Raw genomic sequence first — 57,671 nt, 5'->3', positions numbered from 1 at the left:
GCCGAGCAGGACGGCGCGCCCGCTGACGAAACTGGCCAGCGGCGGCAGGGCGTGGATGTCGTGGCGCAGGACCGACTCCTCGTCGGCGGCGGCCAGCAGCTGGGGTATGGGGTCGTGCCAGTGCCCGAAGCGCCGGCGTATCGCGTCCAGTTCGCGGCCGGGCTCGCGCTGTCCTTCGGGGGCGTTGGCGACGCAGAAGAGATAGGTGCGGCCGTCCGGCAGGGGAGCGATTCCCACCCGCTCGCCGCGTCCCCAGCTCTCGCCGCCGACCGGCAGCCGCTGTCCCGCGTCGACGACCAGCCGCCAGGTGGTGTATCCGGCGTAGCGCGGCCCGGGAGCCTGCGGCCACAGCGCGGAGCGCACGGTGGAGCGGATGCCGTCGGCGGCCACCAGCAGATCGGCCCGTGAGGCGGTGCCGCCGTGCTCGACCTCGACGCCCCGGTCGCGCGGGCCGACCCGGGTGACCTCGTTGGCCGCGCAGAGCGTTCCGGCCGGAAGCGCGGCCCGCAGGATGTCGAGGAGCCGGGCGCGGTGCACCATCACCAGCGGCCCGAACCGGTCGGCCAGCTCCTGGGTGTCGGTCCGCGACAGCCAGCGGCCCGCCGTGTCGCGGACGCCCGCCCGCGTCTCCGCCAGCGCCTGCTCGCGCACCTGGTCGCCGACGCCGAGCGCGTCCAGCGCGCGCACGCCGTTGGGCCACAGTGACAGGCCCGCTCCGACCTCGCCGAAGGTGGCCGCGCGCTCCAGCACCTTCACCCGCCACCCGCTCCGGGTCAGCGCGAGACCGGCGGCCAGGCCGCCGATCCCGCCGCCCGCCACGATCGCGGACCGTTCCCCGGTGCCGCCGACGCCCTCTGCCGTGCCCATCGGACCCCCCTCTACATCTGTAGTGGACACCGGTGACTCTACACTTGTAGAGGCAGAAGAAAAGGGCGAGGAGGCCATCAGTGACCCAGACCACGCTTCGACGGCAGGAGCTGGCCGACGCGGCGATCCGCACCCTGGCCCGATCGGGGATGCGCGGACTCACCCACCGCGCCGTCGACCAGGCGGCCGGGGTCCCGGCGGGCTCCTGCTCGTACTACTTCCGTACGCGCCAGGAGCTGCTGCGGGCCGCCGTCGAGCGGCTGGCCGAACTGGACATCGCCGAGATCGACGGGCGCCCCGCCCTCACCGGCGCCGCGAGCGCCGACCGGATCGCCGAGGCGCTCGCCGGTCTCATCGAGCTGTGGAGCGCCGACGGGCGCGAGCGCATGCTCGCCCGCTACGAGCTCTCGCTGGAAGCGCCGCGCCGCCCCGAGCTGCAAGCCGCCCTGCGCGCGGCGGGCAGCCGCCACCGCGCCGTCGCCGCGCACCTGCTCACCGCCGCGGGCGCCCCCGACGCCGCGGCGGACGCCCACGCCTTCGTGGCCGTGCTGGACGGTCTGCTCTTCAACCAGCTGACCGCGCCGGACCCGCACCGGCTCACCCCCGAGCAGCTGCGCGACTCCGTCCTGAAGCTGCTCCACGCCTTCGCCGGGCCGCGGACGCACCTGTGAAGCGCCCGGCCGAGGGAGCCGATCGCCTCTGATTGCGAGGCGATCGACGTCTTCTTCTGCACCCGCAAAAGGTATGTACGGTCACTTTTGGTGACATTCAGGCCCCTCGAAGGTGAGCCGCCCCATAGGACGTACGTCACTTACGACCGGGGGTCGTAGCTCCCCGGGCCGCCCCGCCACCCCTGCGATCCGGGCTCCCGCCTGCGCGAATCCGCCTCCCGGGCGGCCCGGGGCGCGGGTCCCCGACTGCGAGGCTCCCTAGTAGGAGGGGTCGTTGCCAGGCCGTCGGGACGCCGGTAGAACTGGATGAGTCGCAGCGGCCGGGTGTTCCTCCCCGCCGCAGACGAACCCCTCTCCCTCGCGTGAGTGGCTCACGCACGTCTCCGGCGTGCCGCGACCGTCCCAGTCCCCTTCGGAAGGTTCATCTGTGTCCAAGTCCGTCGTCCGCCGCATCGCCGCTTCGAAGAAGACCCTCGCGGGTGCCGTCGTCGCCCTCGGTGCCGCCGGTTCCCTGCTCGCCACGGTGCCCGCCCAGGCCGCGGCCCCCACGAGCGCCAAGGCGATCGCCCAGCAGATGATCAAGGACCCGGCGCAGTTCGCGGCCTTCAACAACATCGTTTCCCGCGAGAGCGGCTGGGACCACACCGCCACGAACGCCTCCTCGGGCGCCTACGGCCTGGTCCAGGCCCTCCCGGCCTCGAAGATGGCCTCGGCCGGCTCCGACTGGAAGACCAACCCGGCCACCCAGATCAAGTGGGGCCTGGACTACATGAACTCCCGCTACGGCAGCCCCGTCGGCGCCTGGAACTTCTGGCAGGCCCACCACTGGTACTAAGCCGTCACCGGCACCAGACGCACGTGAAGGCCCGACCGGCACCGCCGGTCGGGCCTTCACGCGTATACGGGGCTCCGCATACCCCCAGGACCCGGTGCATGATCATCCGGTTTGCCGGGTATGGGGCGGAACGGAAGTGAGTCCCGTGCCTCCAGGGAGCTGCCCATGTCGACCGACGCGATCGTGATGCTGCGGGAAGGCCACAAGGAGATCAGGCGGCTGATCCGCTCCTACCGGGTCGAGGGGAAGACCGAGGCGGTGGAGCCCCTGCTGCGCGCCCTGACCGTATACACGTACATCGAGCGGGAGGGCATGTACCCGCGCGTCTGCGTCCTGCTCCCGGAGACGGAGCCGGACGTCCTGGGCTTCATCGAGGAACACCACATCGCCGACGTACTGGCCGCCGAGCTGTACGACATGCGCCCCGGCGAGATCGCCTTCGACGCCAAGACGCGGCTGCTCATGGACATCGTCGAGCGCCACATGGACGCGCAGGAGGACCGGTGGTTCCCGCGCGTCCGGGCCGCCGTCGGCCGCGGCGAGCTGCGGGACATCGGCGCCTGGATGACCACGCTGGCCGAGCGGGCCCCGCAGCACCCGCACCGCCCGTCCGCGAAGGCGGCGTGGGACACGGTCGCCGCCTGAGCGGCGGGCGGGCCGTCAGCCGGCCGGGTCCAGCCGGGCGACCAGGCGGAAGCGCTCCAGCACCACCAGGGTCTCGTCGTCCACGGTGAACTCCGGGTCGCCCAGGGCCGCGCGCATCTCCTCGCCGTGCCAGAAACCCTCGTGGTTGGCCCGCCACCCGGCGATGCTGGTGTCGCCTTCGCCCTCGTCCACCACATGGGCGAAGTCCACCTGGGCGAGCGGCACGACACGCACCTCGGTGACCTCGATGACCGCGACCCGGCGGTCGTCCGAGTCGACGACCGCCGAACGGCTCCCCACGGACGGCAGCGGCTCGTTCTCGTGCTCGTAGTCGGCCACGAGCCCGGTCGTGGAGGTCTTGGCGCCGTCGAGGACGGCGGCCACGAGCTGGTCCCGCAGCGGCCCCGGGAAGGCGAACTCGGCCCGGGGCAGCGCGGCGATATCGCCGGAGGAGAACGCGTCGCTGGTCATGCGGTCACCGTAGCGACCCGCCCGCCCGGACCCGTACTGATTTACCGGGGCGGGCGGCGGCGCCTACTCGCTCTTGCAGGCGGCGACGTTGTCGCTGGTGCCGGGGACGGCCGCGGCCCGGGCCGCCTGGAAGTTGGCCTCGAACGCGCTGTAGACCGAGGGTGTGGTGATCCGCAGCATCGCCTCGTCGTTGTCACGCAGCGCCGGACCGCTCCAGTTGTGGCTGCCGGTCCACATCACCTTCTGGACGGTGTCCGCGTACATGCCGTCCACCATCACGTTCTTGGAGTGCACGATCCGGTTCGGGGTGCCGCTGTCGGCGTCGTCGTCGTGCTGGTAGCAGCGGTTGGTGATGCCCGAGACACCGTGCAGGGCGTTCCACGTGCCCGTGTCCGTCTCGCTGTAGACGAGGTCCACCAGGCACCCCGCCCCGGCCAGCGCGCGCAGCTTGTCGGCCACCGCCTGACGGCTGATCTTCAACATGGCCGCGTGCACGCTCGTACGGTGTGCGCCGGCGGCGTCGGTCCAGCGGCAGGTGATGTTGTCGAGCGCGTTCACCACGGTGTCCGTGGTCGCGTCGGTGCCCGCGCGCGGGAAGAAGTAGTACTTGTAGTCACCGGCGTTGCCGTAGGTGTACGACCAGGCGCCGCGGTTCTGCGCGGGCAGCTTGTCGAAGTAGGCGAGGTAGCCGGCGTACAGCTCGGCGTTGCCCGCGACGGTGATCGAACTGTTCCAGTAGCGCGCGTAGTTGGACGGCGTGAGGTTCGAGGTCAGCTGCACCACGACGTTCTTCTGGGTCCCGCCGCCGACGCTGCCCGCCAGCAGGAACTTGTTGTGGTTGATGCCGGTGCCCGCCGGTCCCAGACAGGAGCTGCCGGTGGCGCAGAGCTTCACGTACGAGCTCTTCGTGGTGTCCGTGCCAAGTGCGCTCCGCAGGATGTCGTACGCGGCGGGGAAGTCGCGGGTGCTCGCGTCCAGGACCACCTTGACGCCGATGCCGCGCTGGGTCTTCGCGGCGGCCAGCTCGTCGGCGACGGTCTCGTCCCACAGGTGGTACATGGCCAGGCGCAGCGAGGTGCCGCTGTCGGCGTTGGCCACGACGGACCGCACCTGGCTGCGGATGGCCTGCTGCGCCGTGCCGTCGCCGGTCGGATCGTTGAAGACCGGTCCGGTGGTGACGGCGGCGGCGCCCGCGCTGTCCACCGGCCCCACGAGCATCCCGGTGAGCACCCCCGTGGCCACGGCGAACGCCCCGAGGGCGGTGCGCAGTCGGCCGGACATACCGATGGGCTTCATGTCCCTCCCCTGTGAGATCAAGAAATCCCGCGCATCCTAGCCGCGGTCCCACGACCCCCTCGGGTGGGTGTCACCCGTCAGACCGGCTTGCGCCAGACGGAGACGTGCTTCGGGGAGTCCTGTGTGAAGGGTGTTCCGTCCCAGTCCGCGATCCGGCGCTCCAGTTCCAGTCCGGCGATCCGTGCCATCAGGTCGAGCTCGGCGGGCCAGGCGTACCGGTGCCGGGAGTGACCCCGGCGGTAGCGGCCGTCGTCGTCCCGGGTGAAGTGGTGCGAGACGAGGATCTGTTCGGCCAGGTCGAAGGTGTCGAAGCCGAGGTGCCGCTCCGAGACGTCGAACGGCACGGCGACCTGTCCGGGCGGCAGGAAGCGCAGCGGAGGCACACCCAGCTCGATGACGAACCGGCCGCCGGGTGCCAGATGGCGTGCCGCGTTGCGGAAGCACGCGACCTGCTCGTCCTGCGTGAGGAGGTTCGTGATGGTGTTGTAGACGAGGTAGACCAGGCTGAACTTGCCCGGGACGACGGTGGTGGCCATGTCCCCGACGGCCACCGGGAGCGCGGCCTCGTCGGCCTTGCGCCGCAGCACGGCCGCCATGTGCTCGGACAGCTCGATGCCCGACACCGGCACACCGCGCTCGCGCAGCGGGACGCCCACGCGCCCGGTCCCGATGGCGAACTCCAGCGCCCGGCCGTCCCCGGCGAGCTCGGCGAGGAAGGCGAGCGTCGGGCCGAGCACGGCGGCCGAGGACATCTCGCTCTCCTCGGCGTCATAGCGCTCGGCGGTCGTACGGGTCCACAGTTCGCTGCTCGTCACGGGCGGCCACTCTGCCGGGTGCCAAGGGACCCTGTCGACGCGATTTCCGCGCGCCGCGCCGTCGGGCCCGCGCCGGGATCCGGTCGGCCACCGCCATCCGGGTGTATCCCACACCGTGGGGAATGAGGTCCGCCGACCCGGTGTTGGTGCAGGTCATGAAGGCAATTGTGCTGGAGAAGTACGGTTCCGCCGACGATCTGCGCCTGGTGGACCGGCCCGAACCGAAGGTGGCCCCCGGCGAGGTCCTGATCCGGGTGAGGGCCGCCGCGGTCAACCCGGTCGACTGGAAACTGGCCGCCGGATATCTCGATCCGATCATGGAAGTCGCCTTCCCGCTGATCTCCGGATGGGACGTCGCGGGCGTGATCGAGGCGGTCGGCCTGGACGTCCCGGAGTACCGGGTGGGCGACGAGGTCTTCGGATACGTGCGCAAGGACTGGGCGCAGAACGGCACCTACGCCGAGCTGGTGGCCGCGCCGGTGCGCTGCGTGGCGCGCAAGCCCGCCGCGCTGAGCTGGGAGGAGGCGGCGGGCGTACCGCTGGCCGGGCTGACCGCCCATCAGTCGATCCGGCGGGCCGGGGTGACGGCGGGCGAGACCGTGCTGGTGCACGCGGCCTCCGGTGGTGTCGGGGCGTTCGCGGTGCAGATCCTGGTGGCCCTCGGCGCCCGGGTGATCGGCACCGCCAGCGAGCGCAACCACGAGTTCCTGCGCGGGCTCGGCGCCGAGCCCGTGACGTACGGGGACGGCCTGGAGGAGCGGGTGCGCGCGCTCGCGCCCGAGGGCGTGGACGCGGCGCTCGACTTCGCCGGGAGCGGTGTCGTCGACCTCTCGCAGGCCCTGCTCAAGCGGCCGGAACGCCTGGTGTCCATCGCCGATCAGGCCGCTGCCGAGAAGGGCGGGCACTCGCTCTGGGTCCGTCCGGACCCCGAGGACCTGGCCGAGCTCGCCCGGCTCGCGGACGACGGCAAGCTCACCGTGCACGTCGATCGCGCCTTCCCGCTGGCCGAGGCGGCGGATGCCTGGCGCCTGAGCCAGGAGGGCCGGACCCGGGGCAAGATCGTCCTCACCGTCTGACGCGGCTCCGGCCCGTTCCAGGGTGCGGCTCCGGCCCGTTCGACGTGGACGGGCCGGAGTGCTGATAGAACTCCCGTGTTTCCCCCACCACAGGCAACACAGGAGGCCCACACCCATGCCCTCGATGGACCACGCCGCGCCGTCCCCGCGGCTGAGCCGCCGCGCCCTGCTCGACCGGGCGGCGCTCGGCACCGCCGGACTCGCCGCCACCGGCCTGGCGTCCGCCACCGTGCTCGGCGCGCAGCCGGCGAACGCCGCCACACCGTCCGGCACCTGGAAGGTGTACTACGTCGACAGCGCGGCGGGAACGACCGAGACACCGATCCAGGCCGCGCTCGACGCCGCGAAGAGCGCGGGCGGCGGCCAGGTGGTGGTGGGCCCGGGCACCTGGACCATCGGCGCGTATCTGCGCATCGGCACCGGCACCCGGCTGACGCTCACCCCCGCCACCACGTTCCGGCGCACGGGAGACACCCAGTTCATGCTGATGAACGGCGTCTGGGGGGACACCAACGGGGGCTCCGGCTACAACGGCCCGGGCAACATCGTCATCGAGGGCGGTGTGTGGGACGTGGCGGGCCCGGAGCCCGGGAACGACGACAAGGGCTGGATGGGGATATCCATCTGGCACGCCACCGATGTGATCATCCGTGATCTGCGGGTGGTGAACGTGTCGAACTGGCACGCCGTGGAGTTCGGCGCCGTACGCAACGGGCGGATCGAGAACTGCCGCTTCAGCGGCTGGACGGGCACCGCCAACCGCGTCTCCTGGGGAACCGAGGCGATCCAGCTCGACAGCGCCCGCGCCGGCGGCACCGTCGTCGGTGCCGCGGACGGCACCGCCTGCTCCGACATCGTCATCCGCGACAACTACTGCGGCTCGGGCACCACCGTCGGGACCGTCACCTACGGCGCCTTCCCCACCCTCGTCGGCTCGCACAGCTTCGACGCCCGCAGCGCCCACGAGCGCGTCGAGATCGTCGGCAACACCGTGCACGGCAGCCGCTGGTTCGCCATCCACCCCTGTGCGACCAACCAGACCGTCGTCGCCGACAACACCATGGACGACTGCTTCGGCGGCATCCGCGCGAGCTACGCCAACTACGGCGGCGCGGTCGCGGGCTTCCGGGACCTGGTCGTCACCGGCAACATCGTCCAGGGCGCGGCGGCCAAGGACCGCGGCATCGACATCATGGGCGGCAACGCGACCAGCGGCACCTCGGCCTCCCGTGTCGTCGTCTCCGGCAACGTGGTGGCCGGGGCCGCCGCGGCCGGGATCCGGGCCTCCTACGCCCCCGACGCCGTGATCAGCGGCAACACCGTGTCCGGCAGCAACGACAAGGGGATCCACGTGGACAACTCCCCGGGCTGCGCGGTGACCGGCAACGTGGTGCGCAACGGCCCCACCGGAGTCGCCCTCGCGGCCTCGCCCAACACCCTGGTCAACGGGAACAGCCTGCTGGGCACCACGACCCCCGTCGCCGTGTCCGCCACCGACAGCGCGGGCTGTCTGATCACGGCGAACCTGCCGGTCTGAGACGTCCGGACGCGTTCCCGCCCTCCGCGCACCGGCTTCACGGATCATGATCATGATCCGTAGGCTGGCGGCGACGGTGCCCGCGCCGGGGCCGTCGCCGATACGGAGGAGAGGGGCCCGCAATGGATCCGACCGTGAGGAAACTGCCCGGCACCGGCCGGGGTGTTCTGGTCACCGGAGCCTCCCGGGGCATCGGACGGGCGGTGGCCACCGCCTTCGCGCAGGGCGGAGACCGCGTCGCCGTCCACTGCTCCGCCCTCGGCCGGGACGCCGAAGAGACCTTCGCCGCGCTGGAGGGGCAGGGGCACGCGCTGCTCGCCGCCGACCTGACCGACCCGGACGCCGTGGAGGACCTGGCGGCCCGCGCCGAGGAAGCCCTCGGCGGGGTGGACGTCCTGGTGAACAACGCGGCCGTGATGGTGCCCCACCCGCTCGCGCGGACCTCGTACGAGCAGTGGCGCCGGGCATGGCGGCAGACGGTCGACGTGAACCTCCTGGGCCCGGCCCACCTCAGCCACCGGGTGGCCGGCCGGATGATCGAGGCGGGCCGCGAGGGGCGCATCGTCAACATCGGCTCGCGCGGCGCCTTCCGGGGCGAGCCCGACCACCCCGCCTACGGGGCCACCAAGGCAGCGCTGCACGCGCTGGGCCAGTCCCTCGCGGTCTCCCTCGCCCCGTACGGCATCGCCGTGGCGTCCGTCGCTCCCGGGTTCGTGGCCACCGAGCGGGTCGCGGGGCGCCTGGAGGGGGCCGAGGGGGAGGACATCCGGACCCAGAGCCCCTTCGGACGCGTCGCGGAACCGGCCGAAGTCGCCGCAGCGGTCCTGTACTTGGCCTCACCCCAGGCCATGTGGAGCTCGGGCACGGTCCTCGACGTCAACGGTGCGTCCTATCTGCGGACCTGAGCGGTCCATGGCTCCGCGCCGCCTCGGAGCGGGCGGAGCTCACGGAGCGGCGTCCGTCGCCTCCGGCCGGGCCAGGTGATGGCCGAGAGGCGTCGCGACGTGCCGGACGGCCCGCCCGACGCGCAGGCTCCGGATGAGACCGGCCTGCCGCAGCGCCGCGGCACGACGGCTGGCCGCGGCGTCCGACACACCGACGAGCGAGGCCAGCTGGCCACCGGTGACTCCGCCGGACGCGACGATCGCCGTCAGCGCCTCCGCCCGGTCGGGGCCCAGCAAGGCGTGCAGCGAACGTAGTCGTTCCGGTTCGGTGCGCGGGACGGAACCGGCGGGGAGCCGTACGGTCAGATGGCCGTCGGCGGGTTCGGCCAGGGCGACCCGTCGGCGCAGGGCCACTGCCTGGATGAGCAGCGAGCGCGAGCCGAGTTCGAAGTCCGCGTCGAAAACCGTCGGCACCTCCAGGACGCCCTGGCGGAACCTGATCCCGTGCCCCAGGCCGTGGAGCAGCGCCGAGGCCCCTCTGTCGACGTACAGGGACGCCAGGGCGGCCGTACGGGCGGCGACCGCCGCGTGGATGCCGGAGCGGTACGGCTCGACGGCGCTCGCGCGCAGCTGGTCGACGGCCTGGGCCAGGACGCGGTGCGCGTGCCCGTCCCCCTCGGCGAGGGCTCTGGTGAAGGGGGTGGGGCCGCGGTGGGTGAACAAGTGGGAGAGGTAGGCGGGGCCGACCCCCTCGGCGAGATCCGGCGTCGTGCTGCGCGAGTAGAGCTGCGCCAGCGGCTCGTAGGGCTGGGCGCGGTGGGCGTGGGTCACCCCGGCCGCGGTGAGTTCGGCGTCGAAGTCGGGCAGCGAACAGACCCTGATGTTGCCCAAACCCTCTGATCCAAGATGAATGCGTATCAAGGGGAACCCCTCGGTCATGCCGGCCTCATCAGGCCCTTGTGTATGCGCGGACGATCCGGGCGCGTCCGGGTGCGACTGAAACGATGGGGCCGCGGAGCGGGGCGGGCAAGAGGGCGGTGGCAAGGGTGTTGGAGTGTGAGGTATCGCACAGTTCGGTGAATTGCCTCGCGGTGTCCGCTTCCAGCAGAGTCATGGATCAGTCAGGCCCCGTATATACCCACTTCCGGGTACGCTGTTGCCCGTCCAACTCCATAGCCCGGCCGTATGCCGCCCGCGCTTCACGTGGCCCGTCCCGCAAGGGAGTTGCCCACCGGGTACGCAGCGCCCCGTGACCTCGTTCGAGGCCGGGGGAGCGCCGGGAGTCGATCGCGTCCGCGAGGTCAACCCTTGCGGACACTGCTGGAAGGAAAGCGCGTGAGCCGCAGTTCGGTCCGGGGCTTCGCGGTGGCGTCCGCCACCGCGGTCACCACCGTCGGTGCCGTGGTCGGTATTGCCGCGGGCGGCCCGGCAGCCGCTTCGAGCGACAGCCTTGAGGCGACGGCGGCGGGTTCGACGCTCCTGGCGGACATACCCGCCGGCCAGCAGGCCCAGGTGCAGACCGCTTCCCTGACCGAGCAGGCCGACGCGCAGTCCGCGCAGGCGAGCGCCTCGGAGAAGAAGTCCGCCGAGGAAGCCGCCCGCAGGCAGGCGGCGCGGGACGCCAAGTCGAAGAAGTCCGCCGCCGACAAGGCCGCCAAGGACCACGACCTGGAGACCCAGGCCGCGAGCCGCTCGAAGGACCGCGTCCCCCTCGCCCCCCAGAGCTCGTACTCGCTCGCCGAGGTCCAGGCGATCGCTCGCCAGATCGTCCCGGCGGGCCAGTTCCAGTGCTTCAGCAACATCGTGAACAACGAGTCGAGCTGGAACTACCGCGCCGACAACGGCAGCGGCGCTTACGGTCTGGTCCAGGCGATGCCGGGCTCCAAGATGAGTTCCGCGGGCGCCGACTGGGCGACCAACCCGGCGACCCAGGTCAAGTGGGGCCTCAACTACATGAACCAGCGCTACGGCAGCCCCTGTGGCGCCTGGGCGTTCTGGCAGTCCCACCACTCGTACTAGAATCCGGCGCCGGGGGCGGGACACTCACTCCGGACCCCCTCGGCGGACAGCTCGGGGACACACCACCATGCACCGCTTCGACGTGGAGACACTGCCCGCGGGCCGCTGGCGCAACGGCGGCGGAGCCACCAGGGAGATCGCCTCGCGTCCGGCGGGCGCCGACGACTTCGGGTGGCGCGCCAGCGTCGCCGACATCGGCCGGGGCGGTCCGTTCTCGGAGTTCCCGGGGGTGGACCGGACGCTCACCCTGCTGTCGGGAGACGGTGTACGGCTGAGGTGTCCGGGTGTCTTCGACAGGTTGCTGACGGGTGTGGGGGAGCCGTTCGGGTTCTCCGGTGACCTGGCACTGGACGCGGAGCTGCCGTCCGGTCCGTGCCGGGTGCTCAACCTCATGGTGCGGCGCGGGCGTTGGACGGCCCGGGTGGACCGGTCCGATCGCACGGTCGAGGTGCTTCCCGGGCGTGCCGGGGTGGTCTACGCGCTGCGCGGCAGTTGGCGCGCCGACCCGTACCACACCGTTCTGACGGCTGGTCAGGGCGTGTGGTGGGACGCGGACGAGGCGCCGGGAGGAGCGGTCGCGCCGCTCTCGCCCGACGCCGTCGCCCTGTGGGCGGACGTCACCCCGCTGAGGTGAACCCTGCTCGGCCGGTCGGCGCCGGCGCCCGGCCGCCCTGCTCGGCCGTGGCCGGATGGATGGTCTCGGCGGGAGGGTTGGCGGTGCGCCGCGCCCAGACCCAGTACAGCGCCGAGGTGACGGCCAGCCCGACGATCCACGAGATGTCGGCGCCGTCCAGCTTCTTGGTGATCGCGCCGGTGTAGAGCTTGGTGGCCAGGAACGGGACCTGTACGACGACACCGATGACGTAGCAGGTCAGGGCAGTGACGTTCCAGCGTCCGTAGCGGCCGTCCGGGTCGTACAGCGCCGGGATGTCGACGCGTTCACGCGACAGGAGGTAGTAGTCGACGAGGTTGATCGCGCTCCACGGGGTGAACACGGTGAGCAGCAGCAGGACGAAGTTCTTGAAGTTGGTGAGGAAGTCGTCGCTGGCCGCGAGCGCGATGACCATGGACACCGCGATGAAGCCGACGATGTAGGCGGCGCGTACGGCGGCCGAGATGCGCGAGCGCCGGTCGAACGCCGTCACGGTGGTCAGGATCGACATGAAACCGCCATAGGCGTTCAGGCAGTTGACGGTCAGCTTGCCGACCACGATCACCAGGTAGATGAGGAACGCGAGGAACGCCGGACCCGCCAGATCGCCGAGGAAACCCACCTGGTCCGGCAGGAACGCCTCGCCCGCCACGGCCGCCGTGAGCGCGCCCAGCGTCATGGCCCACTGCGATCCGACGACGGAACCCGCGAAGGTGGACCAGAACGTCGCACGGGTACTGGTGTCGCGGGGCAGATAGCGCGAGTAGTCGGCGACGTACGGGCCGAAGGTGAGCTGCCATCCGGCGCCGAGTCCCACGGCCAGCAGGAAGGTCGCCGCCTCGAACCCCTTGTCACCGACGTGCGCGCCGACGTCGTACTGGGTGAACAGCCGCACCAGCAGATAGCCCAGGCCGAGCGCGCCGACGACGGTGGCGATGCGGCCCGCGATGTGGATCAGGCGGTAGCCGGTGACGGCGACGACGGTGGTCAGGGCGCCGAAGACGAGGATTCCGGCGTCGGTGCCGATGTGCAGCAGCTTGGCCATCGCCTGGCCGGCGAGCACGCTGCCGGTCGCGGCGAAGCCGAGGTACATGAGGATGACCAGCAGGAGCGGCAGGACCGCGCCGTACACGCCGAACTGGGCGCGGCTGGAGATCATCTGGGGTACGCCGAGGCGTGGGCCCTGCGCGGAGTGCAGGGCCATCACGGTGCCGCCGAGTACGTTGCCGATCAGCAGCGCGGGTATCGCCCAGAGCGCGTCGGCGCCGAAGACCACGGACAGCGCGCCGTCCACGATCGCGGTGATCTGCATGTTGGCGCCGAACCAGAGGGTGAACTGGCTGCGCGGCGTGCCGTGCCGCTCGCTGTCCGGGACGGCTTCGATGGTCCGTCTCTCCACCGTGAGACGGTCTCCGGGTGGATGGTGTTCCGGCATGTCGATGAGCCTCTCCCCGCAGCTGTTCCGGCGTATCTGGATGGACTGCGCCGCTGACCCAGGTGGTGCTGCGCCGAATGTGGCATGGGGATGAACAAACATCAAGATCTTGAATGGCAAATTTCACCAGGTGCGTCAGACCAGCGAGCTGTCCGTCACCGCAAGTGCCTTGTCGCCCCGCTGGTACCGCACCTCCCGGATGCCGAGCGCATGGCGCAGCTGCCCCGCCGGAAGCGTCACCGGAGCCGGGGCCGGCCCGTCGCCGGGCCGGGGCAGCGGATAGGCGGTGGTGGTGGCGCTGTGAAAAGTCACATTGCCCTCGACCTTGCTGAAGAGCTGGTGCACATGCCCGTTGAGGCAGGTCACCGAGGAGAAGCGACGCAGAAGCGCGAGCGCCTGCACCGCGTCGTCGGTGCCCCACCCCCAGCCGGGATACATCGCGAACAGGGGGATGTGGCTGAACACCACGATCGGGGTGTCGGAGGACAGCCCCGCCACGTCCTTGCGGACGAAGTCCAGCTGATCGGTGCCGAGGTGTCCGAGCTTCTTGAGGTTGAGGGCGTTGACGAGAGCGATGACGTGCACCCCCTTGATGTCGAAGCTGTACCAGCCGTCTCCCCGGCTGCCCGCGCCGAACGCGGCCCGGTACTTCTGGCCGGCGTCGTCGATGGCGTCGTGCTCGCCGGGGACTGTGTGGAGGGAGCCGCCGTGCAGCCCCTTCATCATCTGCTTGACCTGGTCGAACTGACCGGGTGTGGCCAGATGGGTCAGATCGCCGGTGTGCATCACGAAGTCGGGCCGCGCGTCCAGGGCGTTGACCCGGTCGACGGCGCGGGCGAACGAACCCGCCACGTCGGTGTTGGCCGGCCCGTGGAACCCCAGGTGGCTGTCGCTGAGCTGCGCGAAGGTCAGGGTGTTCGGCCCATTGGGCTTCTGCTGGTGGCCGCTGGACCCGGCGACATGGCTGTACACCTCGCCACCGGCCACCGTCAGTACGACGGCGGACCCGAACCAGGCCGAGTGGCGCAGGAGTTGACGGCGCGTCATGCGGTGCGGAGAGTCGCTGCTCACGGCTGCACCACCACGCTGCCGTGCATGAAGGGGTGGACGGTGCAGAAATACGTATAGGTGCCGGACTTGGCGAAGGTGTACCGGTACACCCCGCCCGAGTCGAGCGGTGGTGAGTGCAGGGGGCCACCGTTGTCGGAGGTGACCGTGTGGGGTTCGTCGTCGTTGTTGGTCCAGGTCACCGTGGTGCCCACCCGTACGGTGAGGGTGGCCGGGGCGAACGCGAAGTTCTTCACGGCGACCGCACCGCCCGTGGAGGACGGCGCGGGGGCGGCGGGTGCACCGCCGCCCCCGGCCGTCGGGGAGCCCCGCCGGGCCGTCGACGCGGGCATGCCGGACATCTTCATTCCCCCGTTCCCGGCATGCGTCGACGACCCGCAGGAGGCCAGCAGCCCCAGCGCTGCGGCTGTGGCGGCGAACACCGCGCCCCGCTGGGCGACTCGGCGCCGTATCACAGCTGTTCGCATGGATTCCCCCGTCCGGCCCGTCCCGACGACGGGGCCTTGGTTCCGGCCCCTTCGAGACGGACCGTGTGCCGGCCCCGCCGTTCGCGGGGCTCACCCATGGATAGGCGGCGGGGTTACACCGCCGCCCGTGGGCACGTACACCTGCACCGCGTCCCCCGTCTCCCGCACGGCGATCCGCGGGAGCGCGGGCAGCGGCCGGGGAAACTGGTGGTGGACCACCTCCCCGGTGAGCGCGAACACCGAGTTGTGGCACGGGCAGCCGAGCATCCTCGCCGCCCGGTCGAGGACGAGGCGGCAGCCCTGGTGCGTGCACACCCCCGACACCGCGCGCAGTCTTCCGTCCAGCCGGGTGACGAACCCGGTGACGACGCCGGTGTCGAAGGGGCGTACCGCGCCGTGCGGCAGCTCCGCGCTGGTGGCCACGGTGTGCCACGCGCCCACGTTGGGCTGGAGCGTGGACGCCTGGGGAGGCCCGCCCTCGGGGTGGTCGCGGAGCAGGGCGCGGTCGGCGAGGACCGCCGCACCCGCCGCCGCGGCGGCGATGGACGCGCCCCGGACGAACCTGCGGCGGGTCCCGCCCCTCGGCGCGCCGTCCTCCTCGTCCAGCTGGGCCGCCAGCCGTTCGTGCAGGGCGGCCACGAACTCCTCGCTCGGGGCGCCCGCACCCGGGCGGGCGGCCCGCAGGGTGATGGCCGTGGCGATCTCCGCCGCGTCCTCGGGACGCGCCCGGAAGGGTTTGGGGCGGCGCGAGCGCAGCAGAGCCTCGATGTACTTCTCGGCCTCGTCGTCCACCGTCACCCCTCCGTCTCTTCCAGCCGCGCCGCCACCAGCGCGGCGTGCCGCAGCGCCCGGTACTGGAGCACCTTGGCGTTGCCGACCGACACGCCGAGTTCGGCAGCCGCCTCCTTGAGCGAACTGGCGTCCAGGAAACGCAGTTCGAGGATGCGCCGGTAGCGGTCCGGCAGGGCGTCCAGGATGCTACGGGCCCGGCGCGGCACGTCGGAAGGAACCTCCTCGGGCTCCGGCTCCCGCTGCGGATGCTCCTCCGGAAGACGGGTGACCTCGATGCCGAGCACGCGCCGCCAGTGCGAGGCGAGCACGGTGCGCGCGGTCGCCAGCAGATAGGCGCGGACCTCGGGCACCGTGGCCGAGGTCCGCAGCGGACGCAGCGCCGCCAGGAACACCTCGGTGGTCAGGTCCTCGGCGTCGGCGCGGTTGCCGACCTTCGAGAACATCACCCGGTAGATCCGGTCCACGTTGTCCCGGTAGATCGCCTCCCAGTCGGCGTACGTCTCCCCGCCCACCAGGCTCAGCCGGGACGCCCCCGGTCTGCCGCGCGCACCCGGCCCGCTCCCGGGCTTCTTCGACCGGCGCACCGCCATGTCTCACCGCTTCGGCTCGCTGGCACGGGGGTCCGCCCCCGCTTCACCTACAAGTAGCGTCCCGGGTTACGGAGTTGGGCACGTACCGTTCCAGCAGAGCGGTGGCGAGCCCGCCCGCCACCAGGACGACCAGCACTGGGTCACGGGAGGCGGCCGGTGTGCCCCTTCCTGCCGCGTCCGGGCTTCTTCGGCCCGGCCGTGTGCCGTACGACGGTCCGCGCCGAACGGGGAGCTAGCCTGCACAGGTGGGTCCGGTGCGGCGTCCCACGTCGTGGCGCGGTCGCGGTGGGAAGGGGAAGCGTGGAGAGGGTGACTGTGCGGGATCTGCCCGAGTCGGCGACGGAGCCGGACGGCTCGGCGGTCGTGCGCGTGCTCAGCTACAACGTCCGTTCCATGCGCGACGACGTCGAGGCTCTCGCCCGGGTGATCCGGGCCTGTCGCCCCGATGTGGTCTGCGTGCAGGAGGCGCCGCGCTTCTTCCGCTGGCGCAAGGCCGCCGCCCGCCTCGCGAAGAGCTCCGGGCTGGTGTACGTCTCGGGGGGCGGCACCGCCTCCGGCCCCATGATCCTCTCCTCGCTCCGCGCCCACGTCGAGCGCACCGAGGACGTCCTGCTGCCCCGCACCCCCGGTCTGCACCAGCGCGGCTTCGCGACCGCCGTGCTGCGCTTCGGGCGGGCCCGGCTCGGTGTGCTCAGCTGTCATCTGAGCATCGACGCCGACGAGCGGTACGCGCAGGGCGGGCTGCTCCTTGAGCGGCTGTCGGCGCTGAAGGTGCCGTACGCCGTCGTCGGGGGCGACTTCAACGACCGGCCCGACGGCCGCACCTTCGGTCTGCTGGCGGGCGCCCTGCAGGACGGCTGGGCGACGGAGCCGTGGGGCCGCGAGCACACCACGCGGCTGGGCGACCCGCTCCAGCGCATCGACGCCGTCTTCGCCACGGACGGGGTGCGGGTGCTGGGGTGCGGGGTGCCGATGGGCCTGCCCGGCGTCCTGGAACGGGATCTGAGAGCCGCAACGGATCACCTGCCGGTGCTCGCCGCAGTGCACGTCCCTGCCGTTTAGCCGGTCCGTGCCCGTTGTGTTCGCCTTATCATGAAAAGACCTGGATGAGGTGAAAGGGCTGGCCGGGGTGGTGCCCCGCCGTGAGGCACGTATCTCCCCCTCCTCCCGTGGGAAAGGCCGCACCGCGCAAGGCCCCGAGCCCGTCCCGGGCGGCGGTGCGACCGCCGGAACACCGTGCGTGACCGGTCTTCCTCCAGCGGGAGGCGCTCGTGAACATGCAGAGAATCAGGCATCCGCTGGCCCAGCTGCGCGAGGAGAAGGGCCTCACCCACGGCGCGTACGCGCTGCTCGTCGCCCGCACGCACGCCGAACTCGGCTTCGGCGCGATGGCCGCCCGCCGCGAGAAGGTCGCACGCTGGGAATCCGGCCGGGTCACCCCCGAGGCCAGCGCCCAGCTGGCCATCGCCTCCGTCCACGGCGTACCGCACGCGGACGTGGAGCGGCTCGGCTGGCCCGACTGGCTGTACACCGCCACCGGCCACTCCGACCTGCTGACCGCGCCGTGGACCCACGGCTCCGCCGTCGCCGCCATGGACCGCGTCGCCCACGCCTCGCCCAGGACGACGGAGCACCGGTACCGGGTGCTGTCCAGCCCGGACGGCATCGCCGACCTGTCCGCCGCCTGGTTCGACGGGGCCGCCGGTGCCGAGTGGCTGCCCGTGGACCGCGGGCAGCGCGTCTCCGGCTCGACCGTCAACGTCCTGGAGGAGCGCCAGAGACAGCTGCACCAGCTCTACGCGGCCATCGGCGGCCTGCCGGTCCAGCCGCTGGCGGACACGGAGCTGCGGATGCTCTCGGACCTGATACGCAACGCCACCTGCGACCAGCCCACCGGGCTGCGCCTGCTCGGCCTGGCCTCGGACGCCGCCACGTTCGCCGGATGGCTCGCCGTGGAGTCCGGCGACCAGACGCGGGCCCAGTCGGCCTTCCTCGCCAGCATGCGCTGCGCCGCCGCCGCGGATGACAGCCGGCGCGGCGCGTACGCGATGCTCGTCGCCGCGAAACAGAAGATCGACCTGTGGGACCTGCCCGGCACCTGCGAACTCCTGGACGCCGCACGGCGTCTGTGCGCGTCCGCCCGGCCCAGCCCTCGCATGCTGGCCTGCCTGTCCAGCACCCAGGCCATGGTCGACGGCATGGGCGGGGACGCGGAGGCCGTGGCACGCCACGTCGACACGACGTACGACCTGTTCGCCGCCGAGCGGCACGACGACGACCTGGACTGCACGGAGTGGGTGAACCTGGAGTCCGTCCGGCTCCAGGAAGGCTTCGCCCACGCCTATCTGGGCGCCACGGACAAAGCCCTCGAACACCTGCTGCCGCTGTACGACGGGAGCGCCACCACGGAGATGGCGGACCGCGAGAACGCCCTCACCAGGGTGCACATCGCCTTGGCGCACGCCAGCGCGGGCGACGGCGCGACGGCCGTGGAGTGGGTCCGGAGCGTGCCCGAGACGCTGGAGGAATTCCCTTCGTACTGCGTGGAATCCCACTTCCGGCACCTGCTCGACATCCTCGAAGGCGTCGACCCCACACCCGCGGTACGGGACTTCCTCCAGAGCAGGCACACCCGTACCACGACACCGCTCGCGGTCAGCCCACCCTGATCCGGCCGTAGTCGGGGACGCCGAACGGAGTGAGCGAGACGTCGGAGAGACGGGGGGAGTAGCCCGCCGTACCGTTCTGGTACCAGAGGGGAACGGACGGCATCTGCTGGGCCAGGATCCGCTCGGCCTCCTGGAATCCGCTGACCGCCGCGCCGCGGGTGCCGGCCGCGTTGGCCCGGTCGACCAGGGCGTCGAAGCGCGGTTCGTGGAAGCCCGTGTCGTTGGCGGCGCCGCCGGTGCGGTAGTTCGGCTGCAGGAAGTCCTGGATCAGCGGGTAGTCCATCTGCCCGGCGTACGAGAACGGCTGGGACAGGGTCCTGTTCGTGACCCGGTCGCGGAACTGCGCGAAGGTGGGGACCGGCTCGCCGACACAGGCGTGGCTGTCGTCGAGCGTGTTGTTGACGCTGTTGCACACCGCGTCCACCCACTCCCGGTTGGTGCTGACGTCCGCGTTGTAGACGATCCTCATCCGTCCGTCGGGCAGCCCCCCGCCCGCCGCGATCAGCCTGGCGGCCTCGGCGGGCCGGTACGAGCAGGCCGTGCCGCACAGCCCCGGCCGATGGCCGCCGCCCGTACCGAGCACGGGTGTGGTCCAGTCGGTGGCGGGGACCCGGGTGCCGTGGAAGATCCGCTGCGTGATCGCGGCGCGGTCGACGGCCATCGAAACGCCCCGGCGCAGGTCCGCGTGGTCGGGGCCCGCCCAGCGGGGGTCGTACATCGGGAAGCCGAGGGTGACCAGCACTCCGGCGGGCTGGTTGACGAACCGCCGCCCCAGGTCCGGTCCGGCGTTCTCCAGATCGACCGCCGGAATGTCGTGGACCACGTCCACGTTGCCCGCCAGCAGGTCGGTGTAGGCGGTGTGGGTGTCGGTGTACACCCGCAGGTCGACTCCGCCGTTGCGGGCCCTGTCGGGGCCCGGGTAGCCCTTCCAGGTCCGCAGCCTCATCAGCTCGCCCCTGGTGTACGAGGCGACCCGGTAGGGGCCGTTGCCGATGGGCTTCCGCAGCCATGTGGCGTGGTCGGTGAAGAAGACCCTGGGCAGAGGGAAGTAGGCCCATGAGCCGAGGGTGTCGGGCCACAGGGAGAACTTCTGGGAGAGGCGCACGGTGAAGGTGCGCTCGTCCTTCACGGTCAGGCCCGACAGGGTGCGGGCGAGCGGCGCTCCGGAGGCGGGGTGCACCTTGTCGTAGCCCTCGATGTAGGCGAAGAACGACGCTCCGACCTGCTCGTTCGTCCCCAGTGCGCCGTAGTTCCAGGCATCCACGAACGAGTGCGCGGTCACGGGCTCGCCGTTGGAGAAGGTCCAGCCCTTCTTGAGCCGGATCGTGTAGTTCCGCTGGTCGGTCGTGGTGATCGAGTCGGCGACCCAGTTGTGTGCGCTCCCGGTCCCGGGGTCGTACTTCTTCAGCCCCCGGAAGATCATGTCCAGCGCCGCGCCGCCCCGCGTCTCATACGTGTTGGCCGGCTCCAGCGGTTTCTGCGGGTCGCCCCACGAAGCGCTCACGATCCTGGCCTCGCCGGAGGGGCTGTCCGTGCCTCCACAGGCGGTCAGGACCAGTGCGAGCACCGATCCCACCGCGCCGACTCCCGTTCTGTGGGCCAGCGTTCGCATGCGAATCTCCTCGTCAGCCGCCACACCTGCCACGGTCTCCGCCACCACCATGCACGGTGCGGACGGGGCCGTGGCCGACCCCTGGAGCGGGGAGCGCGGAGTGCACCCGAATGCGCGAAGCCTGCCGGCGCGCTCGGGCGGGGCGGCTCAGCCGGTGGTCGCGAGCAGGGCGCGCGCCGGAGCGGCGGGCCTCGGGGGCGGCGGAGCGGCGCTCGCCGACGGCACGATCCGCAGGCTGGCCCACATGACGTGGTGGTTCCTCGCCCGCGTCGATCCCCAGGCACTGGCCAGCGCGTCGACGATGCCGAGCCCCCGGCCCGAGGTGGCGTCGGTGGACGGGCCGGTCGGCAGGGCGTCGAGATCGCAGCCCGGGCCGTGGTCGCCGACGAGGAGGTGCAGCGCCTCGCGGCCGTCGCTCTGCGTGACGTGCCGCAGACAGAGCCAGATCGGGCCCGCGCCGTGGCGGACCGCGTTGGTCACCAGTTCGGAGACGACCAGGAGGGTGTCCTCCTCCAGGGCGCCGCCTCGGGCGAGGGCGCCGTGCCGGGCGCCGCCGAGGAAGGCGGCCACGTACCGGCGGGCCGCTCCGGCGGACCCGGGTTCCAGGGGAAGGCAGTGGACGGGGGAGGAGCGCACGATGCGCCGGTATCCGGGGCGAATGGTCGAGTACATGGGTCTGTCTCCATTCCTGCCGCCGTGCGTCCGAAAAACGAAATGCGGCCGGAAAGGGGAAATCGCCGAAAAGGGCGGCGATTCATCGGTGGTCGCATGTTCGAGATTCTGCTGACGCCGCTGAATCGGTTGCGTTCCACCATGAGAACCCGGGCCGCCGCGCCGGCCAAGGGAAAAGGGTGTGCCTCCGGTATGCCTCCGCCCCGGCACCGACACCCCGGCCGGTGCGGAGCGAGCCGCTCAGGCGGTGGGTCCCGGCGGCCCCGGCGGGGTCGTGTCGGTGAGGAAGTCGAAGGCCAGACCGCTGGAGCCCTCGCCGCGGCCCACCGAGCGCTGGGCGCTGAGCCACACCGCGACGCGGCCGTCGCGCCAGCGGGTGCGGTTGTAGGAGACGGTGATCCTGGTGCCGGACTGCGGTACCTCCTCCTCGTTGACGAAGTACTGGAGCCCCGCGTCGAACCCCTCGCGCAGCAGTGACGTACGCGGGTGGACCGGTTTGCCGTCGACGACGCTCGGCATGGCGGCGCGCTGCAACTGGATGTCGCGGTTCTGACCGGGAGTGTGCACGGGAATGAAGGGGATCCAGTTCTCGGGCACCGAATTCATCGCCTTGTACGCGACCGGCGCGGCCGGAGGCGGGGGCGCGGCCGGGGGATGGAGCAGCAGCCGGTGGGCGAGGATCTCGGCGGCGACCTCACTGCCCCGCCGTGCCTCGCCCGTGGCCAGGCGCACGGACTGCTCCACGCCCCACACCATGTTCGCGCTCTCGTCGCGGATGAGGGCCACCTCCTCCAGGACCGGGCCCTCGGCGACCTTGGGCACGCTCGGCGGCAGCAGCAGGCTGGTGTCCGCGGAGACGTCGTCGTCGCCGATCGTGTCGAGGGTGAACATCGTCCAGCGCTGCCAGTCCGCGTCGCTGCCCGAACCCGCGGGCGTGATCCACCGCTGCTGCCCGAAGACGTCGGTCACCGCCAGCCCCTTGATCGACGCCAGGGTTCCGGCGGGCAGGTCGCAGGGGAGCTGGTACCAGTCGTTGCTGTAGACCAGGGCGAACTCCAGGAAGACCAGCCGCGCCAGGTCGGTGCTGTCCGGCCGCACCGCGGCGAAGTTGGTGCGCTCGTCCTCCAGCGCCCACCAGCGGGGCAGCGGCATGCCGGAGAAGCGGACGGGGGCGGGGAAGACCGTGCGGTGCAGGGACGCGGCGGCGGGCCCGGTGCCGCCGAGCGGCCCGGCGGGGTCGATCGAGAAGGCGTGCCAGTCGAGGGTTCCCCCGGGGTACTCCCGTACGGTGAGGACCTTCTCGGTGGCGGTGCCGCCCTCGGGCGGGCGGGCCGAGACGGAGAAGCGGTGTTCGAGCCTGCGGGGGTCCCAGGTGGCGTTGGTGGTGTGGGTGCCGGGGTTCTCGGCGGGCTGGTCGATCAGCGCGTCGAACCAGTCGACCAGCCGCTTGCCCAGGCGCACCAGCTCGGTGCGGTGCAGCCCGAGCAGCCCGCTGATGCCGTCGTACGCCGCCCCGCCGCCCTTGAGGAACCGGTAGAACTCGTACCCGTCCATCCGCCGCCCCGCCAGCGCCTGCATCGTCGACCAGACCTCCGGGTGCGCCACCCGGGGGGTGTCGGCGTCGGCGGTCGGGTCGGGGAGGGCGATGGGGTAGCGCGCGATGTACTTCTGGCGCACGTTCAGGCTGACGATGTTGAGGAGCAGGTTCTGGGCGAGGAGCTTCATCCAGCGGCGGCCGATGGCCAGCCGCAGGTCGAAGGCGATCCGGTCGGCGCCGAACGCGAACGGCAGGGCGCGCCGCTCGGCGACCGTCTCCAGCGGCCGGTCGGCGGGCAGCGGTTCGACGGCGCCCCCGGCGGGACGGAACCGGCTCGGCGTGGTGGTGTCGACCGAGTACGTCACGGTCACCGGGGATCCGGCGTCCGCGCCCCGGAACTCGCCGAGCTGCCACTGCCGGGTGAGCATCCACAGCGGGTCGCGGACCTCGGCCCGCAGCGCCCGGGCGAAGTCGGTGGTGCGCGGCCTGCCCTCAAGGCGGTTCCACAGGCCGACGGTCGGGGCCTCGCGGCCGTCGAGCGCCGCCCGGAGCTTGTCGATACGGGGCTCAGTCATGGGGCCTTCCAGCGCAGGTTGGAGATCGCGAGATCCGTGCTGATGGTGATGGGCTGACGGGTCGCCGAAAGCACGGTGGCGGGCAGCAGCTGCGCGTACGCCGTGTCGTCCAGGTGCTGGGGTTCGACCGCCCGGACCTTGGCGAGGTCGAGGGTTTCGTTGACGGCGGCCAGCAGGTCGTCCGGCCGCCAGGTCTGGCCCTTCACCGGAGGGACGACCAGGAGCAGCGCCTGGGGCGGCTCGGAGTCGGGGCGGTCGATGTTGACGGCGATCCCGGTGGTCTCGCGCTCGGCGGGGATCACCTCGCTCCACTCGTCCAGGAGCAGCCCGCAGCGCTGGGCCGTGCCCAGCAGGGGCTCGGCGGCGTAGTGCGCGGTGAACAGCAGCCGGTCCTCCACGATCCGGGTGCCCGTCTTGAACTCCATCGCCAGCCAGTGGTCGTCGGCCCGGTAGGGCAACTGGACGGGCGTGAGGGCGGGTTCCTGCCAGCCGACGATGTCGCTGAGCAGCCCGCCGGGACCGCGCAGGGCGTCCGCGACGGCGACGGCCTTCTCCCACAGGCGGAGCTTCTCGCGCACCCGCGCCATGCCGTGCACCCAGTCGTCGACGGGGAAGTCCCGGGCGAAGTCGTCGCCGAGGTGTCTGACGATCCGGGCGCTGTCGTCGCGGGCCTTCTTCCAGTCCGCCGCCAGCTGGTCGGACGGGGTGAACTCCGGTACGGCGAGGACGTCTTGGCCGAGCAGTGCCTTGAGGGCGTCCGCCGCGGCCCGGACCCGGTCGGGACCGGTGACCGCCGCGTCGTAGGTGAGGAGCGCCGCGTCCGCCGCCGCGATCCTCTCGTCGGTGTCCTTCTTCAACGCCTGTGCCCGGCCGAGCAGGTCACGGCCGAGGGCGACGACCTCGTCGCCGAACGGCGTCAGGTCGAGTCCCACCGGATCGAAGGCGGAGAGCGGCAGCAGCGCGGCGACCCGGGCCAGCAGTCCGCTCAGCGTGGTCGTGGTGGTGCGGGCCACGTCCTTGAGGTCGCGCAGGCGGTTGTTGAACGCCGTCCGGCGGCTGGTGAGCGTCGTGCGCAGCTGGGCGGGGCGCGCCGGGCGCGGACTGGTCGGCTTGGTGGTCAGCAGCCGCTCGGCCTGCTCCAGGAGCGAGAAGCGGTCCGCGTCGGTGGTGGCCGGGGGCAGCGCGTCGTAGCGCGCGAGGAGGGCGTCCGCCTGGGCGAGGGACACACTCATCCGCGCCGCGGCCACCGCGACCGCGGCCAGGACGTCCGCGAACAGCTCGCGGCGGCGGCCGGTCAGCTCGCCCCAGCCGCTGCGCACCATGCCGAATCCGCCCGCGACCGCGATGAGTTCGGCGTAGCGGGTGAGGAAGGAGTCGATCGTCTGGAGCAGCTGGTCGCGGTGGGGGAGCGCCGGGTCGGGCGGGTACAGGGGCGTGAGGTCGCTGAGGTAGGCGAGCACATCGGTGCGGAGGTCGTCGAGGGCCTCGCGGACGGCGGCGGGCCGCTCCCGGGGCAGCGACACGGCGTCGTCGGCGGACCGGTCCACCGTGGTGGTCCCGGCGGTGGCCACCAGGTCGCTCGGCCGCAGCGGCCGGGCCGTGGTCAGCAGCGAGCGCACCGCGTCCACCAGCGGCGACAGCTCGAAGAGGGTGGTCTTCCCGGAGATCCGCTGGGTGTACTGGATGGTGAGGACCGCGTCGGGGCGCGGCTGGTCGCGGTCGACGACGACGCCGATGATCCGGTCGTCCAGATCCGTCATCGCGGCCTCGCCCACCGGCCGCAGCGCCCACAGCAGGTCGAGGGGCTGGAGCCCGAGATCGGCCTGGGTGACGACCCGGCTGCGGGCCTGGCCGCTCGCGGGGTCGGTCCAGGTGACCAGGACGGCCACGTCCGTACGGCTCGGCAGCAGCACCGGCAGCCAGGCGTCCACGGCGGGCTCGGCCATGGCGCGCGGGGTCGCGCCGGGGCGCAGCCCCGAGGTCAGCTGGAGGGCGAACCGGTGGGTCAGGGTGACGCCGCTGCGCGGGGTCTGCACCACCGTGGGATCCGGCGGAAAGCCCTCCTTGGCGTACGCGTCGAGGGTCGCCGCGGCGCGCTCGGTGTTGCCGAGCAGCGTCTGGTGGGTGCCTTCGGCCACCGCGAGGTCCGCCAGGGCGTCGTGGATGTCGAGCAGCCGCCGCACCTCCAGGTTCATCGCCCGTTTCTCGTCGTCCGTGGCGGTGGGCATGCCGCTCGCGCCGAAGGGGTATTCGGGAGCGGCGGGCGGACGGGTCGCCCTGCGGACCAGGTCCAGGCCGTCCACGACGTTGCGGGCCTCGACGACGTCGACGGGGACTCCCGGGCCGGGCCGCACCTCGGACAGCTTGCCCGCGCGCAGCGGGAACGCGCCGCGCAGCGCGGGCAGGAACTTGTCGAGTTCGACGCCGGGCGGATGGCCCGCGCCCTCGTGCAGTCCGCGCTCGAAGCGGTAGCCGAGGAGCGCGCCCAGCGACTGGCCCCGCCGCAGCCCGTCCAGCAGGGTGAGCGCCACCCGGACCCGCTCGGAACTCAGGTTCACCGCAAAGGAGTTGGCGTTGTCGGGGGACCCGTTGGCGAGGTATCCGGCCCGCAGGACGGCCGCCGTACGCGCATGGGCGGGCGACGGCGCGTGGATGTAGCCGCCGTTCTTGGGGTCGTGCGCCATCGACGCGGCCCCGAACACCTGGGCCGGTCCACCGGTCAGTGGGACGTGGGTGAGCTGTTGCGCGGTGTCCGGTGCGACGTTCTCCAGCCAGCCGTACGCCCCGAGGTGGATGCCCCGGCGCGGCGGCGCGGTGCCGTCGGCCCCGTACCGCAGTTCGGCGAGGCGTTCGCCCGCGAGCCCGAGCAGCCAGGCGTCGAGCCGGTACGTCGCGCAGTCGAGGTGCTCGGCGAACACCCGCTCCAGGCGGGCCGTCGGCAGGTCGGCCAGGAGGGCGATCGCGGTGAGCTGCTCGTCGAGCGGCGCGGTCGCCGGATCGGTGCCGAGGACGCCGGGGATGAACTGGTGCACCAGCCGGTCCGGGTCCGTGCTCCCGGTCACGGCCTGGTCGGGCGCGTACAGCTGGCGGAAGCGGCTCTCGCTCGCCGGCGGTGCCGGCTCGCCCGGCCGCTGCGTCCTGATGTGGATGAACAGCGGGTCGGCGAGCGAGGCCGGCGGGCGGCCCGCGGCGACGGCGAGGCGCCGCCCGGCGTCCTCCCAGCCGAGCAGTACCGCGTGCCGCAGCAGCAGATAGAGCAGGGCCGCGGGCGGGCGGCCGTCGGTGAACCCGTCCTCCAGGCGGATCTTCTCCAGGTCGGTGCGCGCGTGGTCCGCCAGCCAGCGCAGATAGTTGCGGGAGTCCGGCCGGGGGGTGTAGGCGCGTACGGGATCGGTCTCCGACAGGGGCCGGTCGTCCACGAAAGGCCCCAGCAGCGGGTACTGGTCGCCCACGAACAGCCGCCGGATCAGATCCGGGTCGGGGTGCTGCGGCTCCTGGACCGCATACCCCAGACGGGCCAGCAGGGCGCGGATCGGCTGCGGCATGTGCAGCCGGTCGCGCAGGGCGTCCAGGACGGCCGGGCCCGCGGCGCCCAGGTTCTCCCGGTTGTAGAGGTCCTCCACGCTCTGGGCGTAGCGCTGGTGGTACTCGGCGGACGTCGGGTGCAGCGCCAGGATGTCGAGGAGGCGCTGGTGCGGATCGGAGCTGCCGTTGTCGAGATGCGCGACCTTGCCGCTCGCGGCGGTCCAGTCCTTGAGCGCCTCCTTGAGCAGCGCGTGCAGGACGCGCCGGGGGGCGGCGCTGTCCGGCCAGGCCATGCGGCTGAACGCGGTCGTCGGCAGGATTCCGTACGGCTGCCTGCCGATCCTGACCGCGGGCAGGGGGCCGCGGCCGGACACATGGCGCAGGAAGAACTCCTTGGTCTGCGCCACGGCCGCGGGCGACAGGGCCGGATGGAGCGTCGTCTGCAGGAAGTTGCCCCAAGTGGCGGGCCAGAGCGCCGTGTTGATGGCCCTGGCGTCACGCTGGTCGGTCCCGTCGGCGTGGGGCATCCCGGCCAGTACGGCCGGGTCGAGGCCGAGCAGTTCCGCGAAGCGCTGGCCGTCCGAGACGGTGGTCCAGTCGCCCGGCGCCGCCGTCGGCGCACCGGCGCCCCCGGCCGCGCGCAGCCCGGCCTCGGCCTCCGCGCGGGCGCCCTGGCCTGCCGGACTCTGCTCGGAGTTGTTGGTGGGGGTGCCCTGGGGCAGCAGGCTGTAGCCCGCCGGGCTGCGCAGCTGCCGGGTGATCAGCGCGGCCAGATCGGCGCCGGACTGGTCCGCCGTGCGCTGCTCCCGCAGCCCGAGCACGACGAGCCGGTGCAGTCCGGCGCGGATGTGGTCGTCGAGCGGGATCCGCAGGCCCACGCCCCGGCGGACCGCCTCGTCGAAGTCGGTGAGCCACAGCAGGTCCGACGGCACGTGCAGGACGCCGGTGTTCTCGTCGACCTGGAGCTGGTCGTCGGCCCCCGGGTCCGGGCTGACCTTCAGGTCCCCGGTCACCGGTGCGCCGGTGGCCGTCATGACCTGCTGGCCGTCGCGGTAGCCGAACACGGTGAAGCGGTCCGGCAGCAGCCGGGCGGTGGCCGGTACGGTCCAGGAGTCCCGGGCGGTCGTGGCCGGCCTCGGCAGCACCAGGAAGGCCACGACGACCCCGTCGTGCGGGACGGCGGGCGCCGCGTCCACGCCGGTGGGCGGGCGGGCGCGGACGGCCTTGGCCCGGGGGGCGCCGACCGCGGCGAGCAGCGCGGCATCGGCGGCCCGCAGCGCGGCGCGGTCGCCGTGCGCGCGCCAGACCGCCGTCCAGTAGGTGACGGTCGGCTGCCGGTCGCCGGAGGCCGGCGGGGCGGTGCCCAGGAGTACGAGGACGGTGGTGTCGGCGGGTACGTTCACCGGTTTGTCGGCGGCGTTGGCGGGCGGGTACTGGGCGGCCAGCCAGGCGGCCCGGCCGCCCGCGACGCGCCCGGTGAACTCGTGCCAGGCCGCCTGCTCGGCGACCGCGTTGCCGCCCGCCCGCCACAGCGCCGTCCAGTACGCGCCGAGCGCCCCGAACTCGGCCTCGCTGGGCTGCGGTTCGAACTTGTCGACCGCCCACTCGTCGGGGAAGATCCGCACCAGCAGTTCCGTCGCGGTGAACCGCGTCTCCAGCCGGACGGGCCCGAGCAGCACCGGGAAGTCGTCACTGAGCGGCATCGGGCAACATCTCCTGTGCGTGTACGGCGATCAGTACCGGCGCCTGGAAGAGCATGTAGGCGATGTCGGCGGAGCTCAGATTCACGTTCCACAGGGGCAGGGACACGTCCTCGCGGCGCTGCTCCTGCTTCTCCGGGTCGTCCTCGGAACCGTCGAACGGCACCAGGGGCACGGTGACGGCCGGGTCGAGTTCGATGAACCGGCGGCCGTGGGGGTCGACGTCCTTCCAGGACAGGTCGTTCCACACCTCGACCGGGGTGTCCTCCTGGCCCTCGTCGACCCCGAAGCGGGGATCGCCCGGACGTTCCTTGAGGACGAAGAACCACCCCGGATCGTCCGGCACGTGCCCGCGCGCGACCGTCGAGGTCAGGTCGAAGCCGAGCAGGGTGATGTCCGGCTCGACCTTCGCCTCGTAGATCGGCAGTTTGACCACGTCGTCCGGCGGGTGCTCCAGGTCGGCGAAGTCGGCGAGCACGCGCTCCAGTTCGGGGTGCGGTACGCCGTTCTCGTCGCGTGCCCAGTCGGCCCGGTGCGCATAGACGGCGGCCGTCGGGTACTTCTTGAGGAGCTCGCCGCGGATGACCAGGACGAGCTCGTTCTTCTGCTGCCGCCCGGCGTCGCGGTTGTCGTGCGCGCCCAGTTCGGTGTCCGGCGTCCAGGTGTCGATCCGGGTGATGTCGTACAGCCGCTCCGTGCGCTCCTCGGGCGACTCGCCGGGGAGCGACAGCGCGGGACGCGGGTCCCAGAACTGCCGGAAAGGAGTGCCGCGCTGGTCGGTCGGGAACTCCCGCCAGAGCAGTTCGCGGGCCATCTCGTGGTTGAGCCCCACCATGAACGCCTCGATGAACTCCTGGTCGGTCTCCAGGAGCGTGATCGAGTTGGGCGGGACCAGGTTGAGGTTGGGGACGAAGGTGTCCACGGACATGTCGATCAGGGACTGGAACATCGGCAGGTCGATCACCGGATAGGCCATCACCGGGATGAACCGCTCGGCGAACGGCTCCAGGCGCTCGCTGCGCAGCCGCACCGAGGCGAGCAGGCTCTTGGGCACGGTGTCGTCGGCCCGCAGCCCGGTGAGCATGTGGCCGGTGGCGGTCTCCACGTCCAGGCGCGGCCGGGGCTCCGTCCTGCCGCCGACCGACGCGTCGTCCCAGCCCCGGTAGATGTCCCGCAGCCCGACCTTGAAGTTCTGCGCCTCGATGCTGTCGGCGCCGCCGGTGGGCGGGACGATGCCTTCCTCGGGCACGCTGATGACGAAGGCCGTACTGGTCTTGAGGCGGTCGACCGGATTCCCGCCCGCGACGGAGTCGCGCGCCACGCCCGGAGGCGGCGGATGGAGGATGTTGTCGAGCTGCTCGGGGGTGACGACCGCGGCCGGTGCGACCTTGGGGGGCGCGGCGGTGACCGCGCCGGTCGCCCGGTCCATCTTGGGGACGAGGTCGTCGGGCCGCGCGGTGGTGAACAGCGTGCGCATCAGCGGCGACCCCGGCCGCATGTGGCGCCGCATCCCCGGCGAGAGCGGGGCCGCGGCCACCTGGCTCGCGGCCAGCTGGAATCCGACGGCCAGGTTCTCGCCGAGCGCCTGGAGCCCGGCGGCGAGCGCGGCGGCCCCGGCCGGTGGGGTGACCCGGGGTCCGGCGGGCGCGGTCAGCCGCAGCGCCCTGCCCGAGGGCGCCGGGGCCGCCGCCCCGGCGGGCGGGGACGGCGGGGACAGGTGCTTGTCGTGCAGTACGTGACCGACCTCGCGCGCCAACTGCGCTGCCCGGATGCGGTGGTTGGCCTCCAGGACGTCACCCACCTGGGTCCAGGCCGCCGCCATGAACTCCTCCTGGCGGGCCTGGACCACCTGGGTGCCGAAGTTCGCGGCGATGCGGAAGCGGGGGTCCAGATTGAGGCGGTGCACCCAGTTCTTGTTCAGCGGGGCCGGGATCGGGGCACCGCCGCGCTCGTGCAGCAGCCGGGAGGTCCGCGCGTGCCACTTCCCGTACAGCGGGGGAGTGATGACCGGGTCGACCTCGTCCGCCAGGAACCGCAGCTCCGGCGCCCCGGGCACGGCCGCCAGCCCGGCGTGTGCCGCCGCGGGGGTGTGCTCCAGATAGTCGTCGGCCAGGTTGACGAGCCCGGCGAGCGCCTCCTGGAAGGGGTGCGGATACGGGGGCGGCGGCGGGGGAGGGGGCGGTGGCGGCGGGAAGCGGCCGTCCCAGTTGTCCCACAGGTCCAGCGGGCGCTCCGGGATCCGCAGCGCCCCGCCGAGCCGCAGCACTCCGCCCAGCCCCTGGGGGGTGTCGATCGGGGGCAGTCCGGGGCCCGGGTTCTGCCGTACGTCGAAGTCCCGCCGGGCCACCCGGTCGTCGGGCTTGCGGGGCTTGAGGAGCCGGACCAGGTACTCGAAGTCACCGGCGGCGCCCGTGGCGAAGAACCACCGGTGGTAGTAGGGGAGCTGGCCGGTGCCCTGGCGGTCGGGGTAGTCGGGACCCCAGCTGGAGTACAGCGGGCCCTGGGCGTCGGGCACCACGGGTGCGAAGCCGAGACCGGCGAGCCGCCCGGTCTCGAAGGCCGGTACGAGGAAGGCGTGGTAGGGCCGGTTCGGCTGGAGGTGGCGGGGGCAGATCAGCCGGGAGCAGGCGTTGTCGGGGTTGGTGCGCAGCACCTGGCGCAGCTGGGCCAGGACCGCGGGCATGCCCGCCTCGTCGGACAGCACCCGGTCGTCGAGCTCGCCATTGACGTGCACATGGGCCCAGGCGCCCAGCTGGTCGGCTCGGGGCAGGGTCGCGGCCGGGTTGGTGACGGTGATGTACGGCAGCGGCCGGCCGGGCAGCGAGCCCTCCGTGAACTCGCCCGGGCCGCCGCCCTCGGTGGAGCCCTCCAGGACGATCAGCGCGAGCCAGGGCAGCAGCCTGCCGCCGGCGTCCGGGACGGCCGGGCTGTAGCGCCAGAGGAAGTCCTCCTCGTAGAACTCGATGTGCGCCAGGTAGTTGGGCTCGACGTTGGTGATCCACGGCCGTGGCTCGGTGCGGGAGACGGCCCGCGGGTCCACTCCGATCACATCGCCGGGCCCGTACAGCTGGATCGGCTGCTGCACCGGCCGGTCGATGCGGTCGGTGCCCTCCAGCGGGTCCCCGGACAGGATGAGCTTGACCGGGAAGTCGGCGCGGGTGGCGGGGGCGACGGGAGCCTTGGTGATCTTGGTGGCGATGCCCGCGCGCAGCCAGGGCAGGAAGGAGTACGCGTTCCCGCTCACGGGGCGCCCCCGGCGCTGAAGACCTCGGTGGTCGCGGTGAGCTCGGCGGAGTCCGGGGCGGCGCCCGCGATCCCGGTGGCCACGGTCCCGCCGGTGACCAGGACCTTGCCGTCGGCGAGTGCGGTCGCCGCGAACGCCCAGCGGCCGGTGGCGAGTCCGGCGGCGGCGCTCCAGGTGCCGGTGGCACTGTCGTAGACCAGCGCGCTCTGGTAGCCGGCGCCGTTGCGCTCGTCGGCGGTGCCGCCGACGACGAGGAACTTGCCCGACCCCAGCGGGACCACGCGGTGGAAGCCCCGGCCGCCCGGGGTCGCGGTGAGCGCGGTCCACTTGTCCGTCGCCAGGTCGTAGCGCTCCACGGTGAGCGAGGTGAACGGGTCGAAGGTGCCGTCGCCCGGGGTGCCCGGGGTGGCGCCGCCGACGGCCAGGGCCGTGGTGTCCGAGGCGAGCACCAGCTGGTGGCGGCTGCGCGGCTGGAGCAGGCTCCCGGCCGGAGTCCAGCTTTCCGTGGCCGGGTTGTAGAGCTCGCAGAAGGCGAGGGAGGCGGTGCCGGAGCCGGAGACGGGCGCGGTGCCGCCCGCGACGAGCACCTGACCGCCCTTGAGGGCGACCGCGCAGTGGCCGGTGCGGGCATCGGTCATCGGCTGCTTGGTCGCCGTCCAGGTGTCGGCGTCCGGGTCGTAGATCTCGGCCGTGGCCAGGGCCTTGGCCGAGTCGCCGGACCGGGTGGTGAGCCCGCCCGTGACCAGCACTTTCCTGGTCGACAGGAGCACCGCGTGATGGCCGCGGCGCGCCTCGCGCAGGCCGGCGACCGTCTTCCAGCTGCCGTCGGCCGGGTCGTACAGCTCGACGGAGGTGAGCGAGGCGGAGAGCGGGGAGGAGCCGCTGGTCCCGCCGACCACCAGGACCTTGCCGCTGTCGAGCAGCGTCACGGTGTGCAGGCGCCGGGGGACCTGGAGGGGGTTGCCCGCGGTCCACGTCCTGGCCGTCGGGCTGTAGAGCGCGGTCCTGTTGACCGCGACCCCGTTCGCGTCCGCGCCCGCGACGAGCAGCACGCCCTTGTCGTTCCTCAGCAGTACGGGGCCGTCGCACTGGCCGTACCAGCTGGCTGCCGCGGGCAGGTCACCGGCCGTGGTCCAGGCTCCGGTGGCCGCCAGCGTGGGACTGGTCATGAGGGGCATCCTTCGTGGTGGTGACCGGAGTCAGGGCGTGTAGATCTCGGCGGTGGCGGTCAGGACGTCGGTGCCCTCGGGCGCCGCGGGGCCGGTCCGTACGGTGCCGCCGAGGGCGAGGACCCGGCCGTCGGCCAGTTCGAGCGCGGTGAAGTCCCACCGTCCCGTGGCCAGTGCGCCGGTGGTGGTCCAGGCGCGGGTGGCCGGGTCGTAGAGCGCCGCGGCGCGGTGGCCGACCGTGCGGGCCGGGCCGCCCGCGCCGCCGGTCACCAGGACCTTCCCGGTGCGCAGCAGCACCGCCTGATGCCCGGCGCGACCGCCGCCCGGCAGGCCCGGCGCGGCCGACCAGGTGTCGGTGTGCGCGTCGTAGCGCTCCACGGAGTCGAGGGCGCCGAGGCCGAACCGGCCGGCGGCCGGGACGCCGGGCGCGTCGCCGCCGGTGACCAGGACGCTCCCGTCGGGCAGGACGGTGGCCCCGTGCCCCCTGCGGGCGGTGGTCAGGCTCGCGGCCGGGGACCAGGTGCCCGCGGCGGGGTCGTACAGCTCGCAGAAGGCGAGTGCGGCCCTCGTGCCGCCGGTGGCCAGTGCGCCGCCGATGAGCAGGACGCGGTGCGCGGCGTCGTGCAGCGTCACCGCCCGGTGCCCGCAGCGGGCGTCGTTCATCGGCGGCACGGTCGGCGCCCACGCGCCGGTCCTCGGGTCGAAGAGCTCGACCGAGGACAGCGCGTGCTCGCTGTCCCCCTCGCGGACGCCGAGGCCGCCCGCGACGAGGACCTTGCCCGTGCTCAGCAGGGTCGCCGAGTGCTCGGCCCTGGCCGTGGTCAGCGGCGGGAGCGCCGTCCAGGTGTCGGCGACCGGGTCGTACACCTCGGCCGACGCCAGTACCGCGCCGTCCGCGCCCCGGCCCCCGATCGCCAGGACCCGCCCGTCCGGGAGCGGGGTCACGGTGTGGCGGCGGCGGGGCGCGAGGAGGGAGGCGGCGGCACGCCAGGTCTTGCGGACCGGGTCGAAGAGGACCGCCGAGGCCACGGCGCTTGCGGTACGGTCCCGTCCTCCCGCGACGAACACGGTGCCCGCGCCCAGGCGTACCGCCTCGGTCTCCGCCCTCTCGCCGGGCGCCGGTGCCTCGGCGGACCAGGAGCCGGGGACCGTCAGGGGCGCGGCGGCCTCGGACTCGGGGATGACGTGCAGGGTGCCCGCCAGGGACGGATCCGCGAGGATCCATCCGGCCAGGGCGTCGGCCGCGGCGGTCTCGCTGCGGAAGCTCGTCGCGCCCTGGGCGACGTCGGCGGTCGGTGGGAACGCCTGGAGGTTGTTGCGGACGTACGCCACCACGAACCGCTGTCCGGTGACCTGGACCGTGTCGTCCGGCGCGAACGGCTGGCGGCGCTCCGCGTCCTTGCGGGAGAGCGGCGAGCGGCTGGTGCTCGAACCGTCGAGGAGACGGTCGAAGAGGGCGGGGCTGACGTTGTGGAACCGCTTGGGTTTGGTCGGCGGAGGGGACGGCTGCGCGGCGGCGGCCAAGGTGGTGGGGGTGGTCTGCGGAACGCGGCTGTCGATGATGTGCATTTCGTAGCGGGCGCTGCGGCGCACCGCGCGGACCGAGGCGAGGGCCTCCCTCTCGGCGCTCAGCTCCAGTCCGGCGTCCTGGCTCTCGTAGGCGGCCCTGGAGAGCTTCGCGGCGTCGTCCATGTCCTGGAACTGGGCCATCGCGAACTTGTCGTCGGTGAGGGAGAGTTGGACGAGGCCGCCGGTGGGGTCGGGGCTGACGGTGAAGCGTTTGCCGTCGCTGGGCCGCTGGGCGCCGACCCGGTCGACGCGCACGCCGAGGGGGATCGAGCGCTGGCGCACGAAGAGGGTGCCCAGCGGGTGCAGGACGAGCCGGTCGGTGTCGGGGAGCCGGCGCAGGGTGACCAGCGGGTTGGTGCCGCCGCTGGGCAGCCTGGTCTCCCAGCCCTCGGTCTTGAGGATCTCACCGGCCAGCAGTTGCAGCACTTGCACCGGGGGGAGCGTGGTGTCGTGCTCCTCGCCCCAGCTGATGTCGAAGTCGGCGGAGATCTCGAAGAACAGCAGGGAGATCGATCCGCGGCCGTGGGCGCGCCAAGGGTCCGGGCCTTCGAGCTCGAAGCGCAGATCGATGCCGAAGAGGCCGACGCCGAACGCCTTGAGCGAGACGCTGGCGGAGATGCTGATGATGAAGGAGAACGGCGAGAAGCGGAACAGCGCGTCGAAGCTGAGCTGCCCCTCGATGCCGAAGTCGTCGAATCCCAGGCGCAGTTCGGCGTGCGCGCCGAACTGGACGGTGTTGCTGGTGACGGCGAAGTAGCCGGAGATCCGGATCAGCCGTCCCGGCATGTTGATGATGTCGACCGAGAGGCGCTTGGGGACCGGGAAGGGCAGTGCGGGCGGTTTGAACGAGGGATGGAACCCGCCGACCGTCAGTACCAGATCGGGGTTGTCGCCCCAGGCGACGAGGAGCCCCATGCCGCCGTCGATCGTCATCGTCAGGATGCGGGAGTCGAAGAGCTGGGCGTAGAACCACAGCCGCGACTTGTCGAACTCGATGGCGCCGATGAACTGGACCTGGAGGACGAGCAGGGCCAGGTCCTCCGTGGGCAGCGCGCACTTGAGGACGCCGAGGACGGCGAGGTTGCCCGGAATCTCGATGATCACGCCGAGCGAGACGCTGACGAGCGCGGGGGTGCCCCAACCGATCTTCGCCATCGGTCCGATCAGGAACTTGCCCCGCTCGGGCGGGAAGTAGGCCCGCAGGTCGCTGATGATCCGGGGGGCGTTGGCGACGACGTCGTGCGGGAACATCACCGACTCGATCCGGCCGGTGCGCACGCCCTCGGTGAGGGCTTGCAGGTTCATCCCGCGGTTCAGGCCGATGAGACCGCCGACGGCGAGGAGGGTGAACCCGTAGCCGAGCTGGATCCCGCCGCCGCCGAACTCCGCGGTGATCACGACGAGCAGCGAGAACCCCTTGGAGCCGTCCGGCATCCGGGTGCTGATGAGCCCGATCGCCTTCAGCGCCAGGAACCCCGCGAACTCCAGCTCCAGGGCGCCCGCGTACTCGCCGCGGTCGGAGTCCGCGTACAGATAGCCGCCCCCGGAGACCACTCCGGCGTCGATCGCCAGGCCCACCCCGTTGGGGGGCTTGAACGCGAAGTCCAGGTTGAGCGGTCCCACGTTGCCGCCGCCGTCGGGGACCGACAGGTCCACCACCACGCCCATCCGGTCGACGCTGGCGCGGACCGGGCCCAGGGTGGCCGAGAACCCCGCGGACAGCTCCAGCGGTACGCTGCCGCCGCCGATCCGGGCCGCCAGATAGACCTGCTGGATCTCGACCGGCCCCAGCTCTACGTGGACGGGGATCTGCACCTCCAGTCCGCCGCTGCCGCTGAGCTGGAGGCCGTGCCGCGAGTCGACGGCGAACGCCAGGTCGAAGGAGGCGTCCAGCCGGCCGCCGCCGAGCACGGTGGCCACGAAACCGTCCCCCTGCGAGGCGTCGATGAGCAGCCGCAGGCCCTCGACCTCGCCGCCGACCACCAGGGCGCCCGTCGAGTGCCCGGCCGCCGGGTCCCAGCCGAGCCGCAGACCCAGCTTCGCGCCGAGCTTGGCCGCCTCCAGACGGCTGCCGCCCGGCTCGCCGACCAGCAGGTAGGGGGCGCCGTCGGGGCCGGTGGCGGTGACCACGACCGCGAGCTCGCCCTCGACCCGGGCGCCCGGGGGAGGGGTGACCGTAAAGGTGTCGTCGGCCTGGTGGAGCACCTGGGTGCCGATGGGGAGCGGCAGTTGGAGCTGGAGCGCGGCCTGCCAGGTCCCTCCGTCGTACTCGGTGAGCGTGACCGGGGGCAGCGGGCGTACGACGGTGTAGGCGAGGCCGGACGGGGTGACGTCGCCGCGCGGGGTGACCTCGACGAACACGACGTCGAGGAGGGGGGAGCCGCCGCCGCTGGACGCCTCGATCACCGGGACGTCCAGGCTGCGCAGCAGCCGGGCCAGGGTCAGCAGCAGGACCACGCCGGTGAAGCCGGGTGCCCCCCAGCCGTAGGCGCTCCCCAGCTGTTCCCCCGGGTTGGCCACGAAGGCGGCGAGTTTGTCGACGTGCACCCGGCGGCGGACGAAGGCCGGGTGCACGGCGTCGCCCGCCGCGACCTCCGTGCGCTCGATGCCGCCGGCGAACTCCAGCGCCGCCGCCAGACCGGGCCGCGACTCCGCCGAGGAGACCAGCAGGTAGTCCAGGACCCGGGCGGAGAAGGCGTCGGCGAACGCGTTGACCTCGTCCGGCGGGATGCCGCTGCCCGCGGGGACCGACTTGAAGGCGGCCCCGACCGCGCCGACCGCGTCCACGGCCAGCTTGACGGCCCCCGCCAGCCGCACGCTCTTGTCGAGGACTGTGGCGTCGGCCCCCGAGGCCACGGCCGAGGCCAGCTCGGCCGCCAGCGCGGGGATCGCGTTCAGCTGCTGGGTGGCGCGTCCGCTCGCCTCGGCCATGGCCGCGGTGGTGTCGATGGCCGGCGGGAACTTCAGGCCGAGTTCGGCGGCGAGCAGGCGCGGCCCGCCCGGCCCGAACCGCCCCTGCACGGGCTGGACCAGCCCGGCGAGGGCAAGGGCGATGCTGCCGAGGGTGCCGGCTTGCTTGGCCATCGGTGGTCCCCGTCCGGTCTAGCCCCGCCGCTCGGCGGCGGTCGGCGTGGTCGGCAGCTGGTCGAGCGTGGACAGGAGGTCGTCGACGGTGGGGCAGGTGGCCAGCGCGGCGAAGACGGCGGGCGCGGTGCCGCTCAGGTCGGCGCGGAGCGCGTCACCGCCGCGCTCGGCCAGGACCGTACGCAGAGCGGTGACGGCCTCTTCGCGGGTGACGCCCTCGATGCGGTCGGGCAGCCGGTAGTCGGCGACCCGGGCGCCGCGCGCGAACGCGGCCAGCCAGGAAGGTCCCTGGGCCCGGTGCCAGGCCACGGTGGTGCGGCGGTCCTGGTTGACTAGGCGGACGATGTCCGGGCCATGGCGCAGCAGCGGTTCGAGCAGCACGCGGGCTGCGGTCCCCGCGCCGAGCCGCTGCCCGAGCTCCGGGAAGAGCGCCGCCGCGTCGAGGGGCACGCCGACCGATCCGTCGCTGAACCCCCCGCCCGTGGCCGTGGTGTCGTCACTGGCGGGGAAGTAGATGCCGAGCTCCGTGATGACGTCGGTGATCTTGTTGGCGAAGGACTTGAGGGTCGACGCGGGCGGCTGGCCCGCAGGGGGCCGCTCCCCTCCGTACAGCAGTCCGACGACCTTGCGCGTCGACTGCTCCACGACCACCGACCCGGAGTCGCCCTCCTCCGAGAACCGCTTCTGGACCACCGGGTCCCCGGGCTGCCTGATGTCCTCGTGCCCCTGGATCAGCAGCTGCCCGGTGAAGGTGCGCGTCCCGTCGTCGTACGTGACCTCGGTCATGGCCTCGGTGGTGAGGATGGTCCCCTCGACCCGGTTGCTCATCATCCCGACCTTGACGACCTGCATACCGGTCAGGGGCTCCTTGGAGCCGGCGATCCCCGCGGTGCTCCCGTTCTGGTTGAGACCCCTGATCAGAAAGGAGTACGTGACTTTCGAGCCGCAGCACGAGCCGCCCGGGTAGACCTGGGCGATCGCCGCGTCCACCAGCGAGTCGATCCGCCAGTCCACGAAGGTGCCCACCTCGTTGCTCGCGCTCAGCGGCCTCTTGGGGTACGTGGTGCCCGGCGGGTAGGTGGGACTGCCGGGGCCGGGCTGGTACACCAGATCGCCCTTCCTGCCGCCGAAGGCGGCGAGGACGTGCCAGTTGGTCAGCATGACCGGTTTCCGGTCGCTGCGGCGCACGGCGACGACCCCCAGCGTCCCCGGGGCGAGGCCCGTCTGCCCCTGTGACAGCCCCAGGATCCCGTTGGAGATCTTGACGCCGCCCAGCAGCGGACGGGCCGGCGTGGCGGGGGGCTCGTCGGCGGCGGCGACACCGATGAGGGGAACGCCCCGCAGGACCTCGCACACATCGATGGGCACGCCGTCGACCGTCTCGGGCAGCAGGCGCCCGGGCGGGAGTTCGGCGGCCGGGACCTTCTCGCGCACGTACACCTTGAAGACGAAGTCGTCGAGCACCGCCCGGCCCCGTGCCTCGCGCAGCCCCACCGCCACGTGCACGACGTCCGGCAGCGCCATCAGCCGTTCGCGGGCGCCGGATTCCAGGATGCGGGCCAGCCGGTCGTTGACGGCTTGGAGCTCGTCCAGGTCGTACGGCATCAGGCACCTCCGGCCGTGTCGAGCAGCTCCGCCGTGGTGCGGGCACCGGTGAACGCCTTGCGCAGGGGTTCGGACCACGCGGCGAGGTCGGCCCGCAGCGTCTCGCCGCCGTACTGCGCCAGTACGGCGTGCATCCGGGCGTACGCCGCCGCGCGGGTCACGCCGCCGATGTCGGCCGGGAGCCGGTAGTCGGTGTGGCGGGCGCCCCGGGCGAGCGCGGCGTACCACGCGGGGCCCTGCGCCCGGTGCCAGGCGACGGTGACCCGGCGCTCGTGGTTGACGAGGTGGACCACCTCGGCGCGGTGAACTTCGAGGAGTTCGGCGAGCCGCCGCCCCGCGCTCGTACGCCGGAACCGGACGGCCAGTTCCTGGACGAGCTCGTCGGGCTCCTCGGTGGCGAGCACCGAGCGCTCGCCGCCCTTGATGGTGATGCCGAGCGCGCCGACCACGTCCGCGATGTGGTTGGCCAGGCTGAACGCGGCGTTGCCCGGTCCGGCGAAGAGCAGTCCGACGACCCGGCGGGCACTGTCGACGACCACCGATCCCGAGTCGCCGTGGAGGGAGAAGGTGACGCCGGGGGCGCCCTGGATCTGGATCTGACCGGTGAAGGTGTACGTCGTGCCGTCGCGGGTGATCGAGAAGGAGGGGTAGTTGGCGGTGACGACCTTCCCCTCCTGCTTGTCGGTCGCCCGCCCGACCTTGAACACCGTCTGCCCGGCCACGACCGGCGAGGGCGCGGTGCCCGCGATGGCGTCGCCGCCCGCGACGTCCAGGCCGCGTACGGTGTTGCGGAAGCCGACCCCGCAGTTGCAGCAGCTCGAATAGCAGGTGTTGACCCGTGCGATGGCGCCGTCGACCTTCTCGGTCACCTTGGCGTCCACGAGGGTGGCGACGGCGTTCTTGGAGCTCTTGGGACGCTTGGGGAAGTCGTCCTCGATCCGGTCCTCTTCGGGCTCCGGCAGCGGCTGGAAGAGGCTGTCGCCGACGCGTCCGCCGTTCGCGGTGGCGACGTGCCAGTTGGTGAGCAGCACGGCCTTGCCGTCGCTGGTGCGGGTCGCGAAGCAGCCGAGGGTGCCCCGGCTGACGCTCACCTGGAGGTTGGCCGGGTCGAGGGCCTTGATGCCGTTGGTCAACTGGATGCCGCCCACCAGCGGACGGTGGGAGGAGTCGTCGGCGGTGAACCGGAACTCGGCGGGCACTTCGGTGACATCGGTCGGGACGCCGTCGACGGTCGGCGGCACGACCTGGTCGGGCGACAGCTCGGCGACCGTCCTCTTGGTGTGCACATAGGTCTTGACGCACAGGGTGTCGGTCGCCCGGCCGTCGACTTCTTTGAGGCCGACAGCGGTGTGGAAGACACCGGAAAGGGCGAGGAGTTGTTCCCGTACCCCGGAATCCAGAAGATCTTCGAGTCGCCTGTTCTCGGCGGCGAGGGGGCCGATGGATTCCGGCATCACGTGTCAAATTCGCGGTCGCGGGCCGAGCCGCCGGAGATGCCGTCCGACATGTCGTGGGGCGAACCGGAGAACGAGCCCTGGGGAAGGAAACACGACGAGTCACCGGAGAAAGCGAACGAGGGGCGAAGGGTCACATACATGGAGCCCCCGGGGCTGCGGGATGTGGATCAATGAGTCGATGAGGCAAGGCCGGATCGACGGCTTGTGCGGAGTGATGCCACTGGATTGCTACTCGCATCCAGGAATGCGGAACGTGGCGACAAGTGCGCCATGACACTCCCGGGATGGCCTGGGACCAGGTTGTATCTGAGCAAAGTCCCGTGTCAACTGTCGTTTTTGGCCATCGAGTTGGCGGTGGTGCTTTAACGGCTCCGGGGTGTGCTATTCGGCATTCCCGGAGGGAACGATTCGGCGGAGATGAGCAGCGGTGGCGTTCCCCTCTTCGGGCAGGTTGAAGAGAAAGGTTCGAAAAGAAACTCGATTTTCTTCGGGTCGGGAGGAATGACTCCGGTTCGCCCGGCCCAGGGGCGAATCCGGTGGGGCATCGCCACGCCCGGCCCCGAACGCGGTGTCCAAGGTCGTCCGGGTCCGTCCAAAACTGTCCCGGCCGACGCGAATCCATTGCCGGACGCTCCCGGCCTTCCTAAAGTCGCCGTGCCGGACGGCTGGAGCGGGCACCGGGGCGGCGCCCGCACTCGCTGGTCCGGGGGGAAGAGCGGCGCACCGGCGCGGGGCCGGGCGCGGGGAGGAGGCCCGATGAGCCGGAAGCGGCGGATACGGAAACGGCGTTGCGCGGCCGACGCGGGCGCACACGCGCCCGCCCCCGCGACGCCCGCCACCGCCTCATGACCCGGCTCATGGCGCGCCTCGCGCCCCGGCCGGGCGGCGCCTCCGCACCCCGGGTACGGCGATGAGCGGGCAGGCCCTGCTCCTCTTCGGCTGCCCGGCGATCGTCGGGGTGGCGGCGGGGTACGCGAGCGGGGGCCGTCTGGGCGGACTGGTCGCCACCCGGCTGCGTGCCCTGTGGCTGGTGTGGCTCGCCGGGGCGGTCCAGCTGGCCGAGTTCGCCACGGGAGACCTCGACGGCCGGCCGGGCCAAGTGCTGCGCGGCGCACTGCTCGCCACGACCTTCGCGGTGGTGCTGGGGTGGCTCCTCGTCAACCTCCGGGGACGCCGCCCCGCCCTGAAGAGCGCCGCGACGACGGCGGTGGGCGGCGGACTGCTCAACGGCCTGGCGATCGCGCTCAACGGGCGGATGCCGTACTCGCCCACGGCCGCCGCCGAAGCCGGTATCCCAGCGGGCTCGCGGACGGCCAAGAACATCGCCGCCGGACACGGCAGCCGCCTGCCCTTCCTCGGCGACATCATCCCCGTACCGCCTGTGCACGCGGTCATCAGCATCGGCGACATCCTCATCGCGCTGGGGGCCGCGGCCGTGATCGCCACAGCCATGCACGAGCCCGTACAGGAACACATGCCGGAGGACGGACATGACACAGAGCATCACGATGCGGCGCTTGATGACGGCGTTGTTCGCCGTGGCCACGTTCGGCTTGCTGCTCTACACCATCGGCGCCCCGGAGATGACCGGCGGCTGACACCCCCTCACCGGGAAAGGAGTTCGGCGTGACACGCACCACGGGCGGGCGACGCCTGCTGAAGGCGCTGTTTGCGGTGGCCACGTTCGGCCTGCTGCTGTACACCATCGGCGCACCTGATTGGACCGGCGGCTGACAGGTTGCCGGGAAAGGAGTCCGAAGTGACGCGACTCATTGGTGGGCGGCGCCTGTTGAAGGCCCTGCTCGCGGTGGCCACGTTCGGCCTGCTGCTCTACACCATCGGAGCCCCCGAGTTCGGCGGCGGCTGACCGCTCGCCGCAGAAGGAGTCCGACGTGATCCGCACCATCAGCGGACGGCACCTGTGGACGGCGCTGTTCACCCTCGCCACCTTCGCCCTACTGCTGTACACCATCGGAGGCCCCGACTTCGGCGGCGGCTGACGTTTCGCCGCCGAAGCGGAACCTGTTGGAGCGAAGCCGGCCAGGATCCGGGTGAAACCGGGTGCTGGCCGGTGGTGTTGCGACGACGACGACTTCGACGCTTCCCATGGCCTGTGAAGCCGGCACCCCGGCTGTGTGCGGCGGCCGGGATGTCGTGCCGCGACTGGTATGGGTGTCGGCCGCGCGGCTGCGACCTCTGCTGATCCCGGGCGCGCGGCCAGCCCGTCTATGCGCGGCCGTCCGCCAGTACCCGTGTGCCCGGGGCGCAGGCTTTCTCCAGCGACGTGCGTTGCGCCGCCGGGAGTCGGGCGGCGGCTCCCCGTCTGCTGCAGTCCAGGCGCTCCACGCCCGTGTCGAGCCACTGGGGGAGCGGCTCCACCTCGATGAACTCCGCGAGGCGGGTCAGCTCTGCGCGGGGGTCGTCGAGGAGGTTCTCGTAGCTGAGCGTGGTCCGCTGCGCGGCGGGCACCTCGTCGAGATGGGCCACACCCTGCGCGACGAGCTCCGACCACAGCGCGCCGAAGCCCTCCGTCGGCAGCGCTCGCTCCAGTACCAGGGCCGGATCGAAGCGGTCACTCAGCAGCGGCGACAGCTCGGGCGGCAGCGCGCGGACCTGCTCCTCGCTGAGGTCCTCGACGCGCTCGGCGCCGCTGTGGGCGAGGATCTCCCGCAACAGGAAGATCACCCGGTAGCCCGTGTGGCGGCTCATGGACAGCGCGCAGTCGGGCCCGTCCCGGAACAGATGGACGAACCGCGCGTGCGGAAACACCGTGCGGAGCAACGGCACCCGGTGCAGCGAGTAACCCGACCGCTCGACCACGGCGGTACGGCCGAACCGCCCGCCCAGCAGATCGAACAGTGCGGCGTAGTGGTCCCCGGCCGTCCGCCGGGGCCACGTGCGCACCTGCTTTTCGAGATCGTCGTACAGCCCGTCCGGGTCGTCGGTGAGATGGGGGAGCACCATCAGGGACAGCGCGGGGATGCCGGTGGTCTCGGCGGAGAAGCGACCCGGTCGGCGGTGGTAGAGGAACTCCGGCATCGGTACGCCGTTGCGGATCATCCGGTCGAACAGCGGGTTGGGATCGGCCAGCAGCCGCCAGAACTCCGCCCCGTCCACCAGGCCGTCCGGGAAGCTCCGGCTCTGCACCGACGACAGCAGCTCGTTGAGGCTGAGCACGTCCGGATGCGTGTTGAGGATGCCCGAGAGCGCGGTCGACCCACTGCGGCCCGTACCGACGACGAAGGTCAGAGTGCGCACGTAAGGGATCTCCTTCGACGACGACCGTAGTGATCGCGAGCAGACTTCCCCGGGAAGCCGCGCTCTATCCCTGGGGACGCCGCCGAGTCCCGGGACGGGTGGGCGGTGCCGCCGGGGATACGGGACCGGCAGGAGGAGGGACCCGAGGAACAGGGGCCGTGCAGGAGGAGGGCCCCCTCGCGCCGGTGCGGCGAAGGGGGCCCTGGTGGAGATGGCGCGCCGCCGTCAGCGGTTCCAGATCTGGGTGGAGGCGCCCGTGCAGACCGACTGGCGCACCTCGCGGCGGCTGCCGGAGGGCGCGCCGCCGTCGTCCAGGCACAGACCGCTGGCCACGTTCTTGATCAGGGCCGAGGGGCCGCCCAGCTCGACGAACTCCCACCGCTGCTGCGAGATGTTGTTGCAGGGCCGCTGCACGACCTGGGTGCCGGGCTGGTTGCTGACCGCCTCTATGCACTTGTTGGAGTGGAACGCCTTGAGGAAGGTCGTCGGGTTGTCGAGCTGGAACTCAAGGACGAATCTCTGGTGTGACTTGCCGTTGCAGCTGAACTGCTGCAGCACGGTGTAGTCGGCCGAGGACCCGCCCTGCACATCGAGGCACTTACCGGTGGCGGCGTTGTGGAGGTAGTACTGGCCGGACACTCCCGCGTGGGCGGATCCGGCGAAGACGGCGGTCGTCGCGAGGGCGGCACCCACGGCGACACCAGCGCGGACGGCGAACGAGCTGCGGAGCTTCATGGTCGGTGATCTCCTTGCAGTGGTACGGACGTTGGCGGAGGAGGAACCAGTCACCTCGCGGTGATGTCCTGACGTCTCCCCTTCCCGGCGGCAGTCTTACGGGTGACCGGGCCGCGGCTCAAAGCCCTTCGATGCCCATCGAATCCAGACATTTCACGGCCGTGTGCGGGAGTTCCGGTCAGATGATCCACGGAGCCGGGCGTTCCGGGCCGGGGCCCCCTACCGTGATCACACGCCCCGGCCGGCCACCCCGCCCGGGGCCGCCGCGCACGCCCGCCGCCCCGCCGCACGCATGGAGGAACGACGGTGTTACGCCTGCACTTCACTGCCGAGGACCTGCTGCGCGTACGCGTCGCGACAGCACCGGACCCGCTCGCCGAGACCGTGCTGAGCCTGCCGCTCCTGCAAACGGAGCGGCCGGGCCGGGCAGCGGACGTGGCGCTGTCGGGCTGGCGGGCGCGCACCCGGCGCGGTCTGCGCCCCGAGATGCGGATCCTGCTGGAACTCGCCCCTGCGGGTTCGGGCCAGTACCTCCCGGAGGCGTTCACCCACGCCGCGGCGGCCGACCTGGCGGACAGCCTGGACCACACCTGGTCCCTGCCGAAGCGCCAGTGGACGGCGGACTGGCGGGCCACCCGGCTGCTGCGGCCCCGCGCCCCGGCATGGATCCACGCCCTGCACCACGGCGACCGGACCTGGTCGGACCTGGTGCGGCGGCAACTGCACGCGTACCACGCGATGGCGATCGCCCCCTACTGGGGACAGCTCCTGGCGGCTGCCCAGGCCGAGCGCACCGAGCGGGCGGTGACGACGGTGGACGCCGGCGTCGAGGGCCTGCTGGGCAGCCTGCACCCGGAGATCGACTGGTCGTCGGGGACCCTGTCCCTGCCCTGCGACGTGGATGTGGACCTGCGGCTGCGGGGCCAGGGGATCCTGCTGGTCCCCACGTTCTTCTGCGCCCGCCCCCTGGGCCTGATCGACAACGCCGACCCGGACCGCCCCTTCGTCCTGCGGTATCCGCTGGCGCGCTCGCTCGGGGACGGCGCGGCCGTGGTGGCGTCCGGCACGGCCGCCACGGGCGAGGGGCTGACCGCGCTGCTCGGCGCGACCCGCGCGCGTACGCTCCGGGCGGCGCAGAGCCCGGCGGGCACGGCCGAACTGGCCCGACGCGTCGGCACGTCGGCGGCGACGGCGAGCCATCACGCCTCGGTGCTGCGCGCGGCGGGCCTCCTGACGACACACCGCGACGGCCCCGGGGTCCGCCACGCCCTCACCCCGCTCGGCTCGGCCCTCCTGGGCGGCGGGCCGCCGCAGGAAGCCGCGCCGTGCTGACCCCACCTGGTTCCCTTCCCACCTGATCCCCCCTGGCACGGCCGGGGCCGGCTGAGAGGCGCCCGCGGTGCGGCGCGCGCATGGGCGGGCGACGCGCCGTCCGTACGGCGGGCTGGAGGGTCCCCTCGCCCATATCCTCGTCCGACATCCGGCAACGAGGAGGCTCCACGGTGGATTTCGACGACTTCACGGCGCTGGTGGACTCTCCGGTGTACGTGGTGACGGCGTCGGCCGACGGACAGCGGGCCGGGTGCCTGGTCGGCTTCGCGGGGCAGTGCTCACTGGATCCGGTGCGGTTCGTCGTGTGGCTCTCCAAGGCCAACCACACCTACCTGGTGGCCCGGAGGACGACTGTCCTGGCCGTGCACCTTCTGGGACAGGACCATGAGCTGGCCGTACGGTTCGGTGCCCTCTGCGGGGCCGAGGCCGACAAGTTCGACGGCCTGGCCCTCGCCGAAGGTCCGGAGGGCACTCCGGTCCTCACCGATGCCCTCGCGTGGTTCACCGGGCGCGTCGTCGACCGGTTCGACGGGGGTGACCACGTCGGGTTCGTGCTGGACCCCTCGACGGTCCGGGCGCGGGACGGCGAGCCGCTCTCCCTCCACCAGACGCTCGACATCACCGCTGGGCATCCCGCGTAGGGCACACCGCATCCGGCAGCGTGGTTGAGCGCTGGACCATCTTGGCGTGATCTTGTCAGGCCGGAAACCGGCTGGTCTGGTGGGTAGTTCGGGCCGTAAAAACGGGATGTCATTCGACGTTGGCCGATTTCGGACCCCAGGAGCCCACCATGTCCCGCTTGCGTACCGCCACCCTCGCCCTCGCCGGTGCCGCCGCGCTGTTCGCCCTGAACTCCGCGCCCGCCCAGGCCGCTCCCGGCGATGTGACGACGACCTGCGCCAACACCGCCACCCCGGCCGGTTACGTCGACGTCAGCTGGGGCTACAGCAACACCTGCGGCGGCCAGAACTTCTCGCCGAACATCAAGCAGATCAAGCAGCTCACCGGACTGCCCATAGGCACCGTCGTCCAGGCGTGCGGATCCGCCTACTACCCGGCCGGCTGGGTCCAGACCAGCTCGTACTACAGCAGCTCCTGCGTCGCCTTCCCGAACTCCGGCTTCAACAACAATGCCTGGACCCTCAAGCGCGTCTCCTGATCACGCCTTGTGGTCGGCACCCCCGCCCCGCGATGGATCCACGCGGGGCGGGGGTGGGCGTTGTCCGTCGGGGCAGCCCCGCCGATCGGCGGGGCGCCCGGATCCGGTTCGGCTCAGGCAGCCGCGGCCCTGGCTCGTCGGGATGTGGACCAGCGGCGAGTGCAGGGGCGCTCGACCAGCGCGTACAGGGCCCAGGAGGTGAGGACGGTCACCGCGAGCAGGAGGGTCAGCAACCCGAAGGCCACGGGGGTGGAGTAGAGGTCGTGGCCCAGGAGTTTGCGGCCGTGGATGAGTACGACGGAGTGCAGGAGGTAGAACGCGAAGGATATTTCGCCGAGCCAGACCATCGTCCGGTTGCGGAAGGGGGTGAACCGGCCCTCCGCGTCGGCGGTCGCGGCGGCGGCGATCAGGAGCACGATCGGGACGATCGAGGTGGAGCGCTGGGCGTAGAGCACGTCGGAGTGCTGGCCGAGCCAGTAACCGCCCGCCAGGAGCAGGCTCGACCAGGCGAGGCCGATGTTCCGCCAGCGTCCGTTGAGCACCGCCTGGGCCACCAGCATGCCGAGCGCGAAGTCGAGCAGCCGCACCGGCGGGAAGTTGTAGGCGAACCACAGCTGCTTCACCGAGGCACCGCCCTCCGAGCCGTTGACCGGGATCGCGGGTGTGTTGGGCAGCACCTGGTAGGTGAACAGGGGGGTGAGGACGATCGCCGCGGTCACCCCGCCGATCCAGTACTTGAGCCGTGCTGGATCGATCCGCAGGAACAGGCGGTTGAGCAGCGGGAACGAGGCGTAGAAGACGAGCTCGCACCCGAGTGACCAGCTCGCGAGGTTGACGCTCAGCAGGTACTGGAGGTCCGGCACCCACACATGGACCATGAAGAGGTTGGCGAGTGCCACTCGGGTCGGGGTGTGGGCGGAGGCGAAGAGGACCATGGCCAGGGCCCAGGTGATGACGTAGTTCGGGTAGATCTTGGCGAACCGGCGGCGCCAGAACGCCCGTGTGGTGTCACTGGGGCGGGCGGACCAGGCGAGTACGAAGCCACTGAGCACGAAGAAGAAGGTGACGCCCAGTGCGCCGGTGTTCTGCGTGGCTCTGTTGAGGGCCACGGCCAGCTTGTCGTCCGCGAGCAGACGTACTTGGGGGACGGTCAGTCCGGCGTGGTTGACGAAGACCAGGAGCGCGGCGGGGAAACGCAGTCCGGTCAGCGAGGGCAGCCGGGACGGGCGGGAAGCGGGCCCCGTGTCCCGCTCGGGTGCCTCCCTCGACGGCCGCAGCACGCTGTATGTCATGAGCAACCTTCCTGAAAACGTGGGGGGTTGTCCTCCGCGGGCACGCGGCCGGTGGCTCTGGGCGGCGTCCCGCGGTGATCGTTTCCGGTACGGGCTCAGGTTTGCCGGGGCAGATGGGGCCGCTACAGAGCCGCTCTTGATTCCCCCTGTCGCGGACAGGGCCTGGCTGGGACTTTTCGAGGGCCCGGATCCTGGGGGTGCGCTGAAGCCCGGACGGGCTCTGCCGGATGCGGGGGCATGTGCTGATGGATCATGCCTGGTCAAGGGGTTGCATCTAGGGCACTGCCTGGCATGTCCCGCTCATGAACGCCATGGGGTCACTTGATCTATTCCGGGTAAACGGACGGCGCCGCTGACATCCGGGGCAAGTTGGTTGGCCTGGAACGCACGGTCAGTGGGTGGACCACGCCTTGAGCCCTTGTCCAATGGCGACGGAGCGACCGCTGGCGAGGTCATTCGCCCGGCGGCTCCTGCCGCTCGAACGCCCCTGCTCGGTGAGTGATGACACCCTGGCCCACCTGCACCGATAGGGCCGCACCACGACGGGTGCCCGTCGTCGCGGGTGGGTGTCAGTGCGCCGCGAGTCGTTCCACCAGGGCGATTCCCCGCGCCAGCAACTCCCGCTCCTCCGCCGTCAGCTCCGCCTCGATGGCCCGTGCCAGCCAGTCCGCCCGGCGGCCCCGCTCCTGTTCCAGGAGGGCCTGGCCGGCGGCGGAGAGTTCGACCAGGCTCTTGCGGCCGTCCGTGGGATGGGCGCGGCGCGTGATCAGGCCCTGCTCCATGAGCAGCCCCACGGCTCGGGCCATGGACTGTGGGCGCACCCGCTGATCGGCCGCCAGCTCGCTGGTCGTCATCGCACCGCTGCGGTCGAGCGCGCCGAGCACGGACGCCTGACCGAGCGGCATCTGGTCCTCGAGCTTCACGCGCCGCGTGAGCTTTCCCAGCGCGGTGCGCAGTTCGGTCGCGACGGCGGCGGATTCCGGAAGGGGCATACCGAACTTTAACGCAGCGCGGCTGCACAGCAGAACTGTACAGCAAGACTGCGCAGCAAAACTAAACAGCATGACTGTGCAGCATTGCTGTAGAGTCTGGTCCGCCGGGTGAGCGTCACCGTCGCCGCAGCCGACCCCGGCACGCATGCGACAAGGGAAGGACTCCCATGACCGCCATCACCTCCGTCACCGGCCGCCGTGTCCTCGACAGCAGGGGCAACCCCACGGTCGAAGTGGACGTCGAGCTCGCGGACGGATCCCTCGGCAGGGCCGCCGTCCCCTCCGGCGCGTCGACCGGCGCCCGCGAAGCCGTCGAGCTCCGCGACGGCGACCCGGCCCGCTGGCACGGCAAGGGCGTCGACCAGGCAGTACGCAACGTGAACACGGAGCTCGCGGCCGTTGCCGTCGGCCGCGAGGCCGAGGACCAGACCGGCCTCGACGCCGCTCTCATCGCCGCGGACGGCACCCCCGCCAAGTCCCGGCTGGGCGCCAACGCCATCCTCGGAATCTCGCTGGCCACCGCCAAGGCCGCAGCCGCCGCCCACCGGCTGCCGCTCTACCGGTACGTCGGCGGCTCCGGCGCCCGGCTGCTGCCCGTACCGATGATGAACATCGTCAACGGGGGTGCGCACGCCGACAATCCGCTGGACTTCCAGGAGTTCATGATCGCCCCGATCGGCGCGCGGACCTTCGCCGAGGCCGTACGGATGGGCTCGGAGGTCTTCCACACCCTGCGCCGCGACCTGCTGGCCGCCGGGCACTCCACGGGCGTGGGCGACGAGGGCGGCTTCGCGCCCGCCCTGCGCACCGCCGAGGAGGCCCTCGACTTCGTGGTGGCCGCCGTCGAACGCACCGGCTACCGGCCGGGCACGGACATCGGCCTGGTCATGGACCCGGCGTCCTCCGAGTTCTTCCGCGACGGCGTGTACGACTACACCGGCGAAGGCATCCGGCGCACACCCTCCGAACACGCCGACTACCTGGTGAAGTTGATCGACGCCTACCCCGTCGTGTCGATCGAGGACCCGATGGCCGAGGACGACCTGACGGGGTGGCGCGAGCTCACCGCGCGGGTCGGCGCACGCTGCCAGCTCACCGGTGACGACGTGTTCTGCACGAACGAGACCCTCCTGCGCGAAGGCATCCGCTCCGGCGTCGCCAACTCGGTCCTGGTCAAGGTCAACCAGATCGGCACCCTCACGGAGTCCCTGGCCACCGTCGACGCCGCCCACCGGGCGGGCTACACCGTCGTCATGTCCCACCGCTCGGGCGAGACGGAGGACACGACGATCGCGGACCTGGCGGTGGCCACGGGCTGCGGCCAGATCAAGACCGGCTCGCTCTCCCGCTCGGACCGCACCGCCAAGTACAACCAACTCATCCGCATCGAGGAGCAGTTGGGCGACAGCGCGCAGTACGCGGGCGACGCTCTGGCGCTGCGGCGTTAGGGCCTGTCGCCCCGGGCCCGGGGGACCGTCAGCCGCCAGTCGCCCGGCTCGACGTGGGGGTGCACGGCGGGATCGGCGGGCGGGCGGACCAGGCAGCGGTGGCGCAGCAGATCACGCCGCTCCCGCGGAGTCATGTGCGGCTCCTCGTCGGGTCCGTCGATGTCCGTCGTGCCGTCGACGTTGAAGTGGTCGGCGGTGGCGGTGCGGTAGTCCCGGCGGAAGTCCGTCTTCCACTGCGAGTTCGACCCCCAGAACTCGGAGCCGTCGACCGCGTCCCGGTGGCGCCGGATGAAGACGGAGTGCACCGGGGTCCGGTCCGCCACCCCGGCCTCCGCGTGCCGGCTCCCGGCCCGGACCCGGACACCCGCCCGGCTGAACACCAGCTCGCCGAAGGCCAGGCCCGGCCACACGGTCCCGGTCACGGTGATCGGAGTGTCCGGGTCCGCCGCCTGCTCCACGCTCGCGATCTCGTGCCAGAGGGGATCGAAACCACCCTCCCCGACCGGAGTCATGCCGAGCGAGGTGAACAGCGCCAGATACTGTTCGAGCGTGACGCGCGGCCACTCCTGCCGCAGGTGCAGGAAGTGCTTGGTGGGTGCGTCGGCGTCCGGCGGCAGCTCCGGCTGAAGGCCCAGCAGCAGTACGTCGTTGACCCGCATCAGCGCGTAGGCCAGCTCCAGCAGATCGCCGAACTCATACGTCTCGCGCCGCCACGCCCCGTACACCGCCAGCGGCGCGAGGCGTTCGCGCAACCCGGCTCCCTCGCTCCGCAGCCAGGGTTCGAGCACATCGGTGAAGGCGTCCGGCCCCTCGTACGACTCCAGAGCATGGAACACGCGGCGCGGCGCGGCGATCTCGGTCATGCCGGGCAGCGTACGAGGGCGGGGCGCCCGGCCCAAAGCGAAATACGGCACCGGGTCCGGCCCCGTCCGGTCGCGGGGTGGGGTGGCACCCGTAGGCCCGTCCGTTCCACGGGGTGTGCCGGGTGCGCGATCCTTGCGCGGCCGATTTCGCGGCCGGCTCTTCCGCGGCCGGTTGCGTGTCCCCGAACCTTCCACGGCCGGTCTCGTCCGCCTGCCCTCCGTACGCCCGTTCCGGACACCGACGTGCCGCGAAATGTGGTTGTGAGCCGCCGACCGCGTGCGTTAGCGTCGAGGAGTACTTGTTGCCGCCGTTGGGAGAGGCCCGTGCGCCGCTGAGGTCCGAGACACCGTGCACGCCGTCCGCGTGCCTACGAGTGTGACCTCGGAGGCGAGCCGCCTCCGGGCCCGGCTCTCTGCTGCCCGGCCCGACTTCCTGCGGTGCCTTCCTCTCTTCGTGCCATCCGCAAGCCGCGGCGGATGCGCGGTGTCTCCACGCGCTGGCCCCCGCCACCAGTACGCCCATGGGAGACACCCACTCATGACCACACACCTGCCCGCACCCGTCCTGTGCTCCGGGCTCACCTTCACCTGGCCCGACGGAACAGTCGTCCTCAAAGACCTGACCTGGACGGCAGGCGACGGCCGTACCGGCCTCATCGGGAACAACGGGACCGGGAAGTCCACCCTCCTCAAGCTCATCGCGGGCCGGCTCACCCCGGCCGCGGGCTCCGTGCGGGTGGCGGACGAGCCCGGATACCTGGCCCAGGACCTGACCCTCGACCCGAGCCTGCGCGTCGACGTGGTCCTCGGTGTGGCCGAGGCCCGCGCCGCGCTCCACGCCATCGAGTCCGGCGACGTCTCCGAGCGGCACTTCACCGCACTGGGCGACGACTGGGACGTGGAGGAGCGCACCCACGCCGCCCTCGCCCGCCTCGGCCTGGGCCACATCGGCCTGGACCGGACGGTCGGAGACGTCTCCGGCGGCGAGGCCGTGCTGCTGCGGCTGGCCGCGCTGCTGCTCGCCCGGCCTGCGGTCCTGCTCCTGGACGAGCCCACCAACAACCTCGACCGGGAGGCCCGCACCCGACTGCGCCAGGCCCTCGCCGACTACCGGGGAACGGTGATCGTGGTGACCCACGACCGCGAACTCCTCGACCACGTCGACCAGATCGCCGAGCTGCGCGACGGCACCGTCCGCACCTTCGGCGGCAACCTGACGGCGTACGAGGAGACCGTCGCCGCCGAGCAGGAGACGGCCCAGCAGGCGTACGCCACGGCCCGCGCGGACGTCGCCGGACAGCACCGCGACCTGCTCGCCGCGCAGACGCGGCAGGCGCGCAGCGCCCGCTACGGCAAGCAGGCGTTCGCGGACAACCGGCTGGACAAGGCGGCGGCCGGGACCATGAAGCGCGCGGCACAGGTCTCGCGCGGCAAGCAACGAGCCGTCCACGAGCAGCGGCTGACGCAGGCTCAGGAACGGCTGACCGCAGCCGAGGAACGCCTGCGCGACGACGACACCATCCGCATCGACCTGCCCGACACGGCCGTGCCCGCCCACCGCGCGGTCCTCACGCTGGAAGACCTGCGCCTGCGCAACGGCCGCGCCCTCGACGACCTGCGCGTGCACGGGCCCGAGCGCATCGCGCTCACCGGCCGCAACGGCGTCGGCAAGACCACGCTGCTGCGCACCATCGCGGGCGAACTGCCGCCCGTCGAGGGGCGCGCGACCGTACACGTCCCGCTGCGCTACCTGCCGCAGCGTCTCGACCTGCTGGACGGCGCGCGCTCCATCTTCGACAACGTCGCCGGGCTCAACCCCCACGCGGTGCCCAACCGCATCCGCGCGCAGCTCGCCCGGTTCCTGTTCCGGGCGCGGCGCGCAGACCAGCCGGTCGCCACGCTCTCCGGCGGGGAACGGTTCCGGGCGACGCTCGCGGCGCTCCTGCTGGCCGACCCGGCCCCGCAGCTGCTGTTGCTGGACGAGCCGACCAACAACCTCGACATGGCCAGCACCGACCAGCTCGTCCAGGCCCTCTCGGGATACCGGGGCGCGCTGATCATCGCCAGCCATGACGACCACTTCCTGGAGCAGATCGGGATCACCGGTTGGCTCCAGCTGGATCCGGCCGGCGGCTGACACGCCAGGCGTGGGCTGGCCCTTGGCCGGAGAGGGCGGCGCGCCGACGGCATCCGTCCGTCACACGGCGACGGATCCGTGCGCCAGATCGGTGGCGAGCCGGGTGGGATGGTGGTGGACGGCCCGGCCGTCGCGGATGCTCGCGATGAGTCCGGCCTCGCGCAGCGCCGTCGCGTGCCGTGACGCGGCGGCGGGGGAGACGCCGAGGGTTGCCGCGAGTCGGCCCGTGGTGAGGGCGGGCGTCGTGACGACGGTGACGAGTGCCGTGGCCCTGGTCGTGCCGAGGAGTGACACGAGGGCCTGCGAGGGGGAGTGGAGTGCGGGGTCGCGGGCCAGCACCGCGGCTATGGGGTAGCTCACGGTCACCGAGTCGATGAGCGGGTTGAAGGTGATCCTGGTGCCCAGTACCGACGGCTGGAAGACGAGGGGGCGGCCCTGGAGGTCTTCTTCGCCGTCGTAGACGGTGTTCAGGCAGAGGTGTCGCCCGTTCCAACTCACCGACGGGTGAAGGGAGTTGAGCAAGGTGCCCGGTCCGCCGATGGCGGCACGGGCCTGCGCGGTGGCGGCTGCGGTCGCCACGGCCGAGGTGATGCCCCGGCTGTACGGTGACAGAGCGGTGGCGCGGAGGCCGACGAGTATCCGGTCCAAGGTGGAAGCCGCGCCCTCGTGACCGTCGGCGAGCGCGCGGGTGAACGGGGTCAGGGCGCTGGACCGGGCCAGATCTCGCAGATGGGCCACTGCGGGCGGCGACGCGACGTCGAACGGACTCCGTGCGGGCTGGGCGGACGTGTCCAGGAAGAAGGCAGGCATGTACATCGTGGTGTACAGGTCGAAGATCCTGCTGTGCCCGGGGTTCCAGCGGTGTGCCACCTCGTACCGCCACGCCGACAGCCGGCGGACGGGGTTCCGTTCGGTCAGATGGGCGCCGCCCAGGGCGAGCTCGTAACCGAAGTCCGGCGTATCGGCGACCCGTACGCGTTCGAGCTCGTCGCGGCTCAGACGGATCCGTATCAACTCGTCATCTCCGGGTGGGTTCCCTGGGCGCGCTGTTCGTGGAGACGGTGCTGGTCGTGGAGCCTTTGCGTTCTGGCGCAAAAGCCTAGCCGCCGGGGCGTGGAAGGTCGATCGTCTACTTGTCCGTCCGAGCCGTGGGGACTCGGCGGCCGACTACGGGAGGGTTCGTCATGCCTGATATGACCGGCGGAGCAGTCAAGGCCATCGCCACCACCGTTCTGGCGGGGGCCGTCACCTTCATACCCGGCGTCCACGCCCACGCCGAGACGCCCGCGCCGACGACGGTCAACGTCCAGGCCGGAGCGGTGACTCCGGACGCCACGGCCATCGAGTACGGCCTCCTCCTGGCCCAGCCGGGTTCGGCCTCGGCCGTTCAGTAGGGCCGACGGACCGGGCTCACCGGCCCGGTGGGGATGGTCGGCCGCGCAGGCCCACGGCCGGAGCTCCTCGTCGGCCTGCGCCGCACTCAAGGGAGCCGGGATCCCGGCTCGCCGTGCAACCGCGAACTATCGGGGAGGGAACGCGATGCGTATCAGGATGGGACGTCGTGCGGCCACCGTCACGACCGTGGGGGTGTTGACGCTCGGTGCGATGGGCCTGGCGACGAGCGGGGCGTACGCCGCGCCGGGCGGTGTGGAGGCATGCCCGAGCAACTCGGTGTGCCTCTACTACAACTCGCCCAATCTCGGCTGGGGTTCGTTCGAGAACTGGTCTCCCGGCCAATCCTTCAACCTGGCGTACTACAAGTTCGGCCACTGGGGGAACGGCTCCGGTGCGGGGCAGAGCGTACTCAACAACGCCGCCTCGATCGTCAACAACACCGGGCACACAGTGTACGTACGGGACTCCTTCGGCACCACGTACAGCTACGGTTCGGGCTACGCCGACAGTCTGTACGCTGCCGCCAACCACGACAGTTGGCTCATCACCTGATCGGAAGCCCGTGCTGCTTAGGGCGGAGGCCGGAGAACCGGCCTCCGCCCTGGGGAGCCGGACGTATGCCCCGTCTGTGACGGTCCACCGCTCTGACGCGCCCCTCTGTGGGGCCATGACGTTCGAAGTCAGGAGACAGCAAGCATGCTCAAGCTTCGCAAGGCCCGCGCGAAAATCATCGCGTTCTGCCTCTGTATACCCGCGCTGATCCTCGGCGCGGGGGCATCGACCGCCTCCGCCACCGGCACGTACTACTTCCTCAAGAACGCGAACAGCGACAAGTGCATGGCCGTCGGAGCCGCGAGCGCCAACAACGGGGCCGCTGTGATCCAGTGGGACTGCGCCTACGGGGCAACGGAGCAGTACTGGTCGCTCAACCAACTGCCGAGCAAGGTGGTCAACGGCGCCACCTACTACCACGTCGTCAACTCCAACGCCACGGCCGTGCGGGGCACCCCCATGTGCCTGGCCGTGCCGGGAGGCACCACCGCCTGGAACACCCAGCTGATGCAGTGGCCGTGTGGTGACTGGAACGACCACTGGTGGAAGCTGGTCGAGAACCGCCCCCAGGGCGGATGGATGCTGGAGAACCTCAACGGTCTGTGCGCGGCGGTCGGCGCCAGCAGCAAGGTTTCCGGCGCCCCGGTGATCCAGTGGCAGTGCACCGGCGGAGCGGAACAGACCTGGTTCCAGCCCTAGCCCAGTACTTCCATGACGGCCCGTCGGGTGAGGCGACGGGCCGTTTCGGCTGCTCAGGAGCGTGGTGGACGGGCGCGGCGCATCGGCGCCGTCAGTCGCGGAGGTGCCCGTCCCAGGGAACCACGCCCACCAGATAGTCGCCCATCGCGTTGAGTGCCGGGACGCCCGGCGCGCGGAGCAGCCCCAGGGCGGCCCCGGCGGCCAGCCCCCACAGCAGCATCCGGCGGGCGCGGGGGGCGGTCTCGGCGAGTTCGGACGCACCGAGGTACAGGGCAGTGATCACCACGGCGGCGACCGCGAAGTAGACCCTCAGCTTCCAGTCGGCGGGCGGTGTTTCGGCGACGCATGCCGCGGCGTATGCGTTGGCGACCACCGCGATCATGAACGGCAGCCCCGCCAGCAGGGCGAGGAAGGGCAGGCGCAGGAACAGGCCCAGGACCTGACGGATCGCGTTCTTGACGGCGGACAGGGCCGAGGGCACCTTGCGTGCGACTGGTGCCGCGGTGTCCCAGACGAAGACCGCCGTCGACGCGAGACGGCGGCTCACCCGGAGCGCGGCATCCCGCGCCGACCAGGGACGGTCCTGCGTACCCGCCCGGTCGCGCGTGGCGGCCTCGATCGCCTCACGGGCGGCGACCAGGCGCAGTACGCCGGGAAGACCTGCCGACAGTGCCAGTTCGGCCAGGCGACCGCCTCCACCGCGGCTCTTCAGCTCTTCCATCAGACGTCGGCGTTGCGGGTCCGGCAGCGCGGCATCGCGCACCAGCTCGCAGACGGTGTCGTACCACCACGACGCGTCCTTGGCGGCGTCGGCGGGTCCCTGCTGGGCGCGCGGTTGCTGGTGCTCGGGCGCCAGGTGCGAGACCAGGGCGAGACGGTCCTCGTGAGGCAGAGCGTGGGCCTTGAGCAGGGCGGCCAGGGCCAGTTGGACCGCTCCGTGGCGGAGTGCCCCGGGCGGGAGCAGGCGCGCCGCGGTGCTCCGGTCCGCCAGGGTCGCCGCGGGGTCGGCCAGCACGGGCAGCAGGATGTCCATGTCGTGGTCGTCGATCAGGTCGGGCAACTCTTTGAGGGCCTTCAGGCGCAGTGCGCCGGGCGCCTTCTGGTCCTCGACGACAGCGCGGTGGACGAGCGAGCGGTACTTGGGGCGCGCCAGAGACTGGACGACCGCGAATCGCAGTTCCGAGGGCAGCCCGTGATCAGCGGCGAGGTCCTCCAGCAGCCGACTGACGTGCGCTGCCTCCTTGCGACTGCGCCCCGCTGTGGTCAGCAAC

The 57,671-nt window shown here is 72.1% G+C and carries 45 protein-coding genes (2 of these 45 cut by a window edge); 19 read left to right on the top strand and 26 right to left on the bottom strand.

What is annotated here, in order from left to right:
* Window positions 1-867, bottom strand: partial view of an FAD-dependent monooxygenase gene (locus AB5J87_RS01785; RefSeq protein WP_369373115.1) — the 5' portion only. The gene continues 306 nt to the left of window position 1, outside the view; the window shows 867 of its 1,173 coding nt (coding positions 1-867); its start codon is at window positions 865-867; the stop codon falls past the left edge of the window.
* Window positions 868-947: 80 nt separating this feature from the next.
* Here AB5J87_RS01785 and AB5J87_RS01780 point away from each other — a divergent pair, with 80 nt between their 5' ends.
* The 3 genes from AB5J87_RS01780 (at window position 948) to AB5J87_RS01770 (ending at window position 3,018) form a co-directional block, all read left to right on the top strand.
* On the top strand, window positions 948-1,538 hold the full coding sequence (locus AB5J87_RS01780; RefSeq protein WP_369373112.1) for a TetR/AcrR family transcriptional regulator: 591 nt from the start codon (window positions 948-950) through the stop codon (window positions 1,536-1,538).
* A gap of 427 nt (window positions 1,539-1,965) precedes the next feature.
* On the top strand, window positions 1,966-2,373 hold the full coding sequence (locus tag AB5J87_RS01775) for a transglycosylase SLT domain-containing protein (protein WP_369373110.1): 408 nt from the start codon (window positions 1,966-1,968) through the stop codon (window positions 2,371-2,373).
* Window positions 2,374-2,538: 165 nt separating this feature from the next.
* On the top strand, window positions 2,539-3,018 hold the full coding sequence (locus tag AB5J87_RS01770; RefSeq protein WP_369373108.1) for a hemerythrin domain-containing protein: 480 nt from the start codon (window positions 2,539-2,541) through the stop codon (window positions 3,016-3,018).
* Window positions 3,019-3,033: 15 nt separating this feature from the next.
* Here the strand turns inward: AB5J87_RS01770 and AB5J87_RS01765 are convergent, their stop codons facing one another.
* The 3 genes from AB5J87_RS01765 to AB5J87_RS01755 form a co-directional block, all read right to left on the bottom strand.
* Window positions 3,034-3,489 (bottom strand): ASCH domain-containing protein, encoded by a 456-nt coding sequence (locus tag AB5J87_RS01765; RefSeq protein WP_369373105.1) that lies wholly within the window; start codon window positions 3,487-3,489, stop codon window positions 3,034-3,036.
* Between the two features lie 63 nt (window positions 3,490-3,552).
* Window positions 3,553-4,785: a phospholipase D-like domain-containing protein gene (locus AB5J87_RS01760; protein ID WP_369373103.1), complete on the bottom strand. Its 1,233-nt coding sequence runs from the start codon at window positions 4,783-4,785 to the stop codon at window positions 3,553-3,555.
* Between the two features lie 77 nt (window positions 4,786-4,862).
* Window positions 4,863-5,600 (bottom strand): class I SAM-dependent methyltransferase, encoded by a 738-nt coding sequence (locus tag AB5J87_RS01755; protein ID WP_369373101.1) that lies wholly within the window; start codon window positions 5,598-5,600, stop codon window positions 4,863-4,865.
* Between the two features lie 155 nt (window positions 5,601-5,755).
* On the opposite strand from AB5J87_RS01755, the gene AB5J87_RS01750 reads away from it, so the two are divergent.
* From AB5J87_RS01750 to AB5J87_RS01740, 3 genes are all read left to right on the top strand, one after another.
* A complete protein-coding gene (locus tag AB5J87_RS01750) occupies window positions 5,756-6,676 on the top strand; it encodes an NADP-dependent oxidoreductase (RefSeq protein WP_369373098.1) in 921 nt (306 codons plus the stop codon).
* A gap of 115 nt (window positions 6,677-6,791) precedes the next feature.
* Window positions 6,792-8,213 (top strand): right-handed parallel beta-helix repeat-containing protein, encoded by a 1,422-nt coding sequence (locus AB5J87_RS01745; protein ID WP_369373096.1) that lies wholly within the window; start codon window positions 6,792-6,794, stop codon window positions 8,211-8,213.
* Window positions 8,214-8,335: 122 nt separating this feature from the next.
* Window positions 8,336-9,118, top strand: a complete 783-nt coding sequence (locus AB5J87_RS01740) for an SDR family NAD(P)-dependent oxidoreductase (RefSeq protein WP_369373094.1) — start codon at window positions 8,336-8,338, stop codon at window positions 9,116-9,118.
* A gap of 39 nt (window positions 9,119-9,157) precedes the next feature.
* Here the strand turns inward: AB5J87_RS01740 and AB5J87_RS01735 are convergent, their stop codons facing one another.
* Window positions 9,158-9,988: an ArsR family transcriptional regulator gene (locus tag AB5J87_RS01735; protein ID WP_369373091.1), complete on the bottom strand. Its 831-nt coding sequence runs from the start codon at window positions 9,986-9,988 to the stop codon at window positions 9,158-9,160.
* Between the two features lie 444 nt (window positions 9,989-10,432).
* Here AB5J87_RS01735 and AB5J87_RS01730 point away from each other — a divergent pair, with 444 nt between their 5' ends.
* Both AB5J87_RS01730 and AB5J87_RS01725 read left to right on the top strand, forming a co-directional pair.
* Entirely contained in the window at window positions 10,433-11,116 is a 684-nt protein-coding gene (locus tag AB5J87_RS01730) for a transglycosylase SLT domain-containing protein (RefSeq protein WP_369373089.1), read from the top strand.
* Between the two features lie 67 nt (window positions 11,117-11,183).
* Window positions 11,184-11,750: a HutD family protein gene (locus AB5J87_RS01725; RefSeq protein ID WP_369373087.1), complete on the top strand. Its 567-nt coding sequence runs from the start codon at window positions 11,184-11,186 to the stop codon at window positions 11,748-11,750.
* Here AB5J87_RS01725 and AB5J87_RS01720 read toward each other — a convergent pair.
* The 5 genes from AB5J87_RS01720 to AB5J87_RS01700 all read right to left on the bottom strand — a co-directional run bounded on the left by AB5J87_RS01720 (window position 11,734) and on the right by AB5J87_RS01700 (window position 16,120).
* On the bottom strand, window positions 11,734-13,203 hold the full coding sequence (locus AB5J87_RS01720; protein ID WP_369373085.1) for a cytosine permease: 1,470 nt from the start codon (window positions 13,201-13,203) through the stop codon (window positions 11,734-11,736). The genes AB5J87_RS01725 and AB5J87_RS01720 overlap by 17 nt on opposite strands.
* A 135-nt stretch (window positions 13,204-13,338) precedes the next feature.
* Window positions 13,339-14,274, bottom strand: coding sequence for a metallophosphoesterase (locus AB5J87_RS01715; protein WP_369373082.1), 936 nt, complete (start codon window positions 14,272-14,274; stop codon window positions 13,339-13,341).
* Window positions 14,271-14,738: a cupredoxin family copper-binding protein gene (locus tag AB5J87_RS01710; protein ID WP_369373080.1), complete on the bottom strand. Its 468-nt coding sequence runs from the start codon at window positions 14,736-14,738 to the stop codon at window positions 14,271-14,273. Before AB5J87_RS01710 ends, AB5J87_RS01715 begins: the two co-directional genes overlap by 4 nt.
* A 90-nt stretch (window positions 14,739-14,828) precedes the next feature.
* On the bottom strand, window positions 14,829-15,536 hold the full coding sequence (locus tag AB5J87_RS01705) for a Rieske (2Fe-2S) protein (RefSeq protein WP_369373077.1): 708 nt from the start codon (window positions 15,534-15,536) through the stop codon (window positions 14,829-14,831).
* A complete protein-coding gene (locus AB5J87_RS01700) occupies window positions 15,533-16,120 on the bottom strand; it encodes an RNA polymerase sigma factor (protein WP_369373075.1) in 588 nt (195 codons plus the stop codon). The genes AB5J87_RS01705 and AB5J87_RS01700 overlap by 4 nt, the downstream gene beginning before the upstream one ends.
* 300 nt (window positions 16,121-16,420) lie before the next feature.
* On the opposite strand from AB5J87_RS01700, the gene AB5J87_RS01695 reads away from it, so the two are divergent.
* Window positions 16,421-17,182 (top strand): endonuclease/exonuclease/phosphatase family protein, encoded by a 762-nt coding sequence (locus tag AB5J87_RS01695; RefSeq protein WP_369373072.1) that lies wholly within the window; start codon window positions 16,421-16,423, stop codon window positions 17,180-17,182.
* Window positions 17,183-17,391: 209 nt separating this feature from the next.
* Window positions 17,392-18,789 carry a hypothetical protein gene (locus tag AB5J87_RS01690; protein WP_369373070.1) on the top strand — a complete coding sequence of 466 codons (1,398 nt, stop codon included), beginning with the start codon at window positions 17,392-17,394 and terminating at the stop codon, window positions 18,787-18,789.
* Here the strand turns inward: AB5J87_RS01690 and AB5J87_RS01685 are convergent.
* The 9 genes from AB5J87_RS01685 to AB5J87_RS01645 form a co-directional block, all read right to left on the bottom strand.
* Window positions 18,776-20,401 (bottom strand): ABC transporter substrate-binding protein, encoded by a 1,626-nt coding sequence (locus tag AB5J87_RS01685; RefSeq protein ID WP_369373068.1) that lies wholly within the window; start codon window positions 20,399-20,401, stop codon window positions 18,776-18,778. The two genes, AB5J87_RS01690 and AB5J87_RS01685, sit on opposite strands and share 14 nt — an antisense overlap.
* A 147-nt stretch (window positions 20,402-20,548) precedes the next feature.
* A complete protein-coding gene (locus AB5J87_RS01680; protein WP_369373066.1) occupies window positions 20,549-21,073 on the bottom strand; it encodes an ATP-binding protein in 525 nt (174 codons plus the stop codon).
* Between the two features lie 240 nt (window positions 21,074-21,313).
* Window positions 21,314-23,185: a hypothetical protein gene (locus tag AB5J87_RS01675; protein ID WP_369373064.1), complete on the bottom strand. Its 1,872-nt coding sequence runs from the start codon at window positions 23,183-23,185 to the stop codon at window positions 21,314-21,316.
* The gene (locus AB5J87_RS01670) at window positions 23,182-28,413 is read right to left on the bottom strand and encodes a hypothetical protein (protein ID WP_369373062.1); all 5,232 of its coding nucleotides are present in this window, start codon (window positions 28,411-28,413) and stop codon (window positions 23,182-23,184) included. The genes AB5J87_RS01675 and AB5J87_RS01670 overlap by 4 nt, the downstream gene beginning before the upstream one ends.
* Window positions 28,400-31,654 carry a hypothetical protein gene (locus tag AB5J87_RS01665; protein ID WP_369373060.1) on the bottom strand — a complete coding sequence of 1,085 codons (3,255 nt, stop codon included), beginning with the start codon at window positions 31,652-31,654 and terminating at the stop codon, window positions 28,400-28,402. The genes AB5J87_RS01670 and AB5J87_RS01665 overlap by 14 nt, the downstream gene beginning before the upstream one ends.
* A complete protein-coding gene (locus AB5J87_RS01660; protein ID WP_369373058.1) occupies window positions 31,651-32,823 on the bottom strand; it encodes a kelch repeat-containing protein in 1,173 nt (390 codons plus the stop codon). The genes AB5J87_RS01665 and AB5J87_RS01660 overlap by 4 nt, the downstream gene beginning before the upstream one ends.
* Before the next feature lie 30 nt (window positions 32,824-32,853).
* Window positions 32,854-37,476, bottom strand: coding sequence for a DUF6603 domain-containing protein (locus AB5J87_RS01655; RefSeq protein ID WP_369373056.1), 4,623 nt, complete (start codon window positions 37,474-37,476; stop codon window positions 32,854-32,856).
* Between the two features lie 18 nt (window positions 37,477-37,494).
* Complete coding sequence (locus AB5J87_RS01650; protein WP_369373054.1) at window positions 37,495-39,081, bottom strand: hypothetical protein; 1,587 nt, start codon at window positions 39,079-39,081, stop codon at window positions 37,495-37,497.
* Window positions 39,081-40,535: a hypothetical protein gene (locus AB5J87_RS01645; protein ID WP_369373052.1), complete on the bottom strand. Its 1,455-nt coding sequence runs from the start codon at window positions 40,533-40,535 to the stop codon at window positions 39,081-39,083. Before AB5J87_RS01645 ends, AB5J87_RS01650 begins: the two co-directional genes overlap by 1 nt.
* A gap of 913 nt (window positions 40,536-41,448) precedes the next feature.
* Here AB5J87_RS01645 and AB5J87_RS01640 point away from each other — a divergent pair.
* Window positions 41,449-42,168, top strand: a complete 720-nt coding sequence (locus tag AB5J87_RS01640) for a DUF5317 domain-containing protein (protein WP_369373050.1) — start codon at window positions 41,449-41,451, stop codon at window positions 42,166-42,168.
* A gap of 596 nt (window positions 42,169-42,764) precedes the next feature.
* Here the strand turns inward: AB5J87_RS01640 and AB5J87_RS01635 are convergent.
* Together AB5J87_RS01635 and AB5J87_RS01630 are read right to left on the bottom strand one after the other, a co-directional pair.
* Window positions 42,765-43,796: a sulfotransferase gene (locus tag AB5J87_RS01635; RefSeq protein ID WP_369373048.1), complete on the bottom strand. Its 1,032-nt coding sequence runs from the start codon at window positions 43,794-43,796 to the stop codon at window positions 42,765-42,767.
* 225 nt (window positions 43,797-44,021) lie between these two features.
* Window positions 44,022-44,531, bottom strand: a complete 510-nt coding sequence (locus AB5J87_RS01630) for an RICIN domain-containing protein (protein WP_369373045.1) — start codon at window positions 44,529-44,531, stop codon at window positions 44,022-44,024.
* A gap of 306 nt (window positions 44,532-44,837) precedes the next feature.
* Between AB5J87_RS01630 and AB5J87_RS01625 the strand changes: the two genes are divergently transcribed.
* The 3 genes from AB5J87_RS01625 (at window position 44,838) to AB5J87_RS01615 (ending at window position 47,022) form a co-directional block, all read left to right on the top strand.
* A complete protein-coding gene (locus tag AB5J87_RS01625) occupies window positions 44,838-45,863 on the top strand; it encodes an ArsR/SmtB family transcription factor (protein ID WP_369373043.1) in 1,026 nt (341 codons plus the stop codon).
* A gap of 170 nt (window positions 45,864-46,033) precedes the next feature.
* Complete coding sequence (locus AB5J87_RS01620; protein WP_369373041.1) at window positions 46,034-46,504, top strand: flavin reductase family protein; 471 nt, start codon at window positions 46,034-46,036, stop codon at window positions 46,502-46,504.
* A 149-nt stretch (window positions 46,505-46,653) separates the two neighbouring features.
* On the top strand, window positions 46,654-47,022 hold the full coding sequence (locus AB5J87_RS01615; protein WP_369373039.1) for a hypothetical protein: 369 nt from the start codon (window positions 46,654-46,656) through the stop codon (window positions 47,020-47,022).
* A gap of 113 nt (window positions 47,023-47,135) precedes the next feature.
* On the opposite strand, the gene AB5J87_RS01610 is transcribed toward AB5J87_RS01615, so the two are convergent.
* Window positions 47,136-48,314 (bottom strand): acyltransferase family protein, encoded by a 1,179-nt coding sequence (locus tag AB5J87_RS01610; RefSeq protein WP_369373037.1) that lies wholly within the window; start codon window positions 48,312-48,314, stop codon window positions 47,136-47,138.
* Between the two features lie 569 nt (window positions 48,315-48,883).
* Window positions 48,884-49,306, bottom strand: coding sequence for a MarR family winged helix-turn-helix transcriptional regulator (locus AB5J87_RS01605; protein WP_369373035.1), 423 nt, complete (start codon window positions 49,304-49,306; stop codon window positions 48,884-48,886).
* A 167-nt stretch (window positions 49,307-49,473) separates the two neighbouring features.
* Here AB5J87_RS01605 and eno point away from each other — a divergent pair, with 167 nt between their 5' ends.
* Window positions 49,474-50,754, top strand: a complete 1,281-nt coding sequence (eno, locus tag AB5J87_RS01600; RefSeq protein WP_369373033.1) for a phosphopyruvate hydratase — start codon at window positions 49,474-49,476, stop codon at window positions 50,752-50,754.
* Here the strand turns inward: eno and AB5J87_RS01595 are convergent.
* Window positions 50,751-51,617, bottom strand: coding sequence for a hypothetical protein (locus tag AB5J87_RS01595; RefSeq protein WP_369373031.1), 867 nt, complete (start codon window positions 51,615-51,617; stop codon window positions 50,751-50,753). The genes eno and AB5J87_RS01595 overlap by 4 nt on opposite strands.
* Window positions 51,618-52,155: 538 nt before the next feature.
* On the opposite strand from AB5J87_RS01595, the gene AB5J87_RS01590 reads away from it, so the two are divergent.
* A complete protein-coding gene (locus AB5J87_RS01590) occupies window positions 52,156-53,754 on the top strand; it encodes an ABC-F family ATP-binding cassette domain-containing protein (protein WP_369373029.1) in 1,599 nt (532 codons plus the stop codon).
* Between the two features lie 60 nt (window positions 53,755-53,814).
* Here AB5J87_RS01590 and AB5J87_RS01585 read toward each other — a convergent pair whose 3' ends face one another.
* Window positions 53,815-54,768 (bottom strand): ArsR/SmtB family transcription factor, encoded by a 954-nt coding sequence (locus AB5J87_RS01585; RefSeq protein WP_369373027.1) that lies wholly within the window; start codon window positions 54,766-54,768, stop codon window positions 53,815-53,817.
* A 170-nt stretch (window positions 54,769-54,938) separates the two neighbouring features.
* Between AB5J87_RS01585 and AB5J87_RS01580 the strand changes: the two genes are divergently transcribed.
* From AB5J87_RS01580 to AB5J87_RS01570, 3 genes are all read left to right on the top strand, one after another.
* The gene (locus tag AB5J87_RS01580) at window positions 54,939-55,148 is read left to right on the top strand and encodes a hypothetical protein (protein ID WP_369373025.1); all 210 of its coding nucleotides are present in this window, start codon (window positions 54,939-54,941) and stop codon (window positions 55,146-55,148) included.
* A gap of 187 nt (window positions 55,149-55,335) precedes the next feature.
* Window positions 55,336-55,701 (top strand): peptidase inhibitor family I36 protein, encoded by a 366-nt coding sequence (locus AB5J87_RS01575; RefSeq protein WP_369373023.1) that lies wholly within the window; start codon window positions 55,336-55,338, stop codon window positions 55,699-55,701.
* Between the two features lie 144 nt (window positions 55,702-55,845).
* Complete coding sequence (locus AB5J87_RS01570) at window positions 55,846-56,400, top strand: RICIN domain-containing protein (protein WP_369373021.1); 555 nt, start codon at window positions 55,846-55,848, stop codon at window positions 56,398-56,400.
* Between the two features lie 91 nt (window positions 56,401-56,491).
* Here the strand turns inward: AB5J87_RS01570 and AB5J87_RS01565 are convergent, their stop codons facing one another.
* On the bottom strand, window positions 56,492-57,671 hold the end of the coding sequence (locus AB5J87_RS01565; protein WP_369373019.1) for a trypsin-like peptidase domain-containing protein. Its footprint extends 2,435 nt past the window's final position; only the last 1,180 of its 3,615 coding nucleotides appear in the window; the start codon falls outside the window, past its right edge; the stop codon is at window positions 56,492-56,494.

The organism is Streptomyces sp. cg36 (assembly GCF_041080675.1).
Lineage (GTDB): Bacteria > Actinomycetota > Actinomycetes > Streptomycetales > Streptomycetaceae > Streptomyces.
The sequence above is the reverse complement of the archived record's forward strand: the minus strand, read 5'-3'. Positions and strand labels throughout refer to the sequence as shown.

What these genes read in the sequence shown, in the direction of transcription:
- AB5J87_RS01770 (WP_369373108.1), top strand. Translation starts at nt 2,539, where the DNA reads ATGTCGACCGACGCGATCGTGATGCTGCGGGAAGGCCACAAGGAGATC.
- AB5J87_RS01765 (WP_369373105.1), bottom strand. Translation starts at nt 3,489, where the DNA reads ATGACCAGCGACGCGTTCTCCTCCGGCGATATCGCCGCGCTGCCCCGG.
- AB5J87_RS01760 (WP_369373103.1), bottom strand. Translation starts at nt 4,785, where the DNA reads ATGAAGCCCATCGGTATGTCCGGCCGACTGCGCACCGCCCTCGGGGCG.
- AB5J87_RS01750 (WP_369373098.1), top strand. Translation starts at nt 5,756, where the DNA reads ATGAAGGCAATTGTGCTGGAGAAGTACGGTTCCGCCGACGATCTGCGC.
- AB5J87_RS01745 (WP_369373096.1), top strand. Translation starts at nt 6,792, where the DNA reads ATGCCCTCGATGGACCACGCCGCGCCGTCCCCGCGGCTGAGCCGCCGC.
- AB5J87_RS01740 (WP_369373094.1), top strand. Translation starts at nt 8,336, where the DNA reads ATGGATCCGACCGTGAGGAAACTGCCCGGCACCGGCCGGGGTGTTCTG.
- AB5J87_RS01725 (WP_369373087.1), top strand. Translation starts at nt 11,184, where the DNA reads ATGCACCGCTTCGACGTGGAGACACTGCCCGCGGGCCGCTGGCGCAAC.
- AB5J87_RS01720 (WP_369373085.1), bottom strand. Translation starts at nt 13,203, where the DNA reads ATGCCGGAACACCATCCACCCGGAGACCGTCTCACGGTGGAGAGACGG.
- AB5J87_RS01710 (WP_369373080.1), bottom strand. Translation starts at nt 14,738, where the DNA reads ATGCGAACAGCTGTGATACGGCGCCGAGTCGCCCAGCGGGGCGCGGTG.
- AB5J87_RS01700 (WP_369373075.1), bottom strand. Translation starts at nt 16,120, where the DNA reads ATGGCGGTGCGCCGGTCGAAGAAGCCCGGGAGCGGGCCGGGTGCGCGC.
- AB5J87_RS01685 (WP_369373068.1), bottom strand. Translation starts at nt 20,401, where the DNA reads ATGCGAACGCTGGCCCACAGAACGGGAGTCGGCGCGGTGGGATCGGTG.
- AB5J87_RS01680 (WP_369373066.1), bottom strand. Translation starts at nt 21,073, where the DNA reads ATGTACTCGACCATTCGCCCCGGATACCGGCGCATCGTGCGCTCCTCC.
- AB5J87_RS01675 (WP_369373064.1), bottom strand. Translation starts at nt 23,185, where the DNA reads ATGACTGAGCCCCGTATCGACAAGCTCCGGGCGGCGCTCGACGGCCGC.
- AB5J87_RS01670 (WP_369373062.1), bottom strand. Translation starts at nt 28,413, where the DNA reads ATGCCGCTCAGTGACGACTTCCCGGTGCTGCTCGGGCCCGTCCGGCTG.
- AB5J87_RS01660 (WP_369373058.1), bottom strand. Translation starts at nt 32,823, where the DNA reads ATGACCAGTCCCACGCTGGCGGCCACCGGAGCCTGGACCACGGCCGGT.
- AB5J87_RS01655 (WP_369373056.1), bottom strand. Translation starts at nt 37,476, where the DNA reads ATGGCCAAGCAAGCCGGCACCCTCGGCAGCATCGCCCTTGCCCTCGCC.
- AB5J87_RS01650 (WP_369373054.1), bottom strand. Translation starts at nt 39,081, where the DNA reads ATGCCGTACGACCTGGACGAGCTCCAAGCCGTCAACGACCGGCTGGCC.
- AB5J87_RS01645 (WP_369373052.1), bottom strand. Translation starts at nt 40,535, where the DNA reads ATGCCGGAATCCATCGGCCCCCTCGCCGCCGAGAACAGGCGACTCGAA.
- AB5J87_RS01640 (WP_369373050.1), top strand. Translation starts at nt 41,449, where the DNA reads ATGAGCGGGCAGGCCCTGCTCCTCTTCGGCTGCCCGGCGATCGTCGGG.
- AB5J87_RS01630 (WP_369373045.1), bottom strand. Translation starts at nt 44,531, where the DNA reads ATGAAGCTCCGCAGCTCGTTCGCCGTCCGCGCTGGTGTCGCCGTGGGT.
- AB5J87_RS01615 (WP_369373039.1), top strand. Translation starts at nt 46,654, where the DNA reads ATGTCCCGCTTGCGTACCGCCACCCTCGCCCTCGCCGGTGCCGCCGCG.
- AB5J87_RS01610 (WP_369373037.1), bottom strand. Translation starts at nt 48,314, where the DNA reads ATGACATACAGCGTGCTGCGGCCGTCGAGGGAGGCACCCGAGCGGGAC.
- AB5J87_RS01605 (WP_369373035.1), bottom strand. Translation starts at nt 49,306, where the DNA reads ATGCCCCTTCCGGAATCCGCCGCCGTCGCGACCGAACTGCGCACCGCG.
- eno (WP_369373033.1), top strand. Translation starts at nt 49,474, where the DNA reads ATGACCGCCATCACCTCCGTCACCGGCCGCCGTGTCCTCGACAGCAGG.
- AB5J87_RS01595 (WP_369373031.1), bottom strand. Translation starts at nt 51,617, where the DNA reads ATGACCGAGATCGCCGCGCCGCGCCGCGTGTTCCATGCTCTGGAGTCG.
- AB5J87_RS01590 (WP_369373029.1), top strand. Translation starts at nt 52,156, where the DNA reads ATGACCACACACCTGCCCGCACCCGTCCTGTGCTCCGGGCTCACCTTC.
- AB5J87_RS01580 (WP_369373025.1), top strand. Translation starts at nt 54,939, where the DNA reads ATGCCTGATATGACCGGCGGAGCAGTCAAGGCCATCGCCACCACCGTT.
- AB5J87_RS01570 (WP_369373021.1), top strand. Translation starts at nt 55,846, where the DNA reads ATGCTCAAGCTTCGCAAGGCCCGCGCGAAAATCATCGCGTTCTGCCTC.